The sequence below is a fragment of the Amorphus sp. 3PC139-8 genome (genome assembly GCF_040750475.1).
Lineage (GTDB): Bacteria > Pseudomonadota > Alphaproteobacteria > Rhizobiales > Amorphaceae > Amorphus.
Genome location: NZ_JABJVY010000021.1, coordinates 1 through 56,108 on the forward strand (window position 1 = coordinate 1; position 56,108 = coordinate 56,108).

54 protein-coding genes (1 of these 54 running past the window's edge) are annotated in these 56,108 nt (G+C 64.6%); 27 read left to right on the plus strand and 27 right to left on the minus strand.

What is annotated here, in order from left to right; translation table 11 throughout:
* Positions 1-384 precede the first annotated feature (384 nt).
* Positions 385-984: a superoxide dismutase gene (locus HNS03_RS17955; protein ID WP_367197298.1), complete on the plus strand. Its 600-nt coding sequence runs from the start codon at positions 385-387 to the stop codon at positions 982-984.
* 144 nt (positions 985-1,128) lie between these two features.
* Here HNS03_RS17955 and HNS03_RS17960 read toward each other — a convergent pair whose 3' ends face one another.
* From HNS03_RS17960 to HNS03_RS17975, 4 genes are all read right to left on the minus strand, one after another.
* Entirely contained in the window at positions 1,129-1,446 is a 318-nt protein-coding gene (locus HNS03_RS17960) for a hypothetical protein (RefSeq protein WP_367197299.1), read from the minus strand.
* A 107-nt stretch (positions 1,447-1,553) separates the two neighbouring features.
* On the minus strand, positions 1,554-1,901 hold the full coding sequence (locus HNS03_RS17965) for a hypothetical protein (protein WP_367197301.1): 348 nt from the start codon (positions 1,899-1,901) through the stop codon (positions 1,554-1,556).
* Between the two features lie 122 nt (positions 1,902-2,023).
* Positions 2,024-2,326, minus strand: coding sequence for a hypothetical protein (locus HNS03_RS17970; RefSeq protein WP_367197303.1), 303 nt, complete (start codon positions 2,324-2,326; stop codon positions 2,024-2,026).
* A gap of 89 nt (positions 2,327-2,415) precedes the next feature.
* Entirely contained in the window at positions 2,416-3,108 is a 693-nt protein-coding gene (locus tag HNS03_RS17975) for a DUF1194 domain-containing protein (protein WP_367197304.1), read from the minus strand.
* A gap of 202 nt (positions 3,109-3,310) precedes the next feature.
* Here HNS03_RS17975 and HNS03_RS17980 point away from each other — a divergent pair, with 202 nt between their 5' ends.
* Positions 3,311-4,153, plus strand: a complete 843-nt coding sequence (locus HNS03_RS17980; RefSeq protein ID WP_367197305.1) for an MBL fold metallo-hydrolase — start codon at positions 3,311-3,313, stop codon at positions 4,151-4,153.
* On the opposite strand, the gene HNS03_RS17985 is transcribed toward HNS03_RS17980, so the two are convergent.
* From HNS03_RS17985 to HNS03_RS18000, 4 genes are all read right to left on the minus strand, one after another.
* Positions 4,150-4,932, minus strand: coding sequence for an IclR family transcriptional regulator C-terminal domain-containing protein (locus HNS03_RS17985; protein WP_367197307.1), 783 nt, complete (start codon positions 4,930-4,932; stop codon positions 4,150-4,152). The genes HNS03_RS17980 and HNS03_RS17985 overlap by 4 nt on opposite strands.
* Before the next feature lie 206 nt (positions 4,933-5,138).
* Entirely contained in the window at positions 5,139-6,443 is a 1,305-nt protein-coding gene (locus HNS03_RS17990; RefSeq protein WP_367197308.1) for a TRAP transporter large permease, read from the minus strand.
* 54 nt (positions 6,444-6,497) lie between these two features.
* Positions 6,498-7,058 (minus strand): TRAP transporter small permease subunit, encoded by a 561-nt coding sequence (locus tag HNS03_RS17995; RefSeq protein ID WP_367197310.1) that lies wholly within the window; start codon positions 7,056-7,058, stop codon positions 6,498-6,500.
* Between the two features lie 68 nt (positions 7,059-7,126).
* A complete protein-coding gene (locus tag HNS03_RS18000; protein ID WP_367197312.1) occupies positions 7,127-8,248 on the minus strand; it encodes a C4-dicarboxylate TRAP transporter substrate-binding protein in 1,122 nt (373 codons plus the stop codon).
* 291 nt (positions 8,249-8,539) lie between these two features.
* Here HNS03_RS18000 and ggt point away from each other — a divergent pair, with 291 nt between their 5' ends.
* Positions 8,540-10,171 (plus strand): gamma-glutamyltransferase, encoded by a 1,632-nt coding sequence (gene ggt, locus HNS03_RS18005; RefSeq protein ID WP_367197313.1) that lies wholly within the window; start codon positions 8,540-8,542, stop codon positions 10,169-10,171.
* Positions 10,172-10,367: 196 nt separating this feature from the next.
* On the opposite strand, the gene HNS03_RS18010 is transcribed toward ggt, so the two are convergent.
* A complete protein-coding gene (locus tag HNS03_RS18010; RefSeq protein ID WP_367197315.1) occupies positions 10,368-11,681 on the minus strand; it encodes an MFS transporter in 1,314 nt (437 codons plus the stop codon).
* Between the two features lie 403 nt (positions 11,682-12,084).
* Between HNS03_RS18010 and cyoA the strand changes: the two genes are divergently transcribed.
* From cyoA to HNS03_RS18050, 8 genes are all read left to right on the plus strand, one after another.
* Complete coding sequence (cyoA, locus tag HNS03_RS18015; protein ID WP_367197316.1) at positions 12,085-13,275, plus strand: ubiquinol oxidase subunit II; 1,191 nt, start codon at positions 12,085-12,087, stop codon at positions 13,273-13,275.
* A 15-nt stretch (positions 13,276-13,290) separates the two neighbouring features.
* The gene (gene cyoB, locus HNS03_RS18020) at positions 13,291-15,294 is read left to right on the plus strand and encodes a cytochrome o ubiquinol oxidase subunit I (RefSeq protein ID WP_367197318.1); all 2,004 of its coding nucleotides are present in this window, start codon (positions 13,291-13,293) and stop codon (positions 15,292-15,294) included.
* A gap of 6 nt (positions 15,295-15,300) precedes the next feature.
* Entirely contained in the window at positions 15,301-15,936 is a 636-nt protein-coding gene (gene cyoC / locus HNS03_RS18025; protein WP_367197320.1) for a cytochrome o ubiquinol oxidase subunit III, read from the plus strand.
* Positions 15,933-16,319 carry a cytochrome o ubiquinol oxidase subunit IV gene (cyoD, locus tag HNS03_RS18030; RefSeq protein WP_367197321.1) on the plus strand — a complete coding sequence of 129 codons (387 nt, stop codon included), beginning with the start codon at positions 15,933-15,935 and terminating at the stop codon, positions 16,317-16,319. Before cyoC ends, cyoD begins: the two co-directional genes overlap by 4 nt.
* Before the next feature lie 71 nt (positions 16,320-16,390).
* Complete coding sequence (locus HNS03_RS18035) at positions 16,391-17,107, plus strand: SURF1 family protein (protein ID WP_367197459.1); 717 nt, start codon at positions 16,391-16,393, stop codon at positions 17,105-17,107.
* A gap of 290 nt (positions 17,108-17,397) precedes the next feature.
* Positions 17,398-18,084, plus strand: a complete 687-nt coding sequence (locus tag HNS03_RS18040; protein ID WP_367197323.1) for a hypothetical protein — start codon at positions 17,398-17,400, stop codon at positions 18,082-18,084.
* A 45-nt stretch (positions 18,085-18,129) separates the two neighbouring features.
* The gene (locus HNS03_RS18045; protein ID WP_367197324.1) at positions 18,130-18,342 is read left to right on the plus strand and encodes a hypothetical protein; all 213 of its coding nucleotides are present in this window, start codon (positions 18,130-18,132) and stop codon (positions 18,340-18,342) included.
* A 216-nt stretch (positions 18,343-18,558) separates the two neighbouring features.
* Positions 18,559-18,918, plus strand: coding sequence for a carboxymuconolactone decarboxylase family protein (locus tag HNS03_RS18050; RefSeq protein ID WP_367197326.1), 360 nt, complete (start codon positions 18,559-18,561; stop codon positions 18,916-18,918).
* Positions 18,919-19,034: 116 nt separating this feature from the next.
* On the opposite strand, the gene HNS03_RS18055 is transcribed toward HNS03_RS18050, so the two are convergent.
* Both HNS03_RS18055 and HNS03_RS18060 read right to left on the minus strand, forming a co-directional pair.
* Complete coding sequence (locus tag HNS03_RS18055; protein ID WP_367197328.1) at positions 19,035-19,793, minus strand: hypothetical protein; 759 nt, start codon at positions 19,791-19,793, stop codon at positions 19,035-19,037.
* Position 19,794: 1 nt separating this feature from the next.
* On the minus strand, positions 19,795-22,206 hold the full coding sequence (locus HNS03_RS18060; RefSeq protein WP_367197330.1) for a Lon protease family protein: 2,412 nt from the start codon (positions 22,204-22,206) through the stop codon (positions 19,795-19,797).
* Positions 22,207-22,325: 119 nt separating this feature from the next.
* On the opposite strand from HNS03_RS18060, the gene HNS03_RS18065 reads away from it, so the two are divergent.
* The gene (locus HNS03_RS18065) at positions 22,326-22,697 is read left to right on the plus strand and encodes a hypothetical protein (protein WP_367197332.1); all 372 of its coding nucleotides are present in this window, start codon (positions 22,326-22,328) and stop codon (positions 22,695-22,697) included.
* The gene (locus tag HNS03_RS18070) at positions 22,694-23,383 is read left to right on the plus strand and encodes a CBS domain-containing protein (protein WP_367197334.1); all 690 of its coding nucleotides are present in this window, start codon (positions 22,694-22,696) and stop codon (positions 23,381-23,383) included. The genes HNS03_RS18065 and HNS03_RS18070 overlap by 4 nt, the downstream gene beginning before the upstream one ends.
* A 124-nt stretch (positions 23,384-23,507) precedes the next feature.
* Here HNS03_RS18070 and HNS03_RS18075 read toward each other — a convergent pair whose 3' ends face one another.
* Positions 23,508-24,752 carry a VWA domain-containing protein gene (locus HNS03_RS18075; protein WP_367197336.1) on the minus strand — a complete coding sequence of 415 codons (1,245 nt, stop codon included), beginning with the start codon at positions 24,750-24,752 and terminating at the stop codon, positions 23,508-23,510.
* A complete protein-coding gene (locus HNS03_RS18080; RefSeq protein WP_367197337.1) occupies positions 24,749-25,669 on the minus strand; it encodes an AAA family ATPase in 921 nt (306 codons plus the stop codon). Before HNS03_RS18080 ends, HNS03_RS18075 begins: the two co-directional genes overlap by 4 nt.
* A gap of 173 nt (positions 25,670-25,842) precedes the next feature.
* Here HNS03_RS18080 and pcaD point away from each other — a divergent pair, with 173 nt between their 5' ends.
* Both pcaD and HNS03_RS18090 read left to right on the plus strand, forming a co-directional pair.
* Entirely contained in the window at positions 25,843-26,631 is a 789-nt protein-coding gene (pcaD, locus tag HNS03_RS18085) for a 3-oxoadipate enol-lactonase (protein ID WP_367197339.1), read from the plus strand.
* Positions 26,632-26,730: 99 nt separating this feature from the next.
* A complete protein-coding gene (locus tag HNS03_RS18090; protein WP_367197341.1) occupies positions 26,731-27,234 on the plus strand; it encodes an Lrp/AsnC family transcriptional regulator in 504 nt (167 codons plus the stop codon).
* Positions 27,235-27,368: 134 nt separating this feature from the next.
* Here the strand turns inward: HNS03_RS18090 and HNS03_RS18095 are convergent, their stop codons facing one another.
* Positions 27,369-28,454, minus strand: coding sequence for a TerC family protein (locus HNS03_RS18095; RefSeq protein ID WP_367197342.1), 1,086 nt, complete (start codon positions 28,452-28,454; stop codon positions 27,369-27,371).
* A gap of 180 nt (positions 28,455-28,634) precedes the next feature.
* On the opposite strand from HNS03_RS18095, the gene HNS03_RS18100 reads away from it, so the two are divergent.
* Both HNS03_RS18100 and HNS03_RS18105 read left to right on the plus strand, forming a co-directional pair.
* Positions 28,635-30,722: a molybdopterin oxidoreductase family protein gene (locus HNS03_RS18100; RefSeq protein WP_367197344.1), complete on the plus strand. Its 2,088-nt coding sequence runs from the start codon at positions 28,635-28,637 to the stop codon at positions 30,720-30,722.
* 36 nt (positions 30,723-30,758) lie between these two features.
* The gene (locus tag HNS03_RS18105) at positions 30,759-31,082 is read left to right on the plus strand and encodes a hypothetical protein (protein ID WP_367197346.1); all 324 of its coding nucleotides are present in this window, start codon (positions 30,759-30,761) and stop codon (positions 31,080-31,082) included.
* Between the two features lie 27 nt (positions 31,083-31,109).
* Here HNS03_RS18105 and purN read toward each other — a convergent pair whose 3' ends face one another.
* Positions 31,110-31,766: a phosphoribosylglycinamide formyltransferase gene (purN, locus tag HNS03_RS18110; RefSeq protein ID WP_367197348.1), complete on the minus strand. Its 657-nt coding sequence runs from the start codon at positions 31,764-31,766 to the stop codon at positions 31,110-31,112.
* A gap of 2 nt (positions 31,767-31,768) precedes the next feature.
* The gene (gene purM / locus HNS03_RS18115) at positions 31,769-32,842 is read right to left on the minus strand and encodes a phosphoribosylformylglycinamidine cyclo-ligase (RefSeq protein ID WP_367197350.1); all 1,074 of its coding nucleotides are present in this window, start codon (positions 32,840-32,842) and stop codon (positions 31,769-31,771) included.
* 150 nt (positions 32,843-32,992) lie between these two features.
* On the opposite strand from purM, the gene HNS03_RS18120 reads away from it, so the two are divergent.
* From HNS03_RS18120 to HNS03_RS18140, 5 genes are all read left to right on the plus strand, one after another.
* Complete coding sequence (locus HNS03_RS18120) at positions 32,993-33,562, plus strand: CDP-alcohol phosphatidyltransferase family protein (RefSeq protein WP_367197351.1); 570 nt, start codon at positions 32,993-32,995, stop codon at positions 33,560-33,562.
* Positions 33,559-34,692, plus strand: a complete 1,134-nt coding sequence (locus tag HNS03_RS18125) for an AI-2E family transporter (RefSeq protein WP_367197353.1) — start codon at positions 33,559-33,561, stop codon at positions 34,690-34,692. Before HNS03_RS18120 ends, HNS03_RS18125 begins: the two co-directional genes overlap by 4 nt.
* 47 nt (positions 34,693-34,739) lie before the next feature.
* On the plus strand, positions 34,740-35,420 hold the full coding sequence (locus HNS03_RS18130; RefSeq protein WP_367197355.1) for a hypothetical protein: 681 nt from the start codon (positions 34,740-34,742) through the stop codon (positions 35,418-35,420).
* 160 nt (positions 35,421-35,580) lie between these two features.
* A complete protein-coding gene (locus HNS03_RS18135; protein WP_367197460.1) occupies positions 35,581-37,725 on the plus strand; it encodes an RNA degradosome polyphosphate kinase in 2,145 nt (714 codons plus the stop codon).
* Position 37,726: 1 nt separating this feature from the next.
* The gene (locus HNS03_RS18140; protein ID WP_367197357.1) at positions 37,727-39,271 is read left to right on the plus strand and encodes an exopolyphosphatase; all 1,545 of its coding nucleotides are present in this window, start codon (positions 37,727-37,729) and stop codon (positions 39,269-39,271) included.
* 41 nt (positions 39,272-39,312) lie between these two features.
* Here HNS03_RS18140 and HNS03_RS18145 read toward each other — a convergent pair whose 3' ends face one another.
* From HNS03_RS18145 to HNS03_RS18165, 5 genes are all read right to left on the minus strand, one after another.
* Entirely contained in the window at positions 39,313-40,506 is a 1,194-nt protein-coding gene (locus tag HNS03_RS18145; RefSeq protein ID WP_367197358.1) for an amidase, read from the minus strand.
* A gap of 141 nt (positions 40,507-40,647) precedes the next feature.
* Positions 40,648-41,922, minus strand: a complete 1,275-nt coding sequence (gene rnd / locus HNS03_RS18150) for a ribonuclease D (RefSeq protein WP_367197360.1) — start codon at positions 41,920-41,922, stop codon at positions 40,648-40,650.
* Positions 41,923-41,997: 75 nt separating this feature from the next.
* The gene (locus HNS03_RS18155) at positions 41,998-43,152 is read right to left on the minus strand and encodes an osmoprotectant NAGGN system M42 family peptidase (RefSeq protein WP_367197361.1); all 1,155 of its coding nucleotides are present in this window, start codon (positions 43,150-43,152) and stop codon (positions 41,998-42,000) included.
* Positions 43,140-44,945 carry an N-acetylglutaminylglutamine synthetase gene (gene ngg / locus HNS03_RS18160; RefSeq protein ID WP_367197362.1) on the minus strand — a complete coding sequence of 602 codons (1,806 nt, stop codon included), beginning with the start codon at positions 44,943-44,945 and terminating at the stop codon, positions 43,140-43,142. Before ngg ends, HNS03_RS18155 begins: the two co-directional genes overlap by 13 nt.
* A 16-nt stretch (positions 44,946-44,961) precedes the next feature.
* Positions 44,962-46,737 (minus strand): N-acetylglutaminylglutamine amidotransferase, encoded by a 1,776-nt coding sequence (locus HNS03_RS18165; RefSeq protein ID WP_367197363.1) that lies wholly within the window; start codon positions 46,735-46,737, stop codon positions 44,962-44,964.
* Positions 46,738-46,932: 195 nt separating this feature from the next.
* Between HNS03_RS18165 and HNS03_RS18170 the strand changes: the two genes are divergently transcribed.
* Positions 46,933-47,475: a MarR family winged helix-turn-helix transcriptional regulator gene (locus tag HNS03_RS18170; RefSeq protein ID WP_367197364.1), complete on the plus strand. Its 543-nt coding sequence runs from the start codon at positions 46,933-46,935 to the stop codon at positions 47,473-47,475.
* A 110-nt stretch (positions 47,476-47,585) separates the two neighbouring features.
* On the plus strand, positions 47,586-48,740 hold the full coding sequence (locus HNS03_RS18175; RefSeq protein WP_367197366.1) for a diguanylate cyclase: 1,155 nt from the start codon (positions 47,586-47,588) through the stop codon (positions 48,738-48,740).
* Positions 48,741-48,830: 90 nt separating this feature from the next.
* Here the strand turns inward: HNS03_RS18175 and HNS03_RS18180 are convergent, their stop codons facing one another.
* Positions 48,831-49,121, minus strand: a complete 291-nt coding sequence (locus tag HNS03_RS18180; RefSeq protein ID WP_367197367.1) for a type II toxin-antitoxin system ParD family antitoxin — start codon at positions 49,119-49,121, stop codon at positions 48,831-48,833.
* A gap of 697 nt (positions 49,122-49,818) precedes the next feature.
* On the opposite strand from HNS03_RS18180, the gene HNS03_RS18185 reads away from it, so the two are divergent.
* The gene (locus HNS03_RS18185; protein ID WP_367197369.1) at positions 49,819-51,045 is read left to right on the plus strand and encodes an adenylate/guanylate cyclase domain-containing protein; all 1,227 of its coding nucleotides are present in this window, start codon (positions 49,819-49,821) and stop codon (positions 51,043-51,045) included.
* A gap of 82 nt (positions 51,046-51,127) precedes the next feature.
* On the opposite strand, the gene HNS03_RS18190 is transcribed toward HNS03_RS18185, so the two are convergent.
* From HNS03_RS18190 to HNS03_RS18210, 5 genes are all read right to left on the minus strand, one after another.
* On the minus strand, positions 51,128-51,778 hold the full coding sequence (locus HNS03_RS18190; protein WP_367197371.1) for a hypothetical protein: 651 nt from the start codon (positions 51,776-51,778) through the stop codon (positions 51,128-51,130).
* A gap of 108 nt (positions 51,779-51,886) precedes the next feature.
* Positions 51,887-52,396, minus strand: coding sequence for a xanthine phosphoribosyltransferase (gene gpt / locus HNS03_RS18195; protein WP_367197373.1), 510 nt, complete (start codon positions 52,394-52,396; stop codon positions 51,887-51,889).
* A 12-nt stretch (positions 52,397-52,408) separates the two neighbouring features.
* A complete protein-coding gene (locus tag HNS03_RS18200; RefSeq protein ID WP_367197374.1) occupies positions 52,409-53,161 on the minus strand; it encodes a competence/damage-inducible protein A in 753 nt (250 codons plus the stop codon).
* 205 nt (positions 53,162-53,366) lie between these two features.
* Positions 53,367-54,542, minus strand: a complete 1,176-nt coding sequence (locus HNS03_RS18205) for an FAD-dependent monooxygenase (RefSeq protein WP_367197376.1) — start codon at positions 54,540-54,542, stop codon at positions 53,367-53,369.
* Positions 54,543-54,557: 15 nt separating this feature from the next.
* Entirely contained in the window at positions 54,558-54,803 is a 246-nt protein-coding gene (locus tag HNS03_RS18210) for a zinc-finger domain-containing protein (protein WP_367197378.1), read from the minus strand.
* A 149-nt stretch (positions 54,804-54,952) separates the two neighbouring features.
* Between HNS03_RS18210 and HNS03_RS18215 the strand changes: the two genes are divergently transcribed.
* The gene (locus HNS03_RS18215) at positions 54,953-55,723 is read left to right on the plus strand and encodes an alpha/beta fold hydrolase (RefSeq protein WP_367197379.1); all 771 of its coding nucleotides are present in this window, start codon (positions 54,953-54,955) and stop codon (positions 55,721-55,723) included.
* Positions 55,724-55,825: 102 nt separating this feature from the next.
* Positions 55,826-56,108, plus strand: partial view of a serine O-acetyltransferase gene (gene cysE, locus HNS03_RS18220; protein ID WP_367197381.1) — the 5' end (the start) only. Its footprint extends 551 nt past the window's final position; only the first 283 of its 834 coding nucleotides appear in the window; its start codon is at positions 55,826-55,828; its stop codon lies beyond the right edge, outside the window.

The following is a 56,108-nucleotide window of genomic DNA, read 5'->3' on the forward strand; positions in this document are numbered from 1 at the left end:
CACATGGCGTCACGTCGGGCATCTCGTCCAGACCATCCCATCCGACGAATGCGCCAACTACTTCCAAAACGCAGGATACGCTTCCGTCACAAAATGACACGCTCTAGAGGCGAAAGGGGGCACCGGTTCGCCATTGGCAAACGCGTCGAAACGATAACTTGGACCTGGTCGGCAATTGGGTGAAAAACTGAACTGGTCTCGGTCGCGATTGGCGCAAGTCGTGCGCTTTGGGCTCTTCTTCATGGATCGTCGCGAAACCGAGAGCGCGGTTCAGCGTTGTCCCGTGACCGCGAGCCGCTTATGGTCGCGCCCGACGGCGATGACGGCGCCCATTGTCGGGCGTGGCGCCCGCCGCTACCACCCCGCTTTGCACGGAGGATGACGATGGCGTTCGAACTTCCCGATCTGCCTTATGCGTACGATGCGCTCCAGCCCTACATGTCCAAAGAGACGCTGGAGTATCACCACGACAAGCACCACAACGCCTACGTGACCACCGGCAACAAGCTGATCGAGGGCACCGGCCTCGAAGGCAAGTCGCTGGAGGAGATCGTCAAGGAGAGCTACGGCTCCAACCCGGGCCTGTTCAACCAGGTCGGCCAGCACTTCAACCATCTTCACTTCTGGAAGTGGATGAAGCCGAACGGTGGTGGTACCTCGCTGCCGGGCAAGCTGCAGGAGCGCGTCGACGCCGATCTCGGCGGCTACGACAAGTTCCGCGAAGCCTTCATCAATGCCGGCACCACCCAGTTCGGCTCCGGCTGGGCGTGGCTTGCGCTGCGTGACGGCAAGTTCGAGGTGATGAAGACCCCGAACGGTGAGAATCCGCTCGTCCATGGCGCCACGCCGCTGCTCGGCTGCGACGTCTGGGAGCACTCCTACTACATCGACTACCGCAACGCGCGGCCGAAATATCTCGAGGCTTGGTTCGACAGCCTGGTGAACTGGGACTACGTCCTGGAACTCTACGAAGCCGCCGCGTAAGGCGGGATATATCGGGCCGGATTGATCCGGTGCAGCGCTTCAACCGCCGCCCCCTCGGGCGGCGGTTTTCGTTTGGCTCGATACAAATCCGAACCTGCCGCCTTTATGAGAGCGGCAAGCCGACGTCTGCCGCGCTCGAAGACGTTATTTCCTCGGGCCGCAGCTGTTGTAGATGATCAGGCCGGTGACGAACGAGCTGGCTTTCACGCGCCACGCCTCGCATTCCGCCTGGGTCGGGAAGCAACCCACGAACGAAATCGCCTCCGAGCGTCCGTCGACCTCGCGGTTGCCCGACACGCGTCCCTGGATCGGATAGTCGGGATGCTGCCGGCAGGACGGCGCGGCCTTGCGAACCTGACCGATCAGATATTCCGTAGATTGAGCCGTGGCCGTGGCCACCGGCGCGACCAGAAGGCCTGCACCCAGCGCGCAGACCGCCATTTTCTCCAACCAAGAGGCCATCGCATCTCTCCGATTCCGCCGACAATCTTGATGTAGCGTGTGCACCGGCGAAACGGAGAGGGGAAGCGCGTTGGAGCGCGGCCGATCACGCAGAGTTGTCGACAGGCTCAGCGACGCCGGCACTCGTCATAGATCAGCCGGCCCTGCATCGATCCGCTCATCTTCAGGCGCCACAGCGTGCAGGCTTCGAGCGAGGGAAAGCAGCCGACCAGGGAGACGGCGCGTTCGCTGTCGTAGTAGGTGCCTTCGCTCTGTCCGGAGACACGGCCGATCCAGGGACCGGGATGGTCGCGGCAACTCGGCGTCAGCGCATGCATCTGGGGGATCGTCAGCGGGGGCGGTCCGAACAGATTCGCCAGGAATCCTCCGAGTGCCGCCGACGGCGTTGCGCTTGTGGCGACGGCAGAGAGTGCCAACAGGCCGGCTGCGGCAAGACGCGGGAACGATCGGATCATCAATACACACCTCGGAACCACTGGCGACCTATTGAGTCTAAAGCCATTTCTTGCCGGTCAGATTATCCCGACCGAGGGGAAAGGCCCTAGCGGCAGGGGTCGTTGCGCCAAAATAGCGCCGATCAGCGTTCGGTGCACTTGGCGTAGATCAATCGCCCGGTCACAAAGCCCATTGCCGGCCCGAGCCATGCTTCGCATTCTTTTTTGTTGGGAAAGCAGCCGAGAAACGACACCGGGAGCGCCCGGTCCGATCCGATATCGATCGCATTGCCACTGACACGGCCTTGCCAGGGATAGTCAGGATGCTCGTGACAGAGAGGCACGTTGTTCTGAATCCGCATGGCCATTTCCAGCGTGGACGCCTGGACCGCGATCGGCGCAAGGCAGACTAAGGCCGCAAGCGCGATCCCGATGAAACCTTTCATGAAACTCCCTCCCGAAAGACAATCGTGCCTCAAAAGCTTTTGTTTTCGGTTGAGGCGTCGGCGTCAAGCGGGAGTCGCGAGGTGAGCAGCTACAATGGAGCGCGGCGGGGACTTTCCGTCCGCTCCGCGATCTCCAGAACCATCTTGCGGCGGACCGCGTCGGCGAAGCGGGTGGTGTCGTCGGCGACCATCACGAAGGCGCCGGGGCCGCCGGTGACGTCGCGCTCATAGTGTACGCGCAGTTGCGCCGAGGGCATCGCGAGGGACAGCCCGCCGGGGCGATCGATCAGCAGCGCATTGATCACGATCCCGCGGTTGACCGCGTCGTCGCGGGCGGCCGTCACCGACCGTCCGCCGATGTTGGGCCCGTCGCCGGAGACGTCGATCACCCGGCGCAGGCTTTCGATCGCGTTGGTCTCGATCTTGTTGACGGAATAGTCGATCGCGGCGGAAATCGAGTTGTAGCCGTACGCGGCTCGCGGCGCGCGAACGAGGGCGTCTGCGAACTGGTTTGCCGAGGCGGTGTCTTCCACGATCGTCCAGTCCACGATGGTGTGCTGGGAGGTCGGGCCCCCCCATTCCACATAGGCGATGGCAACGCGGCCATGGATGCCGCCGGCAATCGCCGCCTGCACTTCCGGGCTCAGGATCGCCTCGGCATAGCCTTGGCGCTGGAGGCGCAGTTCGTCGTCGTCGATCGAGCCGGAGCCGTCGGCCGCGAGCACCAGCTCCACATCGACAACCTCTTGGGCGGAGACTGGCGACGCGATGACCGCCGCCAACAAACAGATCGCAAAATGCCGCGTCAAAATATGTCCCCCTGGCACCGCTTTCCCGAACTGGACGTCTTGAATAGCTGGCGCGTCCCTGGCGGCCGGCAAGAGGCGAGGGGGGCGGCGATGGTTCTTTTCGGGAATTGAGGCTTGATGCGGGGTGGCGGTCGGCTCTTCAATCGCCGTCGAAACCGCAATCTCGGAGCCAGCGATGCCGATTCCCTTGTGTGCGACGTGCGGAACGGAATTTGCGCCAGGGGCGCCGCCGGTGATCTGTCCGATCTGCAGCGATGCGCGCCAATATGTGCGCCCGTCCGGCCAGGCTTGGACGGGCCAGGAGGCGCTGAGCGCCACTCATCGCAATGCGTTCAAACAGGAGGAGCCGGGTCTGATCGGGATCGGCATCGAGCCGAAATTCGCGATCGGACAGCGCGCGCTCCTGGTGCGGACGCCGGGCGGCAACGTGCTGTGGGACTGCATACCGCTCGTCGATGCGGCGACCTGCGCGATCGTGGAGGCGCTGGGCGGTTTGACGGCGATCGCGATTTCCCATCCGCATTATTATTCCGGCATGATCTCCTGGAGCGATGCGCTGGGCGGGGTTCCGATCCTGCTCCACGACGCCGACCGCGCCTGGGTGATGCGGGAGGGCGAGACGATCCGCTTCTGGTCGGGGGAGACGCTGGAGGTGGTTCCGGGCGTGACGCTGATCCGGGCCGGCGGCCACTTCGCCGGCGGCACCGTCTGTCACTGGGCCGATGGCGCGGAGGGGCGCGGCGTGCTCCTGTCCGGCGATATCCTGCAGGTGACCCCCGGTAACGATGCGGTCTCCTTCATGCGGAGCTATCCGAACTATGTACCGCTGTCGGCGGCCATGGTGCGCCGGATCACCGATCGGGTGGGGCCATACCGGTTCGACCGGATTCACGGCGCGTTCTGGGGGCTCACCATCCAGGCGGACGCCGAAACAGTCGTTGCCCGCTCCGCGGCGCGCTATATCGAGGCCATCGAGGGGCGCGGCCCGGCGGACGCCGAAGAAGACGCGGTCTCTTAGGCGTAGCCGGCGGACGCGCCTTCGCACTTGCTCGCGATCTCGTCGGCGGCCTGTTGCAAGCGGGGAACGTAGCGTTCCTCGATCTGCTCCATGGAGACCGCATTGCGCGCAACGACGATGTTGAGGCAGCATCTCAGGACGCCGTGAACGAAGACCGGGACGCCGGCCCCCGCTTCGGAGGAGAAGAACTCCCCGGATTGGGTGCCGTAGCCGCGCCGACGGGTGGTTTCGATGATGGTGGCGAGCCGCTCCGGATCCTTCATCAAGCTGTCGGATTCTTCCGGGTGCGGGCGCTCGAAGCGAAGCAGACGTTTGCGGGTTTCATCGTCGCAAAACGCGAGCCAGGCCCGGCCTGTCGCCGAAATGGTGAAGGGGATTTCCGAGCCCCGCCCTCGGTGGCGAACGACGGCGAAGCTCGCATCCCGGGCGTTCGTATCGGCGATGACGAGACGATCGTCCCGACAGACCACGATATCGGACGGCCAGCCGAGATCGGCGCGCAAACGAGAAACGACGGGCTGCGCCAGAGTGACGATCTCGTCGTCGGCGTTGTAGCCGCTCGACAGCGCCAGCGACCTCAGCCCCACGCCAAACTCGCGTTTTTGAGCGTCGTAGCTTGCAAACCCGGCCGCGTGCAGCGTTTCCAGCATGCGCAAGGTGGTCGGCTTGGGAATGCCCGTGCGCTTGTGGATGGCGGTCAGGCCCGCCGGGCCAATTGCGTTGAGTGCCTCCAGAACCTGGAGCACACGGAGCGACGCGGATACGGGCTTGTAGACCAAGTCAGGATGATCCTCAGAAGTTGCCGGAGGCTGGAATCGAACATTTGCATGTGAGCGTGCTGCACGCGGGAAGTAAATGTCGGAGTGCGCGTTCTGCTCGATGCCCTATCCTATCGCCTCAATTGGAGAAAGCGCCCGTCCGTTTCGTCGCGTGCGCGGCGAAAGCGCAACGAAAATGCGGTGTGGGCCGATCATCGGGAAGGGGATCACATCAAACCCGGCAGCCACAAGGACAGGCCGGGGAGGGCCACCAACAGGGCGATGACCACCACCTCGCAGACAAGGAACCAGAGCAGTCCGGCAAAGATCTGGTTGAGGCTGACGGCGCTTCCAACGACGTTTTTGACCACGAAGGCGTTCATTCCGACCGGTGGTGTCAGGAGACCGACTTCGATCATTTTCACGACCAGGACGCCGATCCAGATCAGATTGATCTCCAGGGCGTCGAACATCGGCAAAAAGACCGGCAAGGTCAGAAGCATGATGCCGATCGGGTCGAGAAACATCCCGAGGATCAGATAGACGACGATCATCACGAGAATGACTTCGACCGTTCCGAGTTGCCAGCTTTCCACCAGGTCCGACATCAGTCGCGGCACGCCGGCCATTGCCAGGAAGCGGGTCAAAAGGATGGCGCCGATCGCGATGAAGAAAATGGAGGCGGTCGTCTCGATGGCTTCCAAGACGCTCTGCATGAAGTTCGAGCGGGTCAGGCGGCCGGCGAATAAGGCGATCAGCAGGGCGCAGGCGGAGCCCACCGCGCCGGCTTCGGTCGCGGTGGCGATGCCGCTGAAAATGCTTCCGATAATGCAGACGATGAGCAGTGGCAGAGGCCAGATGTCGCGAAGGGCAGCGAACTTCTCGCGCGTGCCCCCGACGATTTCGGCCTTCGGCGCAAGCGCCGGATTGCGGGAGCAGCGGATGATGATCATCGCCGTGTAGGCGAACGCGGTGAGCACGCCGGGAACGATACCGGCCATCAGCAGCGTGCCGATCGGTTGCTGGGTGTACCAGCCGTAAAGCACGAACGCGATCGACGGGGGAATGAAGGCGCCCAGCGTGCCGGAGGCGGCGATGGTGCCGGTTGCGAGGCCTTTGTTGTAGCCGAACGACAACATCTCCGGGATGGCGAGCCGGCCCATGGCGGCGGCAGTGGCAAGGCTTGATCCGGAGGCCGCGGCGAAGCCGGCGGAGGCGAAGTTTGAGGCGACCGCCAATCCTCCGGGCAGCGGATTGAACCACAATCGGGCGGCGGCGTAGAGCGAGCGCGTCAGGCCGGTGTGATAGACGAGGGCACCCATCAGCAGGAACATCGGGACAGCCGACAGCGACCAGGAGGCGGCGAAGTCGAACGGCAGAGCGCCCAGCATGCCAAAGGCGGGGCGGGTGCCGCGCAGGGCGATGATGCCTCCGATCGACACCACGGCGAGCGCGATGCCGATGGGCACGCGCGCGGCCAGGATGACAAGCAGGGCGAGCATGCAGATCAGAGCGACCGTCGGTCCGTCCATCTATCGATCCGTTCGTCGGGGAAGCTGGTGGTGTCGAACGGCACGACGCGGCGCTCAGGAGGCCGCGGGGCGGTCCGGTTCGGCAGACGAGTCCGTGTTTGCGTTGGGGAGCAGGCGCCGCCCGGTGATTCCGAAGGTGAGGTCATCGACCGACAGCAGCATCAGCCACAGCAGCATGAACACGCATCCGGCCGGGACCAGCCAGCGGGCCGGCCAGACTTCGATGTAGCCGAAGGCGGTCTCCCAGGTTTCGCCGATGCGGGTCTGGTGCGCGGCCTCCGCCGTCGTGAACCACAGAAGCAGCGCCAGATACGCGATGCCGAGAAGGTCGCCGAAGGCGTCGAACAGCGCGCGTTTGGTTGGCGAGAGGCGCTGTGTGAACAGTTCCACGCCGACGTGCCCGCGCTTGCGGGTTACCAGGCCGAGCGGCAGGAAGATCAGCGCGACCATGTAGAAGTGAGAGACGGCTTCGAGCGTCAGCGGTATCGGAAAGCCGAACAGATATTTGCAGATTACGTCGAGCGAGACCTGGACCATCATCGCGACCGCGGCCAGCACGGAGATCGCGACGATGACGTGGTTGATCCTGGTCAGCCAGCGATAGGCGGATATCATTGCCGTTTCCAAAAAGGCGGGGCGGGAAGAGGCCCGGCTGCGTGCCGGGCACCCGGAGACCAAAGCCTCTAGAAGGTCGCCTTGGAGAAGATCTCCCGGTTGAGGGCCTCGGTGAAGGCCTGCTTGTCGTCTCCGGTTTCGGCGACGATCTGGCGCCATTTTTCGACCAGGGACATGAAGGCATCTACCCGCTCCTGTGCGCCTTCGATGCCAGCTTTTTCAGCAGTTTCGATGGTGTTTTGGAGTTCGCCTTTGCGGAATTCGACGAGCGCTTCCACCATCTCGCTATCGGGCTCGACGAACTCGACCCCTTTCGCCTTCGCCGCGTCGACGGCCGACTGGCCTTCGGCGCGGTAGGCAAAGAGCGTATCGGCAACGAGGCCGGCAAGATTGTCGCGGATCGCCGTCTGCTCATCCTCCGTCAGGTCGTCGTAGACGGACTTGTTCATGTAGAGCAGGCCGGCATTGAAGTAGCTGCCCATCGGTAGATCGATCACCGTGGTTACAACGTCGCTCAGACCGTAGGAGTCGAGCCAGGCCGAGGATGCGACGGAGCACGCGGCCTGACCGCGTTGCAGCGACTCGTAGACCTCCGAGCTCGGAATGGTGACCGTCGTCGCCCCGAAGGAGTCGATCAGCACGCCCATGCGTCCGCTCGCCCGTGTCTTCTTATTCTGAAGATCGGCATAGGTCCGGCTGCCGTCGCTGCACATGAGCAAGTAGGGATCGGGCGCATAGTAGGCCATCGCGATCAGGTCGCGGTCGGTGCGCTCGTCGATACAGGCCTGGCAGTCCAGCAACTGCATTTCGTTGGCGGCCGCGGCGTAGACGAGGAAGTCGTCCGGAATGGCGATCATGTCCGCGAACATCGACGTGATCGGCACTTCCTGGCGCGTGTAGATGTCGAGGACGAGGCCGGAGTCGACGACGCCGTCTTCGATCGTCTGCACGGCCTCTTTGACGCCCCCCATCGCGCCGCCGGGCAGAATTTCCCAGCTCAGAGCCCCATTCGTCTGCTGTTCGATGCGCTCGAAAAACGGCGCGAGCCCCTTCTCGTGCACGACATGCGGCGCAGGAAGAGTGCTGCCGTAGGTGAGGTTGGTGTCCGCCGCCGCCGGTGCGGTGTGCGCGAGCGCCGCTGCGGCGAATCCGACGGCCGCTCCGACCGCGAGCAATGGTGACTTGGCCATGCTGTTCTCCGGTTTCATTCTCTGGTTTGGTTCATTCTAAGAACCATTGGTTCTCATAATAGGCTGATCAAAGGTTGGGCGGCTGTCAACTGCCTAGTGGAAGCAAGTGCCCTGCTGGGCCGGGTGAGGGCTTGACACCGCCTTGGGGGTCAACTTCCATATTTAGAACCAAAGGCTCATCTAATGAGCCAACATGAAAGGTGTCGGTCCATGACTTCTGGGATTTCGTCCTCCCCTAGCGGCTCGGTGGAATTTGCCTTGGAAAAGCAGCCTGCGCGGGGAAGCAGAGGCATGGCTGTAACGAATCATCCGCTCGCGTCTTCGGCGGCAATGGAGATGCTGGCAGACGGTGGCAATGCCGCCGACGCGACCGTCGCGGCACTGTTCACCCTCACGGTGGTTGAGCCGATGATGGTGGGAATCTTTGGCGGCGGTTGTGCCGTCATCCGCGCCGCCGATGGTGCGGAAGCGGTGATCGACGGGCTGTGTACGGCGCCGGCGCGGGCTGCGCCGGATGCGTTTACGCCGGTGTCCGACGAATGGCCGGACTATATGGAAACGGTCGGGCGGGAGAACCGGGTCGGGCCTCGATCGATCGCCGTCCCCGGCAATCTGAGAGCGTGGTGCGAGACCCTCGACCGGTTCGGCCGACTATCGTTGGAGCGGGTGATCCAACCGGCAATCCGGCATGCCGAGAGAGGGTTTCCGATCACGCCCTATCTCGCCAACTGCATTGCCGAGCACGCCGACGATCTGCGGCTGGATCGTGAGATCGCGGCACTCTTCCTGCCGGGCGGCAAGCCGTTGGCCGCCGGAGAGCTCCTCGTCCAATCGGACTATGCCCGCACGCTACGACAGATCGCGGAGGAAGGGCCGGAGACCCTCTATTCGGGAGCGCTCGGCCGGAAAACCGCCGAAGGGCTCCGCGAGGTCGGGTCCTTCCTGGCATTCGAGGATCTGGCCGGCTATCGCACCAAGCACCGCGATCCCGTGCGCGGCAGCTATCGTGGTTACGATCTTGTGGGCCCCCCGCCGCCGTGCTCCGGGGGCGTCCACGTGGTTCAGATGCTGAATCTCCTGGAGGCGTTCGACGTGCGCAGCTCCGGGTTCGGAACTACGCAGACCCTCCATCTGATGATCGAGGCCATCAAGATCGCCGCCTCCGATCGACGCGCGGCAACGGCGGATCCGGACTTCGTCGACGTGCCCGTCGATCGGCTGCTTTCCAAGCAATATGGCGACCGGCGCCGTCCGGAGATCGATCCGGCCCGGGCGAATGCGTTCGAGCCGCAGGTGCTTGTCAACGAATCGGCCAACACCACCCATGTCACCGTCGCCGACGGCGAGGGCAACATCGTCACCTCCACCCAGACGATCAACAGCCTGTTCGGCGCCCGGATGGTCATTCCCGGCACCGGCATTATCCCCAACAACTACATGTATCTTTTCGATCCCCATCCCGGGAACGCGCTGTCGCTGGAGCCCGGCAAGCGGATCACGAGTGGGATCTCCGCCTTCATCGCCTCCAGGAACGGTCGGCCCGTCTTCGCCCTCGGCTTGCCGGGCGCGCACCGCATTCCCTCCTGCGTCTTTCAGGCGATCGTGAACTTGATCGACCACGGCATGACCCTGCAGCAGGCCGTGGAGGCGCCGCGGGTCTTTACGCAAGGCCAGGTGGTCGAAATCGAGCAGGGGATTGCGGCCGATGTGCGCGCCGAGCTGGCGGCGCTGGGGCATGATGTGGTCGACGTCGCCCATGTCGCGGGAGGCATGTGCGCCATCGCGTTCGAGGAGAACATGATGGAAGGGGCCGCATGCTGGCGCGCGGATGGCACGCCGATGGGAATGTCGGGCGGCTACGCGCGCGAAGGGGTCAGCTTCTGGCCGGACCCGACGCGTCGCCGTGCCCCTGTGGCCGAATGAAGCAAAGCGGGCTCCGGTTTTCGGAGCTAGCCTTCGCCCGTTCAGCTGTTCGCTCTCTCGCCGAGACGCCAGTTCCCGACGGTCAGCCAGTGTCTCCACTTGGCCCAGACATGCTTTCTCTTGAAGCGATTCGAAGGGTTTGGGCCGCTGAAGCCCAAGCCCTTTTTTGAGTCGGAGCCGTTTGTGGGTTCGTGACCTAGAGCTGGCTCACGCCTGTTCCTCGGTTGGCGAGCAGGGCGACGAGCGTGCAGATCGCACCGGAGAGGAGATAGGCGCCGGCTGCGATCAGGCCGAATTCGCTGGCGAGGAAGAGTCCCACGAACGGTGCGAATCCGGCTCCGAACATCCAGGCGAGGTCCGAGGTCAGCGCCGATCCGGTGTAGCGGTAGAAGGTTGAGAAGCTGGAGGCGACGGCGCCGGAGCTTTGCCCGAACGACAGCCCGAGCAGGATAAAGCCAAGCACCATGAACACGGTTTCGCCGATGATGCCGCCGTCCAGGAGCTGCGGGGCAAAACCGCTGAAAACGGCGATCATAAGGGCGCAGGCGGCGAGCAAATTTCTCCGGCCGACTCGATCGGCGATCATGCCCGACGCGAAGATCGCGAGGATGCCGAAGACAGCGGCGACGCATTCGATCGTGAGAAAGCGCACCGGCGCTTCCCGCGTGTAGAGGAAGATCCACGACAGCGGGAACACGGTCACCATGTGAAACAGCGCGAAGCTGGCCAGCGGAGCGAACGCGCCAATGAGAATCGTCCGGCCCTGCTTGCGAATCGTCGCGAACACCGGGGTGGGCTGCAGGTCGCGGCTTTCGAACAGGGTGCGGAACTCCGACGTTTCCACAATCCGCAGGCGGGCGAACAGGGCGACGACGTTCAGCGCGAACGCGACGAAGAACGGATAGCGCCAGCCCCAGCTAAAGAAGTCGTCGGTGGAAAGATTGCCGACGAAGAAGGCGAAGAGGGCGCTTGCGACAATCAGCCCCAAAGGCGCGCCAAGCTGGGGAACCATCGCATACCAGCCACGACGGTTCTCAGGCGCGTTAAGGGAGAGAAGAGAGGCGAGCCCATCCCAGGTGCCGCCCAGCGCAATGCCCTGGCCGATGCGCAGAATGGCAAGCGCCCAGATCGAAATGCTGCCGACAGCGCCGTAGCTGGGAAGAAACGCGATGCAGACCGTCGACGTGCCCAACAGAATGAGCGCCACCGTCAGCTTCGGCCCGCGGCCATAGGCGCGGTCGATCGCCATGAAAATCAGCGTGCCGAATGGCCGGGCGACGAAGGCGAGGGCGAAGATCGCGAACGCGTAGAGCGTCCCGGTGAGCGGGTCCACAAAGGGAAACACGAGCTGTGGAAACACCAGCACCGACGCGATGGCGAAGACGAAAAAGTCGAAGAATTCCGAGGTCCGGCCGATGATGACGCCGATCGCAATTTCGCCCGGCTTGACCCGGGCGTGCCGCTCGCTCCGCGGAGCATGAGCTTCGACTGTCTCCAACGTGTGCACCATCGTCTCGCTATCCGTTTGCACTCTGAGAGCCATTCAGCTTTTCGCTGACTTGCAGAACGGCTCTAAACCTTTGTTTTTTACGCGTTTCCGGAAGGCGAAACGATGTCCGCTTCGCCTAGAGCATCAGAGGCAACCAACCTGGTTCGCCTCATGGTCTCGATCCTTTTCCGTCGCCCGCTGGTCGCAGCCTCACGCGCTGATCCTCGACGGGCTATCGGCGAATATCCCTAGCCCCACACTTTATTGCAGCGCAATAGGCGAACTTGGCGCAGGTAGGCCTCGCAAGCCCCTGCGACATATTAACCGGAGGAGTTAAAGAAAGGTCGGACAAATTGTCTGGTGGTTTTTATGTTGCGGTGCAGCTAAGGAGAGGTCGTTTCGGTGCCCCATCGATCGGCTAATCATGACTCTGTTCCGCGCTTGCCTTCTTCTACCTGTCGTCGTCCTTCTCGGCGGCTGCAATTTTGTCGTTCTCGACCCGTCCGGCGACATCGCCTTGCAGCAACGAGATCTCATCGTCATCGCAACGGTGCTGATGCTTCTCGTCATCCTGCCGGTGATGGTCCTGACCGTCTATTTTGCGTGGCGCTATCGCCACTCCAATAAGGCGGCGGATTACGATCCGGAGTGGGATCACTCCATGCAGCTCGAGCTCGTCATTTGGGCCGCGCCGCTTCTGATCATCATCTGCCTTGGGGCGGTGACGTGGATGGGCACCCATCTTTTGGATCCGTACCGGCCGCTCGATCGGATCTCGGCGGAGGCGCAACCCACCGAGGTGCAGCAGCCGCTTGAGGTGGAAGTGGTGGCGCTCGACTGGAAATGGCTGTTCATCTATCCGCAGTACGACATCGCGACGGTGAACGAACTCGCCGCGCCCGTGGACAGGCCGATCCGGTTCAAGATCACCTCGTCCTCGGTGATGAATTCCTTCTTCGTCCCCGCGCTTGCCGGCCAGATCTACGCGATGCCCGGAATGGAGACGAAGCTCAACGCCGTGATCAACGAACAGGGCACCTACGAAGGGTTCTCGGCCAACTATAGCGGTGCCGGCTTCTCGCAGATGCGCTTTGCCTTCCATGGCTTCGACGACGCCGACTTCGACCAATGGGTGGAGAAGGTGAAGGCGTCCGACGGCACGCTTCAGGCGGACAGCTACCTGGAGCTGGAGCGGCCGAGCGAGAGCGTGCCGGTGACCTACTACGGCAGCGTGGATCCCGCTCTCTACAACGCGATCCTCAACCTGTGCGTCGATCCCGGCAAGATGTGCATGGGCGAAATGATGTCGATCGACGACAGCGGCGGCCTCGGCCTTGCCGGCATCCACAACGTCCGTCCGCTGGAATACGACAAGTCCACCCGCCGCGGCGCCGTGTTCGGTCCCGAGCCAGCCTACGTCGCCAGCATCTGCACGATTGACAATCCGCTGGATTCAAAGCCGGGAGACGAACCGGCTTGGGCCCCGCGGGATCTGACCCCGCTTCAAGGCTCCGGGCTGGCCCGGCCGTCGTTGCGAGGCGCGGGGTTGCGGCCGCCCGGCGAACGGGCACCGACTTCGACCTCCGCCGACCTCGCCAGCCCGTCCAATTCCTAAGGTTTCCGATTTCCGATGCATCACCAACCGATTGAGACCTCCTTCCTGTTTGGTCGGTTCACGCTGGCATCGCTGCCGCTGCACGAGCCGATTCTCGTCGTCACGTTCATCATGGTCGCGCTCGGCGGGATCGCGGTCGTTGGCGCGCTCAGCTATTTCCGCCTGTGGGGCTATCTCTGGCGCGAGTGGTTCACCAGCGTCGACCACAAGAAAATCGGCATCATGTATATGGTGCTCGGCATTATCATGCTGCTGCGCGGCTTCGCCGATGCCATCATGATGCGTCTGCAGCAGGCGATGGCCTTCAACGGCAGCGAGGGCTATCTGCCGGCCCATCACTACGATCAGGTCTTCACCGCCCATGGCGTGATCATGATCTTCTTCGTCGCGATGCCGCTCGTGACCGGGATCATGAACTTCGTCGTGCCGCTGCAGATCGGCGCGCGCGACGTGTCGTTCCCGTTCCTCAACAATTTCAGCTTCTGGATGACCGTGGGCGGCGCCGTCATCGTGATGATGTCGCTGTTCGTCGGAGAATTCGCGAAGACCGGCTGGCTCGCCTATCCGCCGCTGTCGGGCATTTCCTACAGTCCGGATGTCGGCGTCGACTATTACATATGGGGGCTACAGGTCGCCGGCGTCGGCACGCTGTTATCGGGCGTCAACCTCATATGTACGATCGTGAAGATGCGGGCGCCCGGCATGACGCTGATGAAGATGCCCGTCTTCACCTGGACGGCGCTGTGCACCAACGTCCTGATTGTGGCTGCCTTCCCGGTGCTGACCGCGGTGCTCGCCCTCTTGTCTCTCGACCGCTACGTCGGAATGAACTTCTTCACGAACGACTTCGGCGGCAACGCGATGATGTACGTGAACCTCATCTGGATCTGGGGGCATCCGGAGGTCTACATCCTCATCCTGCCGCTGTTCGGTGTGTTCTCGGAAGTCACGTCGACCTTCTGCGGCAAGCGTCTGTTCGGCTACACCTCGATGGTCTACGCCACCGTCGTGATCACGGTGCTGTCCTATCTCGTTTGGCTGCACCACTTCTTCACGATGGGCTCGGGCGCCAGCGTCAATTCGTTCTTCGGCATCACGACCATGATCATCTCGATCCCGACCGGGGCGAAGATGTTCAACTGGCTGTTCACGATGTATCGCGGGCGCATCCGCTTCGAGCTGCCGATGATGTGGACGGTCGCCTTCATGCTCACCTTCGTGATCGGCGGTATGACCGGCGTGCTGCTCGCGGTTCCGCCAGCCGACTTCGTTCTCCACAACAGCCTGTTCCTGGTGGCTCACTTCCACAACGTCATCATCGGTGGCGTGCTGTTCGGGCTGTTCGCCGCGATCAGCTACTGGTTCCCGAAGGCCTTTGGCTTCACGCTGGATAAGTTCTGGGGCCACCTGTCGTTCTGGTTCTGGGTGGTCGGCTTCTACCTGGCCTTCATGCCGCTCTACGTGCTCGGGCTGATGGGCGTGACGCGCCGGATGCGAGTGTTCGACGATCCCTCGCTCCAGATTTGGTTCATCATCGCCGGCATCGGTGCCGCCCTGATCGCGCTCGGCATTGCCGCCTTCCTGATCCAGATCGGCGTCAGCATCCTGAAGCGGAAGCAGAACCTGGACACCACCGGCGACCCCTGGGACGGCCGCACGCTGGAGTGGGCGACGTCCTCACCGCCGCCGGACTACAACTTCGCCTTCACGCCGGTCGTTCGCGACAATGACGCGTGGTGGGACATGAAGACCCACGGCTACCGTCGTCCTCTCAGCGGCTTCAAGCCGATCCACATGCCCAAGAACACCGGCACCGGCGTGATCCTTGCGGGTTGCAGCGTGGTGCTGGCCGTCGGCTTGATCTGGTATGTGTGGTGGCTCGCCGCTGTGAGCTTCGTCGGCCTGATCGCCGTGGCGATCAACCACACCTTCAACTACAACCGCGACTTCGACATCCCGGCGGACGTGGTCGCCAAGACCGAAGAAGAGCGCACGCGCCTTCTCGCCGCACAGGCCTGACGCATCATGACGACATCGCACGCTAACGCGGCGGAGGAGACCTCCGCCCCGATCTTCCACGTCCAGGACGAGCACCATCACGCCTCCGGCGGCAGCACGATGCTCGGCTTCTGGATCTACCTGATGAGCGACTGCCTGATCTTCGCAGTCCTCTTCGCCACCTATGGCGTGGTCGGCGGCAACTACGCCGCCGGGCCGGCGCCCAAAGACCTGTTCGAGTTGCCGCTGATCGCGCTCAACACGACGATGCTGCTGTTGTCGTCGATCACCTACGGGTTTGCGATCCTGGAGATGCAGAAGGGGCAGGCCCGCGCCACGCAGATCTGGCTCGCCATCACCGGCGTCTTCGGCCTCGCGTTCATCGGGATCGAACTCTACGAGTTCGCGCACCTGATCCACATCGGGGCAGGGCCGCAGCGCAGCGCTTTCCTGTCGGCCTTCTTCACCCTCGTCGGCACCCACGGTCTGCACGTGACCTTCGGCATCATCTGGCTCGTGACGCTGATGGTGCAGGTCTCCAAGCATGGCCTGATCGCCGACAACCGCCGCCGGCTGATGTGCCTCAGCATGTTCTGGCACTTCCTGGACGTGGTCTGGATCGGCGTGTTCACCTTTGTCTATCTGATGGGAATGTTGCGATGACGGCAGACGCTCACGCTGGCGCCGGCGAAGGGCACGACCACGGACGCGACGCCAGCCCGAGCCACGCGACCCTGCGCGGCTACATGACCGGCTTCGTCCTGTCCGTGGTGCTGACGGCGATCCCGTTCTGGCTGGTGATGACCGACGCGCTTGGCGACAACACGCTGACCGCGATGATCATCATGGGCATGGCGATGGTCCAGATCGTCGTGCACATGATCTACTTCCTGCACATGGACGCAAAGTCCGAAGGTGGCTGGACCATGATGGCGCTGGTGTTCACGCTGATCCTGGTCGTGATTGCGCTCACCGGTTCGCTTTGGGTGATGTACCACCTCAACACCAACATGATGCCGATCCACGATATGAGCCAGTTGCCGTGACCGGTCCGGGTGCGGGCGGGGTGGCTGACAGGCGCCAGGTGCCTGCCGGATCCCGCCGCGCCCGGGGGCGGGTGGCGTCGGTGCTGCTCGGCAGCCTGATCGGTCTCGCCATTGTCGGTTTTTCCGCTCTCGGCGTCTGGCAGCTCCAGCGCCGGGACTGGAAGCTCGATTTGATCGCACGGGTCGACAGCCGTATCCACCAGCCGGCCGCGGCGGCGCCGGGGCCGGCGGACTGGCCGTCGATCTCCGCGGACGATGACGAATATCGCCGTGTCCGCGTCACCGGGCATTTCCTCAACGATCGTGAAACCCTGGTCCAGGCCGTGACCGATCTCGGTGGCGGCTTCTGGGTCGTGACACCGCTCGTGACCGACGACGGGTTTACGGTGCTGGTCAATCGCGGCTTCGTGCCGCCGGAGCGCCGCGACCCGACGACCCGGACGGCCGGCATGGCTTCCGACACGATGACGGTCGAGGGGCTGATGCGGATGACGGAGCCGAACGGCGGCTTCCTGCGCGCAAACGCTCCGGCGGAGGACCGATGGTACTCCAGGGATGTCGCGGCGATCGCCGAGGCAAAAGGGCTTGGGGACGTCGCGCCCTATTTCATCGATGCCGACACGACCAATCCAGGCAGCTACCCGGTTGGGGGGCTGACCCGAGTCACCTTCCGCAACACCCATCTGGTCTATGCGATGACCTGGTTCGCGCTCGCGGCCATGGCGCTGGCTGCCGGGGTGTGGTTCGTGCGGGAGGAAATGCGGCGGGTTCCGCGCGGCCGGGCCTGAGGCGCGGCCGTCTCGCTCATTGGCAACGCAGTTCGATTGTTTGAGCGACCTCAAGGTGCGCAGGGCGGAAATGGGTTTTGCTGTCGGCTATCAGCAGGACCTTGGACGTCGGCGAGAAATGGGGACCGCTTTTCCGCGCAGACCGGCGCGCCAGGGGTAGAATCAGAGCTTTTCCGTCGGATCTGGTCTCCTGGCGACCAAGAAATCGCTCGCGACTCACCTGCTTGAGCCATTCCATTCGTTCAGATTGCGTCGGTCTGAGCGGGACGTACTCGAAGGAGGTGCGGCAGATGACGGCCGGTACGCAAGCCGATTCCATTCGCGAAGCCGTTGGTGTTTTCGACAACGCCCAGGCGCTTCAGGAGGCGGTCGACGAGCTGTTGAGTTCCGGCTTCGACCGCTCCGCGCTGAGCCTGCTTGCAGCGGAGACAGCGGTCGAGGAGAAGCTCGGCCACAAATTTCAGAAGATCGCCGAGCTTGAAGACGACCCGATCGTTCCGAGGTGTAGCTACATCTCGACGGAATCGATCGGCGACGCCGAAGGCGGGCTCATCAGCGGGCTCATGTATATCGGCGCGACGGCGACGGCCGGGGCCGTGGTTGCCAGTGGCGGTACGCTCGCGCTGGTCATCTCTGCCGCGGCGCTCGCCGGCGGCGTGGGCGGTCTGTTCGGGGCGCTGCTCGCCGGGCGGCTGGGCAAACAGCATGCCGAGCACCTGCAGGAGCAACTCGATCACGGCGGGCTGCTTCTCTGGGTGCGGACCTGGTCTTCGGAGGACGAGGCGCGCGCGGGGGAGATTCTCGCTCGGCATTCCGGCCGTGACGTGCACGTTCACACCTTGCCGGGGCCGGCAAGCCTCAGTGGCGGAAACCATGTCCAGGAGACGCTCGACGAAGCGCTCGACGAGACATTCCCGGCAAGCGACGCCTTGGCGATGCTCGAGCCTTCGACCAATTCGGACAAAACCAAGTCGTAGCGCCGATCGGTCAGCTTACCGAATAAATGACAGGAGACGGGCCCGATGGCGACGTGGCGGGTGAGGGCAACGTGGCGCGAGGACGAGACCGAAGCGACCGAGGAATGGCAGGTGGAAGCGGCCAGCGCCGAAGAGGCGGTGGCGAGCGTCAGCGGTCATGTCCGCTTTCCGCCGCATCACGTGGAGGCGCGACAGGAGGCGGCCGGGCAAGCCGAGCATGACGCGTCCGGCGTCGCACGGCATGTGCCGATGCCTTAGAGCTTTTTCCGCTCAGATGGAAACATCCGAGCGCCCAGGAATGGCTCCAGATTCAATAGGTTGAGCATATCCCGCTCCGCTGTTCTCGAAATCACGGAGCAGGCCGAAGTTATCGTTTCGATGCGTTTTCGGACGGCGAATCGGTTTCCACGTAGCTTGGAAACGCTCGAGCTCCGGACATGATGCACGGATCCCGCAATTTCAGGAGAGCGAGAGATGAGCAAGGATTTCGCGCAAATTGCCGCGGACGTGGAGTCCGGTTTGACGCTTCTGAACGGCGCCGTGCCCGATGCGATGGCGGGCTTTCTGGCGCTGGGGCAGGCCTCCCATGGAGAGGGGGCTTTGACGGCGAAAATCAAGGAGCTGATCGCGCTCGGTATCGCCATTGCCGTCCATTGCGACGGCTGCATCAGCTACCACGCCAAAGCCGTGCATGAGGCCGGCGCCACCCGCGAAGAGGTGGCGGAGATGATTGCCGTGGCCGTCCACATGGGCGGCGGGCCGTCGGTCGTCTATGGTGGCGAGGCGTTGAAGGCGTTCGATACGTTCGCAAAAAGCGGATCGAAAGCGCTTTAAATTCAAAATCTTGATCGATATTCCCCGCTCAGGTCGCGTTCGGCCTGCGCGGGTGGCCTTTCAAATCGCAATGATCGGCGAGCCGCATGGTCGTTCGTTCGCCGGCCGACCCCCGATCATTTCTTCGCGCTGCCGATCAAGAGGATGGGCACTCTCCGTTCAGAGGCCAATGTGACGAAGGTCTCTGACGTTTCGTGGGGGAAGCGGCCGCGCTCCAGGACGATGAGGCGTTCGGTGCCGGTGCCGAGGACATCCGGTGGGGCGTCGGGGGCGTCCGGCTGCGGAAGCACCAAGACGGACTTCGTTGCGAGGGCGTGGGCGACGGCGCCGGTCAGTTCCGCGGCACGCGTATGGCGACCGCCGACGATCCCCATGACCGGCCCGGAGCGCTCCGCGACGTTGCTCGGGACGAACAGCACGGACAGATCGGTTCGCGCCACCGCGTTGACGATGGCGCTGAACGGATAGCTTCTTCGAGCCATCGGATTGGCGGGTTCGAGGACGACCAGAAGATCGCTTGGTTCGATGCCGGGCAGGTCCAGAGATGCTGCCGCAGCGCGCTCTATGCTGAAGCCGACGCGGATGCCAAGCCGCGATTCGATGGCGAAAAGCCGACCCCTGGCCACGGCGGCGGCCTCTGAAAACTCGTCGGCAAGATGCCGTCTCGGTGCGGTCTCCGCCTGGCGGACCGACACGTGCCGGATCGTCGCCGAATCCGACCACTCGAACAGCTCGGCATCCTCCACGAAAATGCCCACCAGCTCGCTGTCGACGCTGTGTGCGAACCGCACGGCGATTTCCAGCGACGTTGGCGCCTCGGAGGGATCGCGCAGCCCGATCACCGTTCGCCGAAAGATCGATAAAGCGTTCGCCATCTCAATCCCTCCGCGCGTGATCTTCGTCGCCGATGGAGCGGCGCGCCTCGGCGAACCGCCGCAGTCGATCCTCCACGCGCCGATTGACCGAGCCCTCCGGAAATAGTCCGTCGGAGCCGCGTTCACCCGCGGAAAGCCCGGTCAGGAGCGCGATGCCTTCGTCGATCGTGGTGATCGGATAGACGGCGAACCGACCTTCGGCGCAAGTGTCGACGACATCTTCGCGCAGCATCAGATGCTGGGCGTTCGCAACCGGAATGAGCACGCCTTGGTTGCCGGTCAGCCCGCGCTCGGTGCAGACGTCGAAAAAGCCTTCGATCTTCTCGTTCACGCCGCCGATCGCCTGCACCATCCCGTGCTGGTTCACCGACCCGGTAATCGCGAGATCTTGGCGAAGCGGGACGTCGGCAAGAGCCGAAAGCAGGGTATAAAGCTCCGCCGACGAGGCGCTGTCGCCGTCGATACCCCCATAGGACTGCTCGAACACGAGGCTGGCGAGCAGCGAAATCGGCGCATCCAAGGCGTAGCGACCGCTGATGAATCCGGACAGGATCAGGACGCCTTTGGAGTGGAGCGGGCCGCCGAGCTCGACCTGGCGCTCGATGTCGACGACGCGGCCGGGGCCGGGGCTGACCCGGGCGGTGATGCGCGAGGGACGCCCGAACATGAAGCCGCCGAGATCGAGCACGCTCAGCCCGTTGGCTTGCCCGACCACGGCTCCCGAGGTGTCGATGAGCGCGATGTCGCGCAGGATCGATTCCTGGGTTCGCTCGCGGATCCGGCTGGCACGCTTGATCTGTGCCGCGACGGCGCCACGGATGTCGTCCTCGCCGACTATCGTGCGGCCCGCCTTCTTCGCAAGATAGTCCGCCTCGACCAGGAGATCGGCAATCTCCTCGATCACCAGGGAGAGCTTCTTCTGGTCGCCGGCGATCCGGGCGGCACGCTCGATCACGCGCGCAACCGCTGCGCGGTCGAAGGCAGCGAGTCGGTTCCGCTTGGCGAGCGTCGCGACCAGATCGGCGAAGGTGGATTGGGTCTCGTCGGTCCAGGTGAGGACGTCGTCGAAGTCGGCCAGCACCTTGAAATGCTCACGGAAATCGGGATCGAGCGCGGAGAGCAGATAGTAGAGCGTCCGCTCGCCGAACAGCACGATCTTCACGTCGAGCGGGATCGGGTCGGGCTCCAGCGTGACCGTGCTGGTCAAGCTCAAAAGGTCGACCGCGCTCTCGATGCGGATCTCGCCGGCTTTCAGAATACGCTTGAGAGCCGCCCATGCGAACGGCTCGGTCAGAACGGCGCGGGCATCGAGCACCAGATAGCCGCCGTTTGCTCGGTGCAGCGCGCCCGCCTTGATCAGCCGGAAGTCGGTGACGAGCGTGCCTTGCCGCGCCATGTGTTCCACCCGCCCGACCAGGTTCGCCAGCGTCGGGTGAAGCTCTTCCACCACCGGCGGACCGGTGCGGTCGGGCTGGGTCACCAGCAGGTTCACCTCGTAGCGATCGAACGGCGCGACCACGATCGCGTCGCCGTCCTGCTCCTGCTCGCTGTGCTGTGAGGGCACGAACAGGCCGACATTGTCGACGAGGTCGGCTCTGACCTGACCGAGATGGTCGAGGATCTTCGGCAGATCCGAGAACTGCTGCTCCAACTCGTCGATCAGGTGGCCGACCGCGTTTTTCGTGGTTTCCTGGTTCAGCGTTCGCACTTCCGTGCGACGCTGCTTGTCCCAATCCGGGACCGCGCGCAGCACGGTCTCAAGCTTCTTTTCCAGACGCTCGATATCGGCCTGTATGCGCGTTCGAACGACTTCGGGAAGGGCATTGAAGGCCTCCGGGCGCACCACCTTGCCCTCTTTCATCGGCGCCAGCGTGAACCCGAATGGCGTGCGGATGACCGCGATGTCGGCTTTCGTCGCCTCATCTTGGAGCTCCTTGAAGGCGTCCTCCTGTCGTTCGCGGAATGTCTGCTCGATGGCGGTGCGGCGGGCCTGGTAGTCGTCGCTTTCGAACGCGGCCGGTATCGCGGCCTTGAGGTCGGCAACGAACGCGCGCATGGCGTCGCGAAAGGCCGGCCCGCGACCCGGCGGAAGCGCCATGGCGCGGGGACGATGCGGCGTCTCGAAATTGTAGAGATAGACCCAGTCGTCCGGCGCCGGGCCGGGTCGCGCCAGGGTCTGAAGTTCGGCTTTGACGGCTTCGTCCATGCTGTCGCGCGATGCGCCGACGACAAAGAGATTGAAGCCGGTGGCTGCCACCTCCGCCCCAAAGGCGATCGCTTCGCGCGCCCGGTCCTGCGCGACCATCAGGTCCACGTCGGGCAGATCGTCGGTGGACTGAAAACTCAGCCCGTCGAGGGTGCACCGGCGCAAAAGCCGATCGGCGGAGATGGGGGCGGGTGCGGAGGAGGTCATGGGCGGCAACTGCTGACAGATTGCGGGCGGAAAGCCTCGGTTTCAGTCCGCATCTAACAGGGCGATGGCGATGACGGCGTTGAGCGACGTCAACATCCGGCTCACGCCGTGCGGTGCCGATGATCGGCGCGCCCCGTGCTGCTTTTATTGAGCGAAATCATATTCGGCCCGGCCCGATCTCAAGCAAGATTGCAGCGGCAGGTCACAAAGCTGTCCGAGGACATTTTCAGATGACGGTCTTTGCCGACGTGAAGTCCGCTCTCAAGCGCCTGTTCGAACGGCTCGACAGCGTGCCGCAGTCGGCTTTTTTTGCCGTGCAGCTCTTCTCTGGGCGCCCGCGAGAGGCTCTCTCAGCAGATCCAATTCTCGGCTGCGGTCCCCGGGGCGAGGCCGCGGTCAATGTATGGGCCGATCCGATGGCGTCCGGTCGTCGATTGGCGACAACAACAACAGACAGACGGGTTCGAGTAGGTAGGGAGGTGTGCAAATGAAGGTGGCGGATGTGATGTCGATTGGAGTGGTCAGCATCTCTCCCGACGACACGATCCAGGTCGCGGCGCGGCGGATGCTTGCGAACGAAGTCGGTGCCCTTTCCGTTGTCGACGAAGACGGTCTGCTGCAGGGTATCGTCACCGAGCGGGATCTCCTGACGCGCAGGGAGCCCGATGCCGATCAGCCGCGGCCGCGATGGCTGGAGCTGCTTTTGCGCACCGAACCGCTCTCCGATGCGTTCACGCAGGCGCGGCAACGCCAAGTCGCGGACGTAATGAGCCGGGATGTCGCCACCGTTCAGCCCGAGACGCATCTGAGCGAGGCGGTCGGCTATATGGACCGCAGAGGGTACGGACAGTTGCCTGTCGTGCGCGACGGGGAGGTGATTGGAATCGTCAATAGAGCCAATCTGTTGTCGGCGCTGTCGGCCGAACCGGATCGGCCGCCTTACCGAGAAGGCGATGTGGCGACGCGTCAGCGGGTGCTCGACGCGATCCGTCAAGGCGAGCTGCACCTGAACGCCCGCATCGAAATGGCCATCGTCGACGGCGTCGTCACGCTCAACGGTCATGCCGCGTCGGATGTCCCGCTTGATCGCCTGATCGCGATCATCGAGTCGGTGCCGGATGTCTCGGAGGTCCGGAGCCATGTGCAAGTGCCGGAACCCGAGCTGGCTTGCAGCTAGGACGTTGGGCGAAACAGGCGGCGCCGGCCTTCGATGAGATCGGGACGAAGAAGATGAAAAATCTGAATTAATGCAGAAGCTTAATGAGATTTCTTCACGCTTGGATTGATGTGCGGAAGATGCCCTAAGCCGCGGTGATCCAGTGGCGCGGATCGGTGTCCAGGCTTGCTCCCTCGCGACCGAGAGCGGCGACGAGATCGGCCACCGTGTCGAGGGAATGGATCGAGCGGAACTCGTCGACATGGGGCAGCATGGCGCGGATGCCGCGGGCCTTGGCCTGGAACTGATCGTAGCGAAGGAGCGGGTTCAGCCAGATCAGGCGCCGGCAGGAGCGGTGCAGCCGGTCCATCTCCTTGGCGAGGTCTTCATCCGACTCCCGCTCCAGACCATCGGTGACCAGAAGCACGATCGGTCCGCCATGCATGACGCGGCGCGACCACAGCCGGTTGAACGTGTGCAGCGCAGCGGCAATCCGGGTGCCGCCGGACCAGTCCTCCACGGAGTCCGCGCAGGCGATCAGCGCTTCGTCCGGGTCCTTCATGCGCAGTTGCCGAGTGACGTTGGTGAGCCGCGTGCCGAACAGGAAGGTCGTGACCCGCCGGCGCTCGCCAAGCGCGTGCAAGAAATGAAGGAGAAGCCGGGAGTAGGGGCTCATGGAGCCGGAAATGTCGAACAACGCGACGATCGGCGGTGCGATCTCTCGACGCGCCTTGAAGGCGAGCGTCATCGACTGGCCGCCCCCGCGCAGGCTCTGGCGCATGGATCGGCGCATATCGACCCGGCGGCCACGGGTCGACTGTGTGAACCGGCGGGTTTTGACGGTGTCCAGCGGCAACACCAGCTTGCGCAGCGCGATCTTCGCCTCGGCGATTTCCTCCGCCGTCATCTGGGCGAAGTCCTTCGCCTGCAGCACCTCCGACCCGGAAACCGTCTGGCGCGCGTCGATCTCCACTTCCGGCCGCTCCGTTTCCTGCTTGCGCTCCTGGCCGGCATTGAGCGCGCGGGAAACGCGCAGCGAGCCCGCTTTCGCCTTAGGCTCGGAGCGCTGAGGCGGGGCCACCGGAGAGAGGAGTTCGATCATCTTCTCCAGGAGGCCGCGCGTGCGCCAGAATTGGTGGAACGCCTCGTCGAAGACGACATGGTGCTCGCGCTTGGACACCAGCACGGAATGGAGCGTCCAATAGAAATCGTCCCGGCGCTCGACCCCCGCCGCTTCGAGCGCGCGCGCCGCCTCCAGAACCCGCGCCGGGCCGACGGGAATGCCCGCCGCCCGGAGAATCCGGGCGAAGTGGACCAGGTTGTCCAACAGCTTGCCGCTCGCCTCCGGCGGCGTGTTGGCGTTGTCCTGCGGCGGGGTGTCGGCCGTCATAGGGTGGCGCTGGCCTCGGTCTTGATCTCCTCGATCAGCTTGGTCAGTTCGCTGGCCTGAACCCGGGCGATGTCGTCCTGGTATTTCAGAAGCACGCCGAGCGTGTCGGACACCGTTGCCGGATCCAGCGCAATCTGGTCGAGCTCGGTCAGCGCGGTGGCCCAATCCAGCGTCTCGGCAACGCCCGGCGCCTTGAAGAGCTCCATGCTCCGCAGCTTCTGCACGAAGGCGACCACCTCCTTGGAGAGGTGCTCGGCGGCCTCCGGCACCTTCAGGTGGACGATTTCCAGCTCCCGGTCGGCGTTCGGATAGTCGACCCAGTGATACAGGCAGCGCCGTTTCAGCGCGTCGTGGATCTCCCGGGTGCGGTTGGTGGTGATGATGACGATCGGCGGCTCTTCGGCGCGGATGGTGCCGATTTCGGGGATCGTCACCTGGCTGTCGGAGAGAACTTCCAAGAGAAACGCCTCGAACGCCTCGTCGGCGCGGTCGAGCTCGTCGATCAGGAACACGGGCGGACCGGCGAGATCCGGCTCCAGCGCCTCCAGCACCGGACGCTTGACCAAAAAGCGTTCGGAGAAGATGTCGGCGGCCAACTCGCCGCGGTCGGTCTGGCCGGCGGCTTCGGCGATGCGGATCTCCACCATCTGGGCGGGGTAGTTCCACTCGTAGACGGCGGTGGAGACGTCCAGCCCTTCGTAGCACTGCAGGCGGATCAGCTTGCGCCCGAGCCCGCTCGCAAGCACCTTCGCGATCTCGGTCTTGCCGACGCCGGCCTCGCCCTCCAGGAACAAGGGCCGCTGCATGGAAAGCGCGAGATAGAGCACCGTGGCGAGCGGCCGGTCGGCCACGTAGCTCGATTTCGCCAGGAGTTCGAGGGTGGCGTCGATGGAGCCGGGGACCGGCGTCGTGGTCATGAACTTACTCCGAACCGGGATCGGGCGGGGCGACGGCGCATGCCGTGCGCGGCCCATGCACCATGCCGCCGCTTCGCGCCTGCATCAAGCGGGTCGAAACGGAGAAGGGCTTTCCTCAGGCCAAGCACGACACTACCGTGCGCCGCGTTCGGACCCGTTGGAGACAAGATGCCATGACGACGATCACCACCGATGACGGAATCAGCCTCAACGTTCGCCTCGACGGGGATCCGACCAAGCCGTCCGTGCTGCTTTCGAATTCGTTGGGGACGGATCTTGCGATGTGGGACGACCAGATCGCCGCGCTAGTCGAGCATTTTCAGGTGGTGCGCTACGACGCGCGCGGCCACGGCAAGAGCGATGCGCCCGACGGCGATTATACGATCGACCGCCTGGGGCGCGACGCGGTCGCGGTTCTCAAGGGGCTGGGCATTGCGAAGGCGGCATTCTGCGGCGTTTCCATGGGCGGCATGGTGGGCATGTGGCTCGGTATTCATGCGCCGGAGCGGATGACGCGGCTGGCGCTCTGCAACACCGCTCCCTCGATGGGGCCGGCGAGCATGTGGCAAACCCGGATCGACACGGTGCTCGCCGACGGCATGGCGGCGATTGCCGATGCTGTGGTGGAGCGCTGGTTCACGCCGCCTTTCCTGACGGCGGCGCCGGAAACGGTGGCGAAGATCCGTGCCATGCTCCTGTCCACAAAGGCGGTCGGCTATGCTGGGTGCTGCGCGGCGATCCGCGACATGGATCAGACCCGCGAACTCTCGCAGATCGCCTGTCCGGTGCTGGTGGTGGCCGGCGCCGACGATCCCGCTACGCCGCCGGCGCGCGGCGAAGAGATCGCCGCTGCGATCCGCGGTGCGGAACTGGAGGTGTTCGCCGACTGCGCGCATCTGTCGAACATCGAACAGGCCGAGCGGTTCAATGCGCGGGTGGTGCCCTATCTCGCTGGCGCATGACTGCCCTGCGCGAAATATGATTTCAGAGGGCCTGGCCATGCGGTAGATATTTGCGCAGATGGCGCGCGTATCCTGCGCCTGCGCAAATAGGTTCCTCTCATGACCACGCTCGATCGCACCGACAAGAAGATCCTGACCATCCTGCAGGAGGATTGCACGCTGCCCGTCGCCGAGATCGGCCGGCGGGTGGGGCTATCGACAACGCCGTGCTGGCGCCGCATCCAGCGCCTGGAAGAGGAGGGGGTGATCACCCGCCGGGTCGCGCTCCTTGATCCGGCCAAGGTCAACGCCAAGGTGACCGCGTTCGTCTCGATCGTGACCAACCAGCATACCGAGGACTGGCTGGACCGGTTCGCCAGCGCCATCAAGACGTTCCCGGAGGTCGTCGACTTTTACCGAATGGCCGGCTCGGTGGACTATCTTCTGCGCGTCGTGGTGGCCGACATCGAGGCCTATGACGCTTTCTACAAAAGGCTGATCGCCAAGATCGACGTGGCCGACGTCTCCACCACGTTCGCGATGGAACGGATCAAATCCACCACCGAACTGCCGCTCGGCTATATTCCGCTCGACAAGGAAAAGGGCCGGGCAACGAGTGCGTAGAGAATCTTTCCGCTCGGGTTAGCTCGCTTCGCTCGCGGTTCCGCGAGGGCGGCGCTTGGCCGGCGCGCGGTCGCGCGCTGGCTCCGCAAATCCGACATTCTAGGACTGGATCGAAAGCGGAAGGATAATCCGACCTACCGCCCGTCGTGGGTCTCCGACACCATCTCGACGACTTCCGCTTGGTGGGCATAGGGATCGTGTGCGTCGTTGGCTTGTAGGCCGGCCGCGACTTCGGCGCTGTCCCGCTTCTCCTTCGGAAATGCGAACGACAGGATGATCGCGCCGCCGATCAGCGTCACCGTGACCGCCAGCCCCACCAGCGCTTCCGTCTCGCCGATGAACATGTCCCACAGGATCTTGCCGCCAATGAAGACCAGCACGGCGGAGAGCGCCGGCTTCAGATAGCAGCAGCGGGCGACCAGGGCGTCGATGACGAAATAGAGCGCCCGGAGGTTCAAGATCGCGAACACGTTCGAGGTGTAGACAATAAACGGGTCGTGGCTGATGGCGAGCACGGCGGGGATGGAATCGACCGCGAAGATCAGGTCGGAGACCTCGATCACGATCAGGGCGAACAGGAGCGGGGTCGCCATCAGCATGGTGCCGCCGCGTTCGGTCTCTTCGCGCACCAGGAAGCGGGTGCCGTGCACCCGCGGCGTCATCGGCAGGTGGCGCGACAGCCAGCGGAACGCCCGATTGTTGGCGATGTCGACGCTTTCCTCTTCGTCGTGGAGCAGGAGCTTCACGCCGGTGAAAATGAGGAGCGCGGCGAAGAACAGGAGCAGCCACTCAAATTCGTGCAACACCGCCGCGCCGGCGCCGATCAGGATGGCGCGGAACACCATTGCGCCGAGAATGCCCCAAAACAGGACCCGGTGTCGGTGCTCTCGCGGGATGCCGAAATAGACGAAGATCACCGACATCACGAACACGTTGTCGAACGACAGGCTCTGTTCGACGATGTAGGCGGTGAAGAATTTCGCGCCGGCATCCACGCCCATCGAAAGCCAGACGCCGATGCCGAAAAGAACCGCAAGACCCGCATAGCCCGACGCCAGAAGCAGGCTCTCCCGCATCCCGACCACATGGGCGCGCCGGTGCAGCACACCGAGATCGACGATTAGGATCAACGCGACGACGGAAAGAAAGACGACCCAGAATAGCGGCGAGACGCCGACGATGTCGGAGGAGGTTTGCATGATGTCCCTGGCCCCGATCATGGGCCGTTCGCGCGGATGTGTGACGGACGTCACATTTTTGCGATGCCGATGAGATCGGTACGGCAGAGGCGATATGCAAGGGCGGTGGGGCGACAGGCAGCCATGCGCCGGGTAGATTAGGTGGGTTCCAAATTCGAGCCCTCGCTTTGTGAAGGCGGCTCAAAGATTTACGAGACGACCATGAATCAGCACGTTAGCCGGTCGGCCTGCCCGCACGATTGTCCCTCCACCTGTGCGTTGGAGGTCGACGTTCTGGACCGTCACACGATCGGTCGCGTTCGCGGCGCCAAGGCCAATGACTACACGGCCGGCGTGATCTGCGCGAAAGTGGCGCGCTATGCGGAGCGCATTCACCATCCCGACCGGCTGACGAAGCCGCTCGTGCGCACCGGCCCGAAAGGCTCCGGCCAGTTCGCCGAGATCGGGTGGGACGAGGCGTTGGACCGGGTCGCCGAGGCCTTTCTGGAGGCCGAGCGCGCCTTCGGCGCCGAAAGTGTCTATCCCTACCACTATGCCGGGACGATGGGCCTGGTGCAGCGCGACAGCATCCATCGGCTGCGCCATGTGAAGCGCTATTCCCGCCAGTTCGATACCATCTGCACCAATCCGGCCTGGACCGGCTTTATTGCCGGCACCGGCCGGCTGGCCGGGCCTGATCCACGTGAGATGGCGAAGTCCGATTGCGTCGTGATCTGGGGCACCAACGCGGTCGCGACCCAGGTCAACGTCATGACCCATGCCACAGCCGCCCGGAAGGCGCGCGGCGCCAAGATCGTGGCGATCGACGTCTACGAGACCGATACGGTGCGCCAGGCCGACCTGAAGCTCGTGCTCAGGCCGGGCACCGATGCCGCGCTCGCCTGTGCGGTCATGCACGTGCTGTTTCGCGACGGCTATGCCGATCGCGACTATATGGCCCGCTATGCGGATTGTCCGGAGGCGCTGGAGGCGCACCTTCAGTCGCGTTCGCCACAGTGGGCGGCTGAGATCACAGGGCTCTCGGTCGACGATATCGAGGCCTTCGCCAAGCTCGTTGGCACCACCAAGCGGACCTATCTGAGGCTTGGCTACGGCTTCACGCGCCAGCGCAATGGTGCGGTCGCCATGCATGCCGCTGCGTCGATCGCGACGGTGGCCGGCTTGTGGACCCAGGAAGGCGGTGGTGCCTTCCACAACAATGGCGGGATCTATCGGCTCGACAGCTCCATGGTGATGGCGGTGGACGCGCTCGACCCTTCGACACGGAAACTCGACCAGTCCCGGCTGGGCGCGGTCCTGACGGGCGATCCGGACGTGCTGTTTGGAGGCCCGCCGGTCAAGGCGATGCTGATCCAGAACACCAATCCGGTTTCCGTCTGTCCGGAACAGGAGTTGGTGAAGCGCGGTTTCGCGCGCGACGATTTGTTCGTGTGCGTGCACGAGCAGTTTATGACCGAAACGGCGAAGATGGCCGACATCGTGCTGCCGGCCACGATGTTCCTGGAGCATGACGACCTCTACAAAGGCGGCGGCCACCAGAACATCCTGCTCGGGCCGAAGCTGATCGACGGGCCGGAGGGTTGCCGGTCCAACCACGACGTCAACGGTGCGCTCGCCGAGCGGTTGGGTGCGGAGCATCCGGGCTTTAGGATGAGCCCGCGCGAGCACATCGACTGGATGCTGAAGGCGTCGGGACGCGGTACGCTCGCCGAGCTGGAAGAGGCGGGCTGGATCGATTGCCAGCCGCCGTTCGAAACTGCGCATTATCTGGACGGGTTCGCCTATCCGGACGGCAAGTTCCGCTTTCGCCCCGACTGGACCTCGGTCGAGGCCAACAACAACGGGCCGATGGGGCCGTGGAGCGCGCTGCCGGCGCTGCCCGATCATTGGGGCACGATCGAGGACGCGACAGAGGATTATCCGTTCCGGCTGGTGACGGCGCCGGCGCGCTCGTTCCTGAACTCCACCTTCAACGAGACGCCCGGTTCTCGTTCCAAGGAGAAGCGGCCGAGCGTGATGATCCATCCCGAAGACGCCGCGGCGGCCGGCCTGGAGGAGGGCGCTCGGGTGCGGCTGACGAGCCGGAACGGTTCGGTGGTGGTTGCCGCCCGCCTGTTCGAGGGTATCCAGCGCGGCGTTCTGGTCTCGGAAGGCCTGTGGCCGAACGATGCGTTCGAGGACGGCTGCGGGATCAATACGCTGACATCCGCCGACCCGGTGGCGCCCTATGGCGGTGCCGCGTTCCACGACACCCGCGTGCGGGTTGCCCAGGCTGTCGCTCTGGCCTAGGTCATGACCCAATTCGAGTTTGAGCGGGAGTTGCGGATGAGAGTGGGCATCGTAACGGGACGCGTGATTGCGGCCGGGGTCGCTGGGCTGGTGCTGTCGCTGGCCGTCTCGGCGGGGGCATCCGCCCAGAATACGGCGGCGAACAGCGCCGTCATGGGCCGCAAGCTGGTGGATGCATGCGTCTACGATCAGTATCGCCGGCAGGGCTCGAGCGAGGGCGTCGTGAAGACTTGCCAATGCGCGGCCCGCAAGGCGGGCCCCTCGCTGCAGCCGCGCCAGGTGGAGCGCTTGCAGCTCGGTGTGCCGCTCACCGGCGATGTCCGCGACGAGATCTACAAGGCGATGGCGAGCTGCCAGTAGGCGCGCCTCGCGCCCTGCGGCTTTTTCTCACTCCAGAGGCGGCGAAATCAGCGATGTCGGGAGCTGTCCGCCGCTGAGCGTGACCATCCCGTTCTCCATCTGCGCTCGGCCGGACGCCAAGGCGGCCAGCGCGGCTGGGTAGATCCGGTGTTCCTCTGCCAGCACGCGGGCGGCGAGTGTGTCGGCCGTGTCTTCCGCGAGCACCGGAACGGCCGCTTGCATGAGGATCGGGCCGGCATCCAACTCGGCGCTGACCAGATGGACGCTGCAGCCGTGGATTTTCACCCCGGCGGCCAGTGCGCGCGCATGGGTGTCCAGGCCCTTGAAGGCCGGCAGCAGCGACGGGTGGATGTTCAAAATCCGATTCGGGTAGTGGGCGACGAACGCGCTGCTGAGAACCCGCATGAAACCGGCAAGACAGATCAGCTCGGCGCCGCTGTCGTCGATCGCCTGGGCGAGCGCGGCCTCGAACGCGGCCTTGTCGGCGAAGGCCTTATGGTCGACGACCGCGGTTTCGATGCCGGCGGCCTGGGCGGTTTCCAGCCCGCCGGCATCCGGCCGGTTGGAAATGACGCGCACGATCTTCGCCGGGTAGGCCGGATTCTTTGCGGCCGCGATCAACGCGGCCATGTTGGAGCCGCGCCCGGAAACGAGCACGGCAACCGGCGTCTTTGCGTCCGTCATAGTCAGGAAAGTCCAAGTCTGCCGCGATAGACGACGCCGCCGTCGCCGGTTGCAATCTCGCCAAGCGTCACGACGGTTTCGCCGGCGTCGGAGAGCGTCTTGGCGACCGCGTCGGCCGTTTCGGGCGCCGTGATGGCGATCATCCCGATGCCGCAGTTGAAGGTCCTGAGCAACTCGCTCTCTGCGACCGGCCCGGACTTTGCCAGCCAGGGGAACACCGGCGGCACGGCAATCCGGTCGAGATCGAGGGTAGCCGAAACGGTCTTGGGCAGCACCCGCGGGACGTTCTCCGTCAGTCCGCCGCCGGTGATGTGAGCAAAGCCTTTGATGGCGTCGCGATGGGCGGCGAGCGCCTGTTTCAGACTTGCGACATAGATCCGCGTGGGCGTGAGCAGCGCTTCGCCCAGGGACCGGTTCGGCTCGAACGGGGCGGGGGAGGCGAGGCTGAGGCCCGACTGGGCAACGATCCGGCGCACAAGCGAATAGCCGTTGGAATGGACGCCCGCCGAGGCGAGACCCAGGACCACGTCGCCGGGCGCGACGTCGCTGCGCGGCAGCACCTGGCCGCGCTCCACCGCACCGACCGCAAAGCCGGCGAGATCGTAGTCGCCACTTGCGTACATGCCGGGCATTTCCGCCGTCTCGCCGCCGATCAGCGCCGCACCCGCCTGCTGGCATCCCTCCGCAATGCCCGCCACCACATCGCGCGCCACGCCGAGCTCCAGCCGGCTGCAGCCGAAATAGTCGAGGAACAGAAGCGGTTCGGCGCCTTGCACGATCAGGTCGTTGACGCACATGGCGACGAGGTCGATGCCGATGGTGGTGTGCAGGCCGGTTTCGATGGCGAGTTTCAGCTTGGTCCCGACCCCGTCGGTGGCGGCGACCAGAAGCGGATCCTCGAACCCGGCCGCCTTCAGGTCGAACAGGCCGCCGAAGCCGCCGAGCGCGGCATCGGCACCGGCGCGCGCCGTGCGGGCTGCCAGCGGGGCGATCGCGCGGACGAAGTCGTTGCCGGCGGAAATGTCGACGCCGGCATCGGCGTAGGTGACGGTCGGACGATCCGGATCTTGGGTCATGGGAAGGCGGGCGGCTCCACGTTGTTCGCGCGCATCCAATCCGTCCGGCCGTCGGATTGCAATCGGGATTTCGCGGCGCTGATGCGTTGGGACCGGACGCATGTCATAAATCGTGCGCACAAGATCGCAAACCAGCAAGAAGCCCGCGCCGTGACGGTTCCCAACCTCCTGACTGTTCTTCGATTCGTGTTGGTGCCGGTGGTCGTCTGGGCGATCGCCGACGAGCGCGATGTGGTCGCGTTCGCGGTGTTCGTCGTGGCCGGGGTGACCGACGGGGTCGATGGCTTCATCGCCAAGCAGTGGCAGATGACGAGCCGGCTTGGCGCCTATCTCGATCCGCTTGCCGACAAGGCGCTTCTGGTGTCGATTTTCGTCGCGCTCGCCTTGAGCGGGGATCTGCCGGTCTGGCTGGTCATTACGGTGGTGGCGCGCGATCTTCTGATCGTCGCTGCGGTGGTCGTGTCCAGCCTTATGGGGCGCGTGGTTCCGATCCGGCCGCTTCCCATCAGCAAGATCAACACCGTCGCGCAGATCCTTCTGGTTGCGATGGTGCTCGGCGATCTCGCCTTTTCGTTCGGGCTGATGCGCGAACGCGCGGCGATGGTGTTGATCGTCGCCGGCTTGACGGCCCTGTCGGCGGCGGCCTATCTCGTCGTGTGGCTGCGATATATGAGTGATGGGTCCGCAGCCGATCTCACGGAAGAGGACACGCAACCGTGAACCTAGGCCGCCAGATCATCTTCTGGGTTGTTGCGGCCGTGGTGCTCCTGCTGCTGTTGCGGTTGTTCCAGGGCATTCTGCTGCCGTTCGTCGGCGGGCTGTTCCTCGCCTATCTTCTGAACCCGATCGCGCGCTGGCTGCAGCATCACGGCATCAATCGCGTATTGGCGACCAGTCTGATTCTGGTGGTGTTCGTCGTTTTGGTGGTCCTGGCGCTGGTGATCATCGTGCCGGTCATCGGCAATCAGCTCGCTGGATTCCTGGAGCGGATCCCCGACTATATCGACCATCTGCAAACCTTCCTGGACCAGCATGCGGAGACGAATCGCCTGGCCGGGATTCTTGGTGTCGATGCGGGCGAACTGCAGTCGGCGGTGACCAATATCGTCAGCCAGGGGGCAAGCTGGGCCGGCAGTGTGGTGAAATCGGTCTGGTCGGGTAGCCAGGCGGTGATTTCGCTGCTGTCGCTGCTGGTGGTCACGCCGGTGATCGCCTTTTACCTCCTGATCGACTGGGAGCGCATGGTGTCGTCGCTCGACGGTCTCCTGCCGCGCGAGCATGCCGAAACCATCCGCCAGCTCCTCTACGATATGGACCGGGCGGTGTCCGGCTTTATCCACGGTCAAGTGTCGCTCTGCCTGATCCTGGGGCTGTTCTATGCGGTCGCGCTGGTCGCCGTCGGCCTCAATCATGGCCTGCTGATCGGCCTGATGGCGGGGTTGATCTCCTTCATCCCCTATCTGGGGTCCGGCCTCGGTTTCGTGGTCTCCGTCGGAGTGGCGTTCAGCCAGTTCTGGCCGGATACGCTGATGATCGGCCTGGTGATCGCGATCTTCCTGTTCGGCCAGTTCATGGAAGGCAACGTCCTGCAGCCGAAGCTCGTCGGCGGACGCGTCGGGCTGCACCCGGTCTGGCTGATCTTCGCGCTGTTCGCGTTCGGCTATCTGTTCGGCTTTGCCGGGATGTTGATTGCCGTGCCGGCTTCTGCGGCGGTTGCCGTGCTGGTGCGGTTCTTCGTTCAGCAATATCGCCAAAGCACCATCTATCATGGCGGCGCGTCGTCCGATCCGCCGGCTCCCGCCGTGGCAGGCCAAGTCGACGGGACGGCGGCAGGGAAACCGGACGCGTGAGCCGCGAGCCTGCAAACCGGCCGCGGCAGCTTGCATTGAGGCTTCCGATGGAGCCGTCCTACCGCCCCGAGGATTTCGTTGTCGGAGGATCGAATGCCGCGGCGTGGTCCGTCATCCAGGCGTGGCCGGACTGGCCGCACCGGGTCGCGCTGATCGTCGGTGCGGAGGGGACCGGCAAGAGCCACCTGGCGTCGATCTGGAGCGCCCACAGCGGCGCGCGGATTGTCGCCGCGCGCGATCTTGGCGGGATCGATCCGGTGAGCCTGGTCCATATGGGGCCGGTCTGCGTGGAGGATTGCGATCGGGGACCGGTCGACGAGCCGACCCTGTTTCATCTCCTCAACGCGGTTCAGGCTGCGGGCAGTTCGCTGCTTCTGACGGCCCGAGTGCCGCCCTCGGAGTGGGGGATCGCGACCCGCGACCTCGATTCCCGGCTGAGGGCAATCCCCCCGACCAATATCGGCGTGCCGGAAGATGCGCTGCTTGAACGCGTGCTCGCGAAGCTGTTCACGGATCGCCAGCTCGATGTCGATCCAAATGTGACGCGCTATCTCGTCCGCCGCATGGAGCGTTCGCTGAGAGCAGCCGTGCACCTGGTCGATCTCATGGACCGCGAAGCGTTGGCGCGCCGGCGGCCCGTCACCCGCCGAATGGCCGGTGAAATCCTGGAACGTGAAGGGCTCGGCGACGGTGCCGACGAGCTTGACGATCTCCCGGATCCGGAGTGATCCCGCAGCCGTGCCGAACTCCGCGAAGAGGTTGGCACAGCAAAGAGAAATTTCCGTCATACTCTCGGTGTAGGACCGCGCGATGGATCAGGGAGAGGGGCTTATGGAAGCGACCACCGAACAGGTTGCGGCAACCGCCGAGAGCGTCAGTGTCGAGGGGATGTCGGGCGAGGCTCTGCGCAGCCGTCCCGAGCGGTTTGTGAACCGAGAGCTCTCCTGGCTCCAGTTCAATGTCCGCGTGCTGGAAGAATCGGAGAACGAGAATCATCCGCTTCTGGAGCGGCTGCGCTTTCTCTCCATCTCCGCCAACAATCTCGACGAATTTTTCATGGTTCGCGTAGCCGGCCTGAAGGGCATGCAGCGCGAGCGCATCGAGACGCGCAGCGACGACGGGCTAACCCCGACGGAGCAGCTTGCCCGCATCGGCGAGGCGGTGGGCCAGCTTCAGCGGGCTCAGCAGCGCCGCTGGGCGGAAATTTCCCGCGATCTTGAGCGCAACGACATTCTCCTGCGCGACGCCGACCACCTCGGGCACGACGATCGCGAATGGCTGGAGCGCTATTTCCTCGGTCACATTTTCCCGGTGCTGACGCCGCTCGCCATAGATCCCGCGCATCCGTTCCCGTTCATTCCGAACCTGGGCTTTTCCCTGGTCTTCCATCTGGATGCGCCGGGCGGTGAGCCGATGATCGCGCTGATCCGCGTGCCGGCCCAGGTGGAGCGCTTCATCCGGCTGCCCGACGACGGCAGCGGGGCCGCCCGTTTCGTGGCGCTTGAAGACACGATTGCGCTGTTCATTCCGCGTCTATTCCCCGCCTATGAGGTGCGCGGCAAGGGTGCCTTCCGGGTGATCCGCGATTCCGACTTGGAAATCGAGGAAGAGGCGGAGGATTTGGTCCGCACCTTCGAGACCGCGCTGAAGCGGCGCCGGCGCGGATCGGTGATCCGGCTGGAGATCGAAGCCTCCACGCCGGAACCCTTGCGTCAGTTCGTGGCTTCGGCGCTGGGCGTGGCTGGCGACGAGATGTTCCTGGTCAATGGCCGGCTGGCGCTGAAGGATCTCTCCCAGCTCGTCGGCCTGGATCGGCCGGATCTAAAGTTCAAACCTTACAGCCCGCGTTTCCCCGAGCGCATTCGCGAACACGGTGGCGACTGTTTCGCTGCGATCCGCCAGAAGGACATCGTGGTCCATCACCCCTACGAGTCGTTCGATGTGGTGGTGCAGTTCCTGTCCCAGGCCGCGCGCGATCCGGACGTGGTGGCGATCAAGCAGACGCTGTATCGGACCTCCAACGACTCGCCGATCGTCAAGGCGCTGGGCGAGGCGGCGGAGGCCGGCAAGTCCGTCACTGCGCTGGTGGAGCTGAAGGCGCGCTTCGACGAAGAGGCGAACATCCGCTGGTCGCGGGATCTGGAGCGCGCCGGCGTGCAGGTCGTGTTCGGCTTCATCGAGCTGAAGACCCACGCCAAGCTGTCGATGGTGGTGCGCCGGGAAGGCGGTCAGCTCGCCACCTACTGCCACATCGGCACCGGAAACTATCATCCGATCACCGCGAAGATTTACACCGACCTGTCCTTCTTCACCGCCGATGCGGTGATTGCCCAGGACGTGGCGCGGATCTTCAATTTCATCACCGGCTATGCTCGCCCGGCCGAACTGTCGCGCATGGCTGTCTCGCCGGTGACGCTCCGAAACCGCCTGATCGAGCACATCGAAGGCGAGATGGAGCACGCCAAGGCAGGGCGCCCGGCCCAGGTGTGGATGAAGATGAACTCGCTGGTCGATGCCAAGATCATCGATGCGCTCTATGCGGCCAGCCAGGCCGGGGTGGAAGTCGATCTGGTGGTCCGCGGCATCTGCTGCCTGCGCCCGGGCGTGCCGGGGCTATCGGACAACATCCGGGTGAAATCGATCGTCGGCCGCTTCCTGGAGCACAGCCGCATCTTCTGCTTCGGAAACGGCTTCGGGCTTCCCTCGCCGCAGGCAATCATCTATATCGGCTCGGCCGATTTGATGCCGCGCAATCTCGATCGTCGGGTCGAGGCGATGGTGCCCATCGACAATCCGACGGTACATGCCCAGATTCTCGACCAGATCATGGTCGCGAATATCACCGACAATCAGCAGAGCTGGGAATTGCTGTCGAACGGTGGACACAGGCGTATCATCCCGGCCGAGGGCGAGGATCCGTTCAACGCCCATGAATATTTCATGACGAATCCTTCGTTGTCAGGCCGTGGACAATCGCTTCAAACTGATTCCCCCCGTACGTTCGCCACTCCCATCCAGCGCCAGCAGCACTGATATGGCCGGCGCCGTCGACAGCTCGGGCTCATCGACGGCTGAGGAGCGGGCGCCTGGCCGGCTTGCCGGCTTCGGCCCCATCGGTGTCATCGACATCGGTTCCAACTCGGTGCGCCTGGTGCTCTATGAGCGCCAGTCGCGCGCGCCGACGCCGCTGTTCAACGAGAAGGTCCTTGCCGGGCTTGGCAAGGGACTTTCGGAAACCGGGCGGCTGCGGGACGATTCCGTCGATACCGCGATTGCCGCCATCCGGCGCTTTCGCCAGCTCGCCACTCAGAGCGGCGCCACAAAGCTCGATGTGCTGGCGACGGCGGCGGTGCGCGATGCCTCCAACGGAACCGCCTTTATCGAAGCGGTGACGGACATTTGCGGCGGCGACTTGTCGGTGCTGTCCGGCCGGCAGGAAGCGGAACTCGCCGCGCTCGGCGTTGCCTCCAGCTTCTACCATGCCCGCGGCGTCGTCGGCGATCTGGGCGGCGGCAGCCTGGAGCTTGTGGACATCGATCACGATCGGCTGGGCGAGGGCGAGACGTTTCCGCTCGGCGGTTTGCGGCTGTCGGAAACCGCCAAGGGGTCGGCCCGCAAGGCGGGCAAGATCGCGGCGGAGGCGCTTGCCAATGCTGCAAGTCTAAAAGCGGCCCATGGGCAAAGCTTCTACGCCGTCGGCGGCACCTGGCGGGCGCTTGCGCACCTGCACATGCACCGCACCGGCTATCCGCTGCATATCATGCATCACTACACCATTCCGGCGGATGAGGCGTTCGAATTGTGTCGCATGGTCGTGCGCACCGAGCTGTCGGAGATTGCCGGCCTCGAAGTCGTGTCGCGGGCGCGGCGTCCGCTGTTGCCGTTCGGCGCAGCGGTGATGGAACAGGTGCTCAAGATCGGGCGCCCGAAGGACGTGGTGCTGTCGGCCCAGGGCTTGCGGGAAGGCCATCTCTACGCGGATCTTTCGCCGGAGTTGAGGGCGGAAGATCCGCTACTTGCGGCGGCCGGGGAGCTTGCCGAGCTGCGCTCTCGCTCGCCGCGCCACTGTCATGAGCTGGGGCCTTGGACCGGCGAAGTGTTTGCCGCGCTCGGGATCGACGAGAGCGAGGAGGAGGTGCGGCTTCGGCTGGCGGCCTGCCTGCTCGCCGATATCGCCTGGCGTGCCCATCCGGACTATCGAGGCGAACAGGCGGTGGCGATGATCGCCAACGGCGCCTTTATCGGCGTGGATCATCCTGGCCGCGGCTATCTCGCGCTGGCGATCTTCCATCGCTATGCGGGATCGGTGTCCGACAGCGAGATGCCGGCGATCCACCAGTTGATGTCGGCGCGGCTGAAATTCCGCGCGCGAATCCTCGGGGCTGCGATGCGGCTTGCCTACGGACTGTCGGCGGCGATGCCCGGCGTCATTCCGCGCACGAGCGTGGTTCGCGAAGGCGAGCGGATCGTGCTGCACATCCCGCGCGATTTCGCGGCCCTGGATGGGGAGGTGGTGCGCCGGCGCCTCGACCAGCTTGCCGATCTCGCCGACCAGGCCAGCACGGTCGTGGTGTCCTGATGCCTGCCGGCGCGGCGCTGTGAGCGGAAAAGCAGTTTCCCCTACGCCTCGGAGATCTCGCGGGCCAGCCGCAGCAACACGTGATCGGAGCCGACGGCGCCAATCAGAGAAATCCCGATCGGAGCCCCGTTCGGGGCCTGGGCGAGGGGCAGCGTTACCTGCGGAAGGCCGGCGAGGCCCGCAAGGCAGGTGAGCATGATGATGCGGGTCCGGAAGTCCTGCAGGTCCTGTTCCGCCGTCGAAAGCAACGGCGCGGCAGCGGGTGCCGTGGGCAGGCAGAGGACCGAATCCGGCCCGATCTGCGCTGTCAGCACCGAGCGGATTTCCCGGCGGCGGCGGACATGGAAGTCGATTTCGTCCTCGGCGATTCCGCGGGCCCAGTCGAGTCGGGATTGGACGCCGGCGCTGAAATGCGGATGGCGCTCTTCGATCCAGGCGGATTTCCCGGCCCAGACTTCGGCTGCCTGAGTGACGCGGAAGGTCAGGCCCCAGTCTTCTTCGCGTGGTGGGACGTCGGGAACGGAAAACACCCGCTCGAAACCGAACGAAATCCGGCGCACGGCAGCATCGATGGCCGGTCGGCTTTGCGGTTCGACGAGATCGAACGCGGAATCCAACAATAGGCAGTGGGGCAACTTCGGAGACGGCGGCGCCTCGATCAGCACGTCTCCGATGCGCGCCAGCATCGCTGCGCTGCGCGCAAACCAGCCGACGGTGTCGTAGCTGCGGGCGAGTTCCATGCAGCCGTCCGCCGAGATGCAGCCATGGCTCGGGCGAAAGCCGTAGATGCCGCAGAAGCTGGCCGGAATCCGCACCGAACCGGCGGTGTCGGTTCCGATCGCGAAGTCCACGAGGCCGGCTGCCGTGGCGACCGCCGAGCCGCTGGAGGACCCGCCCGGCACGCGGTCGGGCGCGGCCGGGTTTACCGGTGTGCCGTAGTGCGGGTTCTGGCCATAGAGGCTGTAGGCGATCTCGTCGGTTTCGGTCTTGGCGAGGCAGTCTGCGCCTGCCTTGAGGAGCATTTCGATCGCCGGTGCGGTGTGGTCGGCCGGATGGTCGCGCCCCGGCCATTCGGGATGGCCGCATCCCGTTGGATAGCCGGCGACGTCGAACAGATCCTTCACAGCGAAGGTGAGACCGGACAGCGCCCCGCCGGCGGCATGCGGAACGTCCGCATGGGGGTAGGGACAGAAGCAATGATAGTCGATCCCGGCGGCGCTGGTCGTCGTCCTCATTCCCACTGGACTTTCTGGTCTGCCTGCTGAAGGCGGATGAAATCCGCACCGCCCGGAGCAAAGCCCGTCCAGGCCTTTATTTCAGAACCGGGCGTGTCTTACGCAGGTCGTAAACCCATTTCCGCCCAATTCCGTTCCCGATCAGTCCACGGTCTCCGCGCCGGTTCCAGACTCACCCGCGGCGGCCTCGGTGTTCGAACCTTTCTTCGCGCGCCGCCGGCGCGGCCGGCGCTGCGATTTCGGCGCGAGCGCGTAAGGCTCGTCGGATTCCAGCGTCACCACCTTGCGGCCATCGAAGGTCAGGGCGAGGCGGCCTTCCTTCAGGGCTAGAGCCTGTTCGCCGAACAGCTCCCGGCGCCATCCGGAAAGCGCGGCCACCTCGTCATCGTCGCCGGCGGCAATGCGTTCCAGATCGTCCGAGGTCGCAATCACCTTCGCCGCGACCCCGTTGGCCTCGGCGACCTGCTTCAACAGCACCTTCAGCAGTTCCGAGGCCGCATTCGCGCCTTCCGGGGCCTGGCGGGCCTTCGGTGGCTCTGGCCACGTCTCCTTCGGGCTGTCGGCGGCGGTCGCGACGGTGGCCAGGATATCTCGGCCGCTTTTGGACCGCTCGAAGCCGCGCGGGATCGTCCGCAGGCGCGCAAGGGCGGCCTCGTCCTTCGGCTTTTGGGCGGCGATCTCGTAGAGCGCGTCGTCCTTCAGCACCCGGCCGCGCGGGACATCGCGGCTTTGCGCCTCGCGCTCGCGCCAAGCGGCGATGGCGCGCAGCACCGCCAGGTCGCGTGGTTGGCGCACCCGCATCTTCAGGCGCGTCCAGGCGAGTTCCGGTTCGAGCCGATAGGTGTCGGGGGAGGTGAGGGTCGCCATCTCCTCCTGCACCCATTCGGAGCGGCCCTGCTCGGCGAGCGCGCGGTCGAGATAGGCGTAGACCTCGCGCAGATGGGTGACGTCGGCGAGCGCATAGGCGAGCTGGTGCTCGGAGAGCGGACGGCGCGCCCAGTCGGTGAAGCGGTGGGACTTGTCGATCTTGTCGCCCGTGATGCGCTGCACGAGCTGATCGTAGGAAATCGAATCGCCAAACCCGCAGACCATGGCCGCGACCTGGGTGTCGAACACTGGATGCGGCACCAGACCGCCCAGGTGAAACACGATTTCGATGTCCTGGCGGGCGGCGTGAAACACCTTGATCACATTCGCATTGCCCATCAGCGCGAAGAAGGGCGTCAAATCCAGCGCATCCCCCCCGGCCACCGGGTCCACGATCACCGCCTCGTCCGGCCCCGCCATCTGGATCAAGCAGAGTTTCGGCCAGAACGTCGTCTCCCGCATGAACTCCGTGTCGACGGTGACGTAGTCGGCGGCGGCGAGACGGTCACAGGCGGCCGCTAGATCGGCAGTGGTGGTGATCAGGTTCATGAACGGGGTGGGGCGCAAACAAGATGGATGATGGGAACCGAAGCGCACGCGCCCGGCGGACGGAAAGGCAGTGCCTCAGATCATCGGATCGCTCGGGTCCGAGGTGGTTGGCGCGGCATCCTCCATCGGCTGGGAGGGGAAGCCCAGGAGCGAGCCGGCCGGATTGGCGTCGCGCTGGATCTCGACCGGGCTCGTCACATAGGCCGTGGCGAGCTCGGCGAGCGAACGCAGCGCATGCAGGTGAATCCGCTCGTAGCCGTGCGAGGCATCCACGCCGAAGGTTATCAGCGCGGTGCGCACATCGGCACCAGCTTCGAGCGCGGCGGCGCTGTCGGACCGGTAGTAGCGGAACACATCCTTCTGGTAGCGGATGTCGTGCTCCTTGCACAGCCGTACCAGCTTGTTGGTCAGATGCCAGTCGAACGGGCCGGTCTGGTCCGCCATGGAGACGGTGACGCCGAATTCGCTGGAATTCTGTCCCGGCGCGGTGGTGCCGTTGTCGATGGTGATCATCGAGGCAATGTCGTGGGTCAGGATCGACGAGCCGCCGTTGCCGACTTCTTCGGCGATGGAGAACAGGAACAGCGTGTCCACCGGCAGTTCGGGCTTTTCGCGCATCAGCGCGTCGATGGTGGCGAACAGCACCGCCACGCCGGCCTTGTCGTCCAGGTGCCGGGACACGATGAAGCCGTTGTCGATGAACTCCGGCTGCGGATCGATCGCCACCATGTCGCCGACCGAGAAGCCCAGCCGTTCCAGGTCGCGGGCCTTGGAGACGACCGCGTCCACGCGCAGCTCCACATAGCGCCAGCCGACGGGAAGCTCGTCGACTTCGTCGCCGAAGGTATGGCCGGAGGCTTTCAGAGGCAGGATGGTGCCGCGATAGGCGCCCTTGTCGGTGTAGATGGTGCAGCGGGCGCCTTCGGCGAATCGCGCCGACCAGTGTCCGACCGGAACGAGCTCCAGCCGCCCATTGTCCTTCAGGGCCTTCACCTGGGCGCCGAGGGTGTCGAGATGGGCGATCAGGGCGCGGGCGGGCTGGCGCTGCTTGCCGGGGATCCGCGCGCGGATCGCGCCGCGCCGCGTAATCTGCGTTTCCAGGCCGAGCCGGCGCAGCTCGGTGACCGCAGCGCGAACGATGGTGTCGGTGTAGCCGCTCGGGCTGGCGATCGACAGGAACTCGGCGAGCGTGTCTTTCAGATACTCGGTGTCGATGGTCAGGCGGGGCACGGCTCCTCCGGTTCTGTTCGACTTGCCTGTCGCGCAGCATGGGGGATCGAGAGCGGAAAGAGAAGATCTATGAACCGTTCCGCTGTCGGTTGGGGTTCGTGATTGGCAAGGCCGGGACGCTCGTTCGCCTCGATGAAGACGTAGTCGGGGCCGAGATGCGATTTCACGATCAGGTCGATCCCGACCACAGGAATCTCGATGGCGCGGGCGGCCTTGATGGCTGCGTCGACCAGGGTTGGATGTACGTGGTCTGTGACGTCGTGGATGGTGCCGCCGGTGTGGAGATTGGCGGTTCGGCGGACCGGAATTTCGTGACCTTCCTCGACGACGTCGTCCAAGCCGTAGCCGGCTTCCTTGAGTGCGCGGTTGGTCTCTTCGTCGAACGGAATCTTCGATTCGCCTCCGGTGGCCGCCGCACGCCGCCGGCTCAGGCGCTCGATAAGCTGACGCACCGTCGACCGGCCGTCGCCGGAGATGCGCGCGGCCCGGCGGACGGCGGCTGCAACCAGGCGATAATCGATCACGATCAAGCGTAGATCGTCGCCCTCGACGAATTCCTCCACCAGCACGCGGTCGGAAATCTGCTTGGCGCGCTCGATGGCGCCGTCGACATCGTCGTCCGCCGACAGCCCGACGGCGACGCCGCGCCCCTGTTCGCCGCGCGCGGGCTTGATCACGATCCGCTCGTGCTCTTTCAGAAAATCGGTGACGTCCTTGGGGTCGTCGGTCTCCAGTTCCGCCGGAACCCGTATCCCCGCGCGTTCCACCATGCGTCGGGTGACGGCCTTGTCGTCACAGATCGACATGGCGACGGCGGAGGTCATCTCGCTCAGGGATTCCCGGCAGAGCATGGAGCGGCCGCCATAGGTGAGGCGGAAGAACCCGCCTTCGGCGTCCACCACCTCCACATCGATGCCGCGCCGGCGCGCTTCGTCGACGATCAGCCGGGCGTACGGGTTGAGGCCGCTTTCCGGGCCCGGACCCGCAAACAGGCGTTCGTTGATCGGGTTCTTGCGCTTCAGCGCATAGACCGGGATCTGGTAGAAACCGAGCTTCTCGTAGAGCGCGATCGCCTGGTCGTTGTCGTGCAGCACCGACAGATCGAGATAGGCGTTGCCGCGGGCCTGGAAGACTTCCGCTAGACGGCGCACCAGCGCCTCGCCAATGCCGGGATGGCGCGCCTGCGGGTCGACCGCAAGACACCAGAGCGAGGCGCCGCGTTCGGGGTCGTCGAAGGCGCGCATATGGTCGACGCCGGTGACGGTGCCCACCACCGCGCCGGTCGCGTTGTCCTCGGCGATCAGGTAGATCAGCGCACGGTCCTTGCGGTGCCAGAAAAAGTCCGGCCGCACCGTGACCATGTGGCGGGCCGCATAGATGCGGTTCACCGCTTCGGCGTCTTCCTCGTTCGTCATGCGGCGAACGGTGAAACCCTGCAGCTTGCGCCGCGAGGCGCGGTAGGTCGACAGATCGAGCCGGTAGGTATGGGACGGGTCGAGAAATAACTCCTGGGGCGCGGCGGCGAGCGCCACGTGCGGCTCTCTGACATAAAAGCCGATGTCGCGCCGGCCGGGCCCTTCTTTCCGCATGCGCTCGGCGAGCGCCTTCGGGTTCTCGAAGGTTTGCGCAAAGTGCAGGTTGCCCCAGCCGCAATCCACCGACACACCGGAGCCGTCATTTTGATAAGGGGAGGCACGCTCGTTGCCGCGGAGCGGTTTGACCCCTTGCTCGCGCATGCGGCGAAGCCGGTGGGAGTAGCCGCGGTCGCGGCGATGGCCCGGCGAAGTGGTCATGTCCCCGTCCTTTTTCTCAGACGCCATTGGTCTGTAGCCACATCTCCAACAACGCAACCTGCCAAAGTTCGTTGCCGCGCAGCGGTGTGATGTGCGCGGACGGATCGTCGAAAAGCTGATCCAGATAGTCGCGACGGAACAGGCCGCGCTCTTTGGCCCGGTCGCTTGACAGCACGTCCTTGCACAGATCCAGCGTGGGGCCGGAGATGTACTTTAGCGCGGGAACCGGGAAATAGCCCTTCTTGCGGTCGATCACCTCCGACGGCACCACCATGCGGGCGACATCCTTCAGGATACCTTTGCCGCCGTCGCGCAGCTTGTGATCCGGAGGGATGCGGGCGGCGAGCTCGACCAGCTCATGGTCCAGGAAGGGGACCCGCGCTTCCAGGCCCCAGGCCATGGTCATGGAGTCGACCCGCTTCACCGGATCTTCGACAAGCATCACGGTGGAATCGATGCGAAGCGCCTTGTCGACCGGGTCGCTCGCGCCGGGCAGGCCGAAATGGTCGCGGACATAGGCGAAGCTCGGATCCTCGTCGAGCATATATTCCGACGAGATGTGCCGGCCCATCTTGGCGTGGTCGCGGTCGAAGAACACGCGGGCATATTCCGCCAGCGGATCGTCGGTCTGGGCTAGTGGGGGATACCAGTGGTAGCCGCCGAAGATCTCGTCGGCGCCCTGGCCCGACTGCACCACCTTGATGTGCTTGGAAACCTCTTCGGAGAGCAGGTAGAAGCCGACATTGTCGTAGGAAACCATCGGCTCGTTCATCGCCGCGACCGTGCCCGGAAGCGCCGCCATCAGGCGATCGGACGGGACGTGGATCTTGTGGTGATCGGTGCCGAATTCCTTGGCGATGATATCGGAATAGACGAACTCGTTGCCTTCCTCGCCGTGGGCGGCCTCGAAGCCGATCGAGAAGGTTTTGAGGTCCTTCTGGCCCGCTTCCGCCAGCAGCGCGACGATGAGGCTGGAATCGACGCCGCCGGACAACAGCACGCCCACCGGCACATCGGCGACCATACGGCGATCGACGGCGCGCTTCAGCGCGGCAAGAAGGCGCTCGCGCCACAGGTCCGCCGGCATGGCAATCTCGTCGTCGCTGCGCTCGTAGCTCACGCGCCAATAGACATGATCGCGGCTGGTGCCGTCGGGCTCGATGGTGCGGATGGTGGCCGGCGGCAGTTTGCGCACGCCTGTGAGGATGGTCCGCGGCGCCGGCACCACCGCATGGAACGACATGTAATGGTGCAGGGCAACCCGATCGATATCGGTGTCGATGTCGCCGCCGGCGATCAGCGCCGGCAGGGACGAGGCGAACCGCAGGCGGCCCGGCGCTTCGGCCAGATAAAGCGGCTTGATGCCGAACCGGTCGCGCGCCAGCACCACCCGACCGCTGTCGCGCTCCAGGATCGCGAAGGCGAACATGCCGTGGAATCGCTCCACGCAGGACGGCCCCCAGGCGTGATAGGCCTTGAGGATCACCTCCGTGTCGGAGTGGGCGAAGAAAGTGTAGCCCTCCGCCTCAAGCGTCTGCTTCAGGTCCGGATAGTTGTAGATGCACCCGTTGAAAACGATCGTCAGGCCGAGCTGAGTGTCGACCATCGGCTGCTCCGCGCGCGCAGACAAGTCGATGATAGACAGGCGCCTGTGACCGAACATTACGCGCCCGCGCCCGACGATGCCTTCCGCGTCGGGACCGCGCGGCGCCATCGCCTCGGTGATCCGTCCCAGTGCGGCTGCCGAGGCGATCGAGCCGTCGAAAGTCACCTCGCCACAAATGCCACACATGCAACCGTCCTCCGTTCGTTCCCTTTGACCCCAATGCGGGGCTGTCGACGTCCGATGTTTCAATAATATTTACAACTCAAAACTTTTGAGGTCAAATTGGTTCCATGATGCCCGTCGATTTCGATAGGCCCGACGAGGCCCGATCGACGGGATGTGTTTCGTAGACAACCGATCGCCCGGCGGCCGACTGGTTCGATGCCCGGGCGAGACATGCAAAACCGGCACCACGCGATGGCCCCCGTTCAAGACAATGTTTCCGCGACCGAGCCCGGACGGAGCCGGGCCGTCCTTGTGGTGCTGCGGCGAATCATTCGCGCGGTGGATCTTCAGTCGCGTCACGTGTCGCGCACCGTGGGGCTGACGATCCCCCAGCTTATCGTTCTGCAGGCGGCGCGCGACCTAGGCGAAGTAACGTCGACCACGTTGTCCTCGCATGTGTCATTGAGCCCTGCGACCGTCACGACGATCCTCGACAAGTTGGAGCGGCGGGGCTTGGTGGAACGCTATCGCAGCGCCAGCGATCGACGGGTCGTGCACACGAAGCTTACAACTCAGGGGTTGTCCGCGCTCGACAAGGCGCCGCCATTGTTGCAGGAGTCATTTATTCGGGCCTTCGAGGGCTTGGCCGCGGACCGCCAGGACGCCTTGTTGGCCGCGTTGGACCAAATTGCTCGGATGATGGATGCCAGCGCCGGCGACGAATCCACGTGGTTGATCGATACGGAAAGCGGTACCTAAGCTTCGATCGAGAGGTACGACATATGGTCGTCCGGGTGGATCGCGAGGATGGCGGCGTGAGAGGGCATCGACTCGCGGGTGCCCAAGTGGGTGGGTGAGACGATCGTTCGATGGGTGCCCCTGCCGAGCCACTGTTGCTGAGCCTGCTCGGGCCTGTCACGATCCTTGTGTTCGCGAGCGCCTACCTGTGGACCTGGTTCATCACCCACAGGCGGCACCACTACCTTTTGGCAATCGCCTTCGCGATGATCCTTCCGGTGCCGGGCGCGCTGTTGCAAATTTTTCCCGGCACCTTGGGCAAGGGCGCAACCACCGTTCTTTCGGGGGTTTTGTTCATGGCCGCTCCGCTGATTGCGGCGGAAGGCGTGCAGCGGCGGTATGGCCGCCAGTTCGGGTGGGCCTGGGATGTGGCCTTGCTGACGGTCGCATCCGCCGGCCAGATCTACTTCTGGTATGGCGATCAGGATTTCCAGGCCCGCGCCTACATCGTGAATTTTTTCGGTGGTATCGTCTTTGTCACCGCAGCCGTGCGGATTTGGACGGCGACCCGAGGGCGGACCGCCGATCGTCTGGTGTTCTGGGTTCTGTTCCTCTATGGCGTGCACGTGTTTCCACGCACGATCCTTATCAGCTGGAACGTGCCGAAATCGACGCTGGCTGCCTACGATTTCCCCTTGTTCTGGCAGGTGGCCAGCCTTTCCACCGCCGTGTTTGCCTCAGCGCTCGGGCTCGCCTTTCTGGTGGCGGTGTTGACCGAACACATGGACGAGCTGCGGCGCGATCGCGATGTCGATCCGTTGACCGGCGTGCTCAACCGTCGCGGCTTTGAGGAACAGGCTGGGCGTCTGCTCGCCGACTGGACGCACAAGGACCTCACGCTGATCCTGTGCGATCTCGATCATTTCAAGCGCATCAACGACACCTATGGCCACCGGATCGGCGACGAGGTTCTCAAGCGCCTCGGATCGCTTCTTAGTCAGATTAGCCGAAATAGCGATGCGCTCGGTCGGATCGGGGGAGAGGAGTTCGCGCTGCTTGCGCCGGATTGCGGGATGGAACAGGCCGAAGCCTTTTCGCGGCTGATCCACGAGACGATCGCCATCGCCGACTTCGAACTCCCCGACGGTCGCGCCGCCATCCGCGCGAGTCTCGGCGTGGCGGTGCGCCAACCCGACGAGACCTTCGCCGCCTGGTTCGATCGCGCCGACGCCGCGCTTTATCGGGCCAAGGCGGAAGGCCGCAACCGTACATGGTTCGCGGACTGAAGCGGGAGCGAACATCTGGTCTGCGCGAACTCGAATGGCGCGCGCGTGCTGGCGATCCAGGAGGCGACCGCGGCTCGGCGGGAGGTGACCTTAACCCGATGCATTGCGGGCGGCTTTCTCCCGGTCCGTCATGAAGCGGTCGAGCTCCGCTTCCGCCTCGTCTTCGGAGAGCGCCGGCCGCGGATCGTCCAAGGACCTGTGGACCCGCTCGCGGATGGCCTGCAGCCGCTCCGCATCCTCCAGGCGCTGGCGCTGCCACACCCGCACGGCGTCGCGCATGGCTTCGCTGGTGCTGACGAACTCGCCGGCCTTCACGCTCTCACGGATCGCCTGCATCATGTCGGCGGTCATGGTGATACTGACCTTCTCAGCATTCTGCATGGTCGCGTCCTTTCGAGCTTCTCTCGCAAGGTCGGATAAAATCCCACCCGACACCAGTAAAAATTACCTATGGTTGTTTTGGGTTGTGATGCGCCCCGATAACGCAAAATGCGCCGGGGGTCGTCGGGCGTTTGGAAAAAATTGGTGCGGACGGCGGGATTTGAACCCGCACGGCCAGAGGCCGAGGGATTTTCGTACCAGCTACGGCTTTCGCCGCCGCCTTCCGGCGTTTGTGGTCTGGACTATACCTTCACCCTAGCGACGCTGCCTTAGGTGCTGCCCGTCTAGTCTCTACACCTTCCCCTGATGGGGCTTGGCTCGGGATTGCCATCTGACAGGTTTCCCCGAGTTTGGGCAGTTCTACGTCCGGCGTTTCCACCGGCGCACTCAACGTTGGTTCAAGTCCCTTGTGTCTACCGATTCCACCACGTCCGCATGGTCTTTTCTGCTAGCAGGGTGGGGGTGAGCGCTCAACCCGGTTGTGCGCTGGGCAAAACCGTTGGCGCGCTTGTCTCCGTCGCCGAGGCGGCCGTCGGCAAGGTCTGGAGGGCGGCAATGCGGCTTACCAGCGCGGGGTGGGTGGACGGCCGGCTGCCGCTCCTGCGGCCCCTAAGGGGGGAACGTCGCTTTCGTAATTTGCCGTGTGCTATGACGCCTGTAGCCTCGGTAGACGGTGCCTGAACGAGGAAGGGACGCGATGTCAGCGACGGATAGCGACGGCGTTGCTGCCTGGCTGGTTCAGGCGACGCTGGATGGTCTCAGCGAGACGGATCTTCTCGACGCCTTCTGCGAGCGGATCGTTGCCGCCGGGGTAAGGGTTTGCGAGGTCAATATCCTGATCGATACGCTCCACCCGGTCTATGAGGGGCGGGCGTTTCGCTGGCGTCGCGATCGGCGCGATGTCCCCAGTGTACTGGAATATGGCCGCACCGGGCAGGGCGGGGACGAGGACGAACGCTGGCTGACCAGTCCGTTCTTTCACCTCTTGCAAGTGGGCGAAACGGTTTTGCGCCGTCGGCTGGCGAGCGACGTGGAAACGGAGTTCCCGATCCACGCCGAACTCATGTCCCGCGGCCAGACTGACTATCTCGCGCTGATCCATCCCTTCGGCGCCGACGGCGTCGTGGGCGAGATGGACTGCATCTATTCGTCCTGGTCGACGGACGCGGCCGAAGGCTTCTCCGACGCCGAGATCGCGCTGTTACAGGAGCTCGGCCCGCCACTCGCCGCGGCGATGAAATCGGCCTCGATGACCCGGATCGCACGTACCATCGTGGAAACCTATCTCGGCCGCGAGACCGGTCGGAGGGTGCTTGCCGGCAAGATCGCGCGCGGGGTGACGGAGAAAATCTCGACTGTGCTGTGGTTCAGCGACCTGCGCGGTTTCACCAATATCACAGAGACGGCCGAGCCGAGCGCGCTGATTCCGTTCCTGAACAACTATTCCGAAGCCGTGATCTCGGCGATCCACAGCGCCGGCGGCGAGGTCTTGAAGCTGATCGGCGACGGGACGCTGGCGATCTTCGATGCCGACGATCCGGCGGAGGAGTGCCGGCGTGCGCTTGCGGCCGAGCGGGCGCTGCGGGCGCGCGTGCCGGAACTCGCCCAGCTTCATGCCAATCAGGGGTTGCCGGTGACCACGCCCTATATCGGGCTTCACCTCGGCGAAGTGTTCTACGGCAATGTCGGCAGCGAGGACCGGCTCGATTTCACAGTCGTCGGGCCTGCCGTCAACGAGGCAAGTCGGATCGCGGCGATGTGCCGGTCTGCGGAGCGCGATGTGCTGATCTCCTCAGCGTTTCGGGCTGCGGCCGCCCCCGAAGACAAGGCGAGGCTGGTCTCCGTTGGGCGCTATGCGCTGCGGGGCGTCGCCCGTCCCCAGGAGCTGTTCACGCTGGACGAAGAAGGGCCGGAGCGCCCGTAGGCTGGCTTTGGATCCTTTTCCGCTCAGATGGAAACATCCGAGGGATAGGAAATGGCCCCGGATTCGATAGGTTGAGCATGTCTTACTGAAAAGCCGGCGTCGCGATCCGGGAGAGATGGGTCGTGGCCTGGAGCGGGGCAGGAACCCGCCGCAGGTCCTTCGGCTTGTGCAGCAATCGCTGGGCGGCGATCGTGTTCCAGGAGTGCGCGAAGGCACGATAGCTCGATATCGCGGAGCTCATGTCGATGCGGGTGAAGCGGTGGGGTGCGCTGCGCCCCAGCAGAGCGCCGTCCTCGGCGGAGACTTCCACGACGCCGCCGTCGATCAGCTTGGCGATGAAGCGATTGCGGCTGGCCAAAAAGGCGGCGGAGCGAAACGTCCCGCTGTCGCTGCGCTCAAACCCGCGGGCGATGTCGGTGACAAGGCGGCCGGCGGCGAGATCGAGTTCCAGGCTGACCACCGCAAGGCAATCGTCGGAGCGAAGTTCCAGGACGAGGCCGGTCGATGTGGTTTCCGCTCCGATCAGGCGCAGCGTTTCGAACGGCCGGTCGCGATCGCCGCGTAACCGCACCGCGATCGCGCCCAAGCGAGCGTCGAGCGCGATGGTTTGCGCTTGGTCGAGGCGGGTTTCGGTTGGAAGCTCTGACAGGGCGTCCAGCAGATCCGGGCCGAACCGCTCGACGAATCCGCTCACGCCGACGAAATCGTCGGAGACGATCTCCAAAAGGGCCATGGGGCCGCGCCTTTCTTACATCCTGGCGAATCGGAGAGCACCGATCCGCGGCATCGTCATCTCCACCCCTTTGATCCAGATTTGCACGGGACAGGCCGTCCGCGCAATTCAGCCGCGTCCGGAAATCGGCGGCTGGAAGGCAAGTCCGGTGTCCCAGGGAAAATAGATCCAGGTGTCCTGGGAGACCTCGGTGATGAAGGTGTCGACCAGCGGACGCCCTTTGGGCTTGGCGTAGACGGTCGCGAAATGGGCGTTCGGCAGGTGACTGCGCACCAGTCGGGCCGTCGCCCCGGTGTCGACCAAGTCGTCGACGATCAGAATGTGCTTTCCGCCATCGCCGCCGACGGCGAGAAGCTCCGAGTTCACCCCCTTGATGATGTTGAGCTCGCCTTGCTCCTTGTTCTCGTTGTAGGAGGCGACGCAGAAGGTATCGATCAGGCGGATGCCGAGCTCGCGCGCAACGATCGCCGCCGGCACCAGCCCGCCGCGCGTGATGCAGGCGATCCCTCTAAAATCGCCTTGGCCGCTCAGCCGCCAGGCGAGCGCGCGGGCATCCCGGTGAAACTGATCCCAGGAGACGGGAAAGGCCTTTTCCTGCGGTGGCGTCTCGGTCGGCATGGGGACGGCTCCTCACTTGTCCGGCACGGTGAGTTCGGCGACGGCCGCTTCAACAGCACTCTTGGCGGCGGCCAGCTTGTCGGTCTCGCGCGAGCGGACCACGATCTGGGTCAGGAAGCGCGTGCCGTCGAAGTGTGGATAAGAGCCGATCTGAACATCGGGATGCGCCTCGGCGATCTTCGCCAGCGGTTCGGCGATCTTTCCTTCCGGCATGGGCGCGTTGATGGTCTCCGAAAAGATCCGCCGGCCGGTCTTCAGCCGAGATCCGATCTCGTCCAGCATGCTCTGCATGATCCGGGGGACGCCGGCCATTACGAATACGTTGCCGATGTGAAAGCCGGGGGCGCCGGAGACCGCATTCTCGATCAGGTCTGCGCCTTGCGGGATGCGCGCCATGCGCAGCCGGGCCGAGGTCAGGTCGGCGTTTGGATAGCGATGGCGCATGAGGGCGACGGCGCGTTCATCGATGTCGATGCCGACCCCAAAAGCGGAGGCGATCGCATCGGCGGTGATGTCGTCGTGGGTGGGGCCGATGCCGCCTGTGGTGAAGACGTAGGTATAGCGTTCGCGCAGGGCATCCACGGCCTCCACGATCATCGCCGAGACGTCCGGGACGGTGCGGATCTCGCGAACCTCGATGCCGACCTCCGAGAGATACTCGCAGATGTAGCCGGAGTTGCTGTCCTTGGTGCGTCCGGAGAGGATTTCATCGCCGATGACGAGAATGCCGGCGGTCACGGACTGATCGGATGCGCTGTCGGTCATGGTGGATCGCTTCCTTGTTGAAAAGCGCTCTTAGAGCCGTTCCGCTTTTCACGGAAATGCAGGCCGACTCCAACTTATTATTTGGACGCATTTCCGGACGGCGAACCGGTTTCCGCTTCGCCTGGAAAAGGCTCTTAGCATAGGCGGCTTCGGCAATCCGTGCGCTCGTCGGCTCTGGACGATGGCTTCCAAGCTTGCTTTGGGCTCAAGCCGGCAGCGTCGACGGGCGCCAGCCGTAAATCCGGTCCATCCGGCGCAACAGCCGGTCTGGGCCAAGCGTGGCCATGGTGAGGTTGCGGGCAATCGCGGCCGGAAAGCCGAGGTGATAGACCCGCTCCAGCCGCCGCGCCTCGCGCCAGATCGGTACCACGCGCGGCTTGCGGCGACGCTCGTAGGCGACCAGCGCCTGCGACGTGGGCCCGTGCAGGGCGATCGCCGCGGCAAGCTCGCAGGCATCTTCGATCGCCATCGCGCCGCCTTGGGCGAGAAAGGGCAGCATCGCATGGGCGGCGTCTCCGACCAGGGCGATCGGTCCGCGCACCCAGCGGGCATCGGGCGCCACGGCCGCCAGCGGCCAGCGCGTCCAACTGTCCGACCGCGCCAGCAGGGCCTGCAGGTCGGGGGCGAGCCGGCGGCCGACGCCAGTGGGCAGGGCGGTTGCCTCGTCGGGCTGGGACGGATCGCCCGGCCGATCGGCGGTGACCACGACGATGTTTGTGAGCGTGCCGGCCGCGATCGGGTAGCGCACCACGTGAGCGTCCGGTGCAAGCCATAGATCCACCCGCCGGGCCGCCTGTTCATCATGGGGATCGGCCGGAATGATGGTGCGCCAGGCGGTCTGCCCGGTGGGGCGGGCGGTGCGTCCGTCGATCGCCGCGCGCACAACCGAGCGCACGCCATCGGCCCCGACCAGAAGCGGCGCTCGCCAGGTCTCGTCGGCAACGGTCAGCTCGATCGCGTCGCCTTCGGTGCGCAGATGCGTCACCGGCGCGTCGAGATGGAGCGCGATACGCGGATCGGCTTCGGCGGCAGCAAGGAGGATCGCCTGCAGATCGGCACGGTGGATCACGCGATAGGGCGCACCGAAGCGCACCTCCGCGGTGTCGCCGAGCGTGACGCGGGTGATCTCCCGTCCGTCACGGCCCGATCGCATCGCCACATGATCGGGACGCACGGCCTTGGCATCGAGCGCGGCATCGAGGCCGAGCGCGGACAAGACCCGCCCGACATTGGGCGAGAGCTGAATGCCCGCGCCGACCTCGCTCAGCGCCGGCGCGCGCTCGAACAGGTCGACCTCGTGGCCGAACCGGGCCAGGAGAAGCGCGCTGGCAAGCCCGCCGATTCCGCCGCCGGCGATCGCAATGCGCGTCTCAGAACCCATGGCCGACCAAACGCGTCAGGCCGCGGCTTCCTTGAATTCGCATTCGCTCGGGACCGCGTCGTGGGGATCGAGGCTCGAGTCGAGCACATAGTGGGTGGAGCAATAGGGGCACACCACCTCGCTCTCGTCGCCCATGTCGAGGAAGACGTGTGGATGGTCGAACGGCGGCCGGGCACCGACGCACATGAACTCCTTGGCGCCGATGCGGATCTGCTCGACACCCGGGTCGTTCTGGAAGTGAGGGATGACGTTTTCCGCCATGGGCCGGCGCTCCGCAAAGTCTCGATTTCGGATCGGGGCGGACGATATCGCGGTCGCGTCCGAAAGGATAGGGGCCATCGTCGCGGGTTCCGCCGCCGGTGTCGAGCGGCTATGGTCCGCCGCATCTTCAGTCAAATCGCGTGTGTGCCGTGGCTTCTTCCTATCCAACCCAAACCTTTTCCTCCGATGGCATCGAGATCGCCTATATCGACGCGGGCGAGGGCGAGCCGATCCTGCTGATCCATGGCTTCGCCTCCAACAAGGAGATGAACTGGGTCGGTCCGGGCTGGGTGGAAGCGCTCGTTCGCGACGGACGCCGCGTCATCGCGCTCGACAATCGCGGTCACGGCGAGAGCGAGAAGCTCTACGATTCGGCCTACTATCCCGCCGACGTGATGGCGGAGGATGCGTTTCGGCTGCTCGATCATCTCGCACTCGAACGCGCCGACGTGATGGGCTATTCGATGGGCGCGCGGATCTCCGCATTTCTGTCTCTGGCGCATCCCGACCGGGTGCGCAGTGTGGTCTTCGGCGGCCTTGGGCTCGGCATGGTGAAAGGGGTCGGTGGCCAGGAGATCATCGCCTCAGCGCTGGAAGCCCCGTCGCTCGACGAGGTGACCACGCCGCTCGGGCGCAAATTCCGCCAGTTCGCCGACCAGACCAAGAGCGACCGGATGGCGCTGGCGGCCTGCATGCGGGCCTCCAGCAACAAGATTTCGGAGGAGACGATCGCGACGCTGGTGCCCCCGGCGCTCGTGGCGGTCGGCACCACCGACGATATCGCCGGCTCCGCCGAGGGCTTGGCGGCGTTGATCCCGAACGCCAAAGTGCTTGAGATTCCCGGCCGCGATCACATGCTGGCCGTGGGCGACAAGGTCTATAAGGAAGGCGTGCGCGCCTTTCTGCATGAACGTCCCTGAGTGTCGGGCGTTCAGGAGTGTGAACGCAAGCGTTTGCCTCGGCGCTTCGAACCACTATGTTCAAGTGTCGGATCGCGACCGGAGACGAAAGGACCCGCGGCCATGGTTCATGTAACGGAGCGCGACACCGTCGCCCCGATCGCCAGTCATGATCCGGTTTGGGATCGGATTCGCGACGATGCGCAGCGGATGGCCCACAACGAGCCCACGCTTGCCGGTTTCGTCCACGCGACGGTGCTCGATCAGCCGGATCTGGAATCCGCCGTCAGCCAGCGCGTGGCGCACCGCCTCGGCGACGCCGCCGTCGGGGCCACCCATATTCGCCACGCTTTTCGCCAGGCCTATGAGGCCCGGCCGGAGCTGTCGGAAACGCTGCGCGTCGATA

Excerpts from the sequence above, each read along its gene's own strand:
- HNS03_RS17955 (WP_367197298.1), top strand. The coding sequence starts at position 385 with ATGGCGTTCGAACTTCCCGATCTGCCTTATGCGTACGATGCGCTCCAG.
- HNS03_RS17960 (WP_367197299.1), bottom strand. The coding sequence starts at position 1,446 with ATGGCCTCTTGGTTGGAGAAAATGGCGGTCTGCGCGCTGGGTGCAGGC.
- HNS03_RS17965 (WP_367197301.1), bottom strand. The coding sequence starts at position 1,901 with ATGATCCGATCGTTCCCGCGTCTTGCCGCAGCCGGCCTGTTGGCACTC.
- HNS03_RS17970 (WP_367197303.1), bottom strand. The coding sequence starts at position 2,326 with ATGAAAGGTTTCATCGGGATCGCGCTTGCGGCCTTAGTCTGCCTTGCG.
- HNS03_RS17980 (WP_367197305.1), top strand. The coding sequence starts at position 3,311 with ATGCCGATTCCCTTGTGTGCGACGTGCGGAACGGAATTTGCGCCAGGG.
- HNS03_RS17990 (WP_367197308.1), bottom strand. The coding sequence starts at position 6,443 with ATGGACGGACCGACGGTCGCTCTGATCTGCATGCTCGCCCTGCTTGTC.
- HNS03_RS17995 (WP_367197310.1), bottom strand. The coding sequence starts at position 7,058 with ATGATATCCGCCTATCGCTGGCTGACCAGGATCAACCACGTCATCGTC.
- HNS03_RS18000 (WP_367197312.1), bottom strand. The coding sequence starts at position 8,248 with ATGGCCAAGTCACCATTGCTCGCGGTCGGAGCGGCCGTCGGATTCGCC.
- ggt (WP_367197313.1), top strand. The coding sequence starts at position 8,540 with ATGGCTGTAACGAATCATCCGCTCGCGTCTTCGGCGGCAATGGAGATG.
- HNS03_RS18010 (WP_367197315.1), bottom strand. The coding sequence starts at position 11,681 with ATGGTGCACACGTTGGAGACAGTCGAAGCTCATGCTCCGCGGAGCGAG.
- cyoA (WP_367197316.1), top strand. The coding sequence starts at position 12,085 with ATGACTCTGTTCCGCGCTTGCCTTCTTCTACCTGTCGTCGTCCTTCTC.
- cyoB (WP_367197318.1), top strand. The coding sequence starts at position 13,291 with ATGCATCACCAACCGATTGAGACCTCCTTCCTGTTTGGTCGGTTCACG.
- cyoC (WP_367197320.1), top strand. The coding sequence starts at position 15,301 with ATGACGACATCGCACGCTAACGCGGCGGAGGAGACCTCCGCCCCGATC.
- cyoD (WP_367197321.1), top strand. The coding sequence starts at position 15,933 with ATGACGGCAGACGCTCACGCTGGCGCCGGCGAAGGGCACGACCACGGA.
- HNS03_RS18040 (WP_367197323.1), top strand. The coding sequence starts at position 17,398 with ATGACGGCCGGTACGCAAGCCGATTCCATTCGCGAAGCCGTTGGTGTT.
- HNS03_RS18045 (WP_367197324.1), top strand. The coding sequence starts at position 18,130 with ATGGCGACGTGGCGGGTGAGGGCAACGTGGCGCGAGGACGAGACCGAA.
- HNS03_RS18050 (WP_367197326.1), top strand. The coding sequence starts at position 18,559 with ATGAGCAAGGATTTCGCGCAAATTGCCGCGGACGTGGAGTCCGGTTTG.
- HNS03_RS18055 (WP_367197328.1), bottom strand. The coding sequence starts at position 19,793 with ATGGCGAACGCTTTATCGATCTTTCGGCGAACGGTGATCGGGCTGCGC.
- HNS03_RS18060 (WP_367197330.1), bottom strand. The coding sequence starts at position 22,206 with ATGACCTCCTCCGCACCCGCCCCCATCTCCGCCGATCGGCTTTTGCGC.
- HNS03_RS18065 (WP_367197332.1), top strand. The coding sequence starts at position 22,326 with ATGATCGGCGCGCCCCGTGCTGCTTTTATTGAGCGAAATCATATTCGG.
- HNS03_RS18070 (WP_367197334.1), top strand. The coding sequence starts at position 22,694 with ATGAAGGTGGCGGATGTGATGTCGATTGGAGTGGTCAGCATCTCTCCC.
- HNS03_RS18075 (WP_367197336.1), bottom strand. The coding sequence starts at position 24,752 with ATGACGGCCGACACCCCGCCGCAGGACAACGCCAACACGCCGCCGGAG.
- HNS03_RS18080 (WP_367197337.1), bottom strand. The coding sequence starts at position 25,669 with ATGACCACGACGCCGGTCCCCGGCTCCATCGACGCCACCCTCGAACTC.
- pcaD (WP_367197339.1), top strand. The coding sequence starts at position 25,843 with ATGACGACGATCACCACCGATGACGGAATCAGCCTCAACGTTCGCCTC.
- HNS03_RS18090 (WP_367197341.1), top strand. The coding sequence starts at position 26,731 with ATGACCACGCTCGATCGCACCGACAAGAAGATCCTGACCATCCTGCAG.
- HNS03_RS18095 (WP_367197342.1), bottom strand. The coding sequence starts at position 28,454 with ATGATCGGGGCCAGGGACATCATGCAAACCTCCTCCGACATCGTCGGC.
- HNS03_RS18100 (WP_367197344.1), top strand. The coding sequence starts at position 28,635 with ATGAATCAGCACGTTAGCCGGTCGGCCTGCCCGCACGATTGTCCCTCC.
- HNS03_RS18105 (WP_367197346.1), top strand. The coding sequence starts at position 30,759 with ATGAGAGTGGGCATCGTAACGGGACGCGTGATTGCGGCCGGGGTCGCT.
- purN (WP_367197348.1), bottom strand. The coding sequence starts at position 31,766 with ATGACGGACGCAAAGACGCCGGTTGCCGTGCTCGTTTCCGGGCGCGGC.
- purM (WP_367197350.1), bottom strand. The coding sequence starts at position 32,842 with ATGACCCAAGATCCGGATCGTCCGACCGTCACCTACGCCGATGCCGGC.
- HNS03_RS18130 (WP_367197355.1), top strand. The coding sequence starts at position 34,740 with ATGGAGCCGTCCTACCGCCCCGAGGATTTCGTTGTCGGAGGATCGAAT.
- HNS03_RS18135 (WP_367197460.1), top strand. The coding sequence starts at position 35,581 with ATGTCGGGCGAGGCTCTGCGCAGCCGTCCCGAGCGGTTTGTGAACCGA.
- HNS03_RS18140 (WP_367197357.1), top strand. The coding sequence starts at position 37,727 with ATGGCCGGCGCCGTCGACAGCTCGGGCTCATCGACGGCTGAGGAGCGG.
- HNS03_RS18145 (WP_367197358.1), bottom strand. The coding sequence starts at position 40,506 with ATGAGGACGACGACCAGCGCCGCCGGGATCGACTATCATTGCTTCTGT.
- rnd (WP_367197360.1), bottom strand. The coding sequence starts at position 41,922 with ATGAACCTGATCACCACCACTGCCGATCTAGCGGCCGCCTGTGACCGT.
- ngg (WP_367197362.1), bottom strand. The coding sequence starts at position 44,945 with ATGACCACTTCGCCGGGCCATCGCCGCGACCGCGGCTACTCCCACCGG.
- HNS03_RS18165 (WP_367197363.1), bottom strand. The coding sequence starts at position 46,737 with ATGTGTGGCATTTGTGGCGAGGTGACTTTCGACGGCTCGATCGCCTCG.
- HNS03_RS18170 (WP_367197364.1), top strand. The coding sequence starts at position 46,933 with ATGCCCGGGCGAGACATGCAAAACCGGCACCACGCGATGGCCCCCGTT.
- HNS03_RS18175 (WP_367197366.1), top strand. The coding sequence starts at position 47,586 with ATGGGTGCCCCTGCCGAGCCACTGTTGCTGAGCCTGCTCGGGCCTGTC.
- HNS03_RS18180 (WP_367197367.1), bottom strand. The coding sequence starts at position 49,121 with ATGCAGAATGCTGAGAAGGTCAGTATCACCATGACCGCCGACATGATG.
- HNS03_RS18185 (WP_367197369.1), top strand. The coding sequence starts at position 49,819 with ATGTCAGCGACGGATAGCGACGGCGTTGCTGCCTGGCTGGTTCAGGCG.
- HNS03_RS18190 (WP_367197371.1), bottom strand. The coding sequence starts at position 51,778 with ATGGCCCTTTTGGAGATCGTCTCCGACGATTTCGTCGGCGTGAGCGGA.
- gpt (WP_367197373.1), bottom strand. The coding sequence starts at position 52,396 with ATGCCGACCGAGACGCCACCGCAGGAAAAGGCCTTTCCCGTCTCCTGG.
- HNS03_RS18200 (WP_367197374.1), bottom strand. The coding sequence starts at position 53,161 with ATGACCGACAGCGCATCCGATCAGTCCGTGACCGCCGGCATTCTCGTC.
- HNS03_RS18205 (WP_367197376.1), bottom strand. The coding sequence starts at position 54,542 with ATGGGTTCTGAGACGCGCATTGCGATCGCCGGCGGCGGAATCGGCGGG.
- HNS03_RS18210 (WP_367197378.1), bottom strand. The coding sequence starts at position 54,803 with ATGGCGGAAAACGTCATCCCTCACTTCCAGAACGACCCGGGTGTCGAG.